This is a genomic window from Schinkia azotoformans LMG 9581 (assembly GCF_000307855.1).
In the GTDB taxonomy this organism is placed as follows: Bacteria; Bacillota; Bacilli; order Bacillales; family Bacillaceae_J; genus Schinkia; species Schinkia azotoformans.
Window position 1 is genome coordinate 57,672 of sequence record NZ_AJLR01000111.1, and the last position, 42,750, is coordinate 100,421.

At 36.1% G+C, this 42,750-nt stretch carries 38 protein-coding genes and 1 other annotated feature (1 of these 39 cut by a window edge); of the genes, 11 read left to right on the forward strand and 27 right to left on the reverse strand.

All coding sequences use genetic code 11. The features are described from left to right. The 20 genes from minD to BAZO_RS12075 all read right to left on the reverse strand — a co-directional run. Positions 1-721, reverse strand: the 5' portion of a protein-coding gene (gene minD, locus BAZO_RS11980) for a septum site-determining protein MinD (RefSeq protein ID WP_003331803.1). It extends 77 nt beyond the left edge of the window; the window shows 721 of its 798 coding nt (coding positions 1-721); its start codon is at positions 719-721; its stop codon lies beyond the left edge, outside the window. Continuing rightward, a complete protein-coding gene (minC, locus tag BAZO_RS11985) occupies positions 722-1,411 on the reverse strand; it encodes a septum site-determining protein MinC (RefSeq protein WP_003331804.1) in 690 nt (229 codons plus the stop codon). It lies immediately after the preceding gene. Between the two features lie 57 nt (positions 1,412-1,468). Beyond that, positions 1,469-2,002: a rod shape-determining protein MreD gene (gene mreD / locus BAZO_RS11990; protein ID WP_003331805.1), complete on the reverse strand. Its 534-nt coding sequence runs from the start codon at positions 2,000-2,002 to the stop codon at positions 1,469-1,471. Positions 2,003-2,004: 2 nt separating this feature from the next. Further along, positions 2,005-2,889 (reverse strand): rod shape-determining protein MreC, encoded by an 885-nt coding sequence (gene mreC, locus BAZO_RS11995; RefSeq protein ID WP_003331807.1) that lies wholly within the window; start codon positions 2,887-2,889, stop codon positions 2,005-2,007. A gap of 17 nt (positions 2,890-2,906) precedes the next feature. Then, positions 2,907-3,947 carry a rod shape-determining protein gene (locus BAZO_RS12000; protein WP_003331808.1) on the reverse strand — a complete coding sequence of 347 codons (1,041 nt, stop codon included), beginning with the start codon at positions 3,945-3,947 and terminating at the stop codon, positions 2,907-2,909. 237 nt (positions 3,948-4,184) lie between these two features. After that, a complete protein-coding gene (gene radC / locus BAZO_RS12005) occupies positions 4,185-4,874 on the reverse strand; it encodes a RadC family protein (protein WP_003331809.1) in 690 nt (229 codons plus the stop codon). A gap of 168 nt (positions 4,875-5,042) precedes the next feature. Beyond that, positions 5,043-5,606 (reverse strand): Maf family protein, encoded by a 564-nt coding sequence (locus tag BAZO_RS12010; RefSeq protein ID WP_003331810.1) that lies wholly within the window; start codon positions 5,604-5,606, stop codon positions 5,043-5,045. A gap of 209 nt (positions 5,607-5,815) precedes the next feature. Continuing rightward, on the reverse strand, positions 5,816-6,973 hold the full coding sequence (locus tag BAZO_RS12015; protein WP_003331811.1) for a hypothetical protein: 1,158 nt from the start codon (positions 6,971-6,973) through the stop codon (positions 5,816-5,818). A 167-nt stretch (positions 6,974-7,140) separates the two neighbouring features. Continuing rightward, complete coding sequence (locus BAZO_RS12020; RefSeq protein ID WP_003331812.1) at positions 7,141-8,088, reverse strand: hypothetical protein; 948 nt, start codon at positions 8,086-8,088, stop codon at positions 7,141-7,143. Further along, positions 8,085-8,699 (reverse strand): PilN domain-containing protein, encoded by a 615-nt coding sequence (locus tag BAZO_RS12025; RefSeq protein WP_003331813.1) that lies wholly within the window; start codon positions 8,697-8,699, stop codon positions 8,085-8,087. Before BAZO_RS12025 ends, BAZO_RS12020 begins: the two co-directional genes overlap by 4 nt. Positions 8,700-8,703: 4 nt before the next feature. Next, positions 8,704-9,684: a type IV pilus biogenesis protein PilM gene (gene pilM / locus BAZO_RS12030; protein ID WP_003331814.1), complete on the reverse strand. Its 981-nt coding sequence runs from the start codon at positions 9,682-9,684 to the stop codon at positions 8,704-8,706. A gap of 90 nt (positions 9,685-9,774) precedes the next feature. Beyond that, positions 9,775-10,227, reverse strand: coding sequence for a type II secretion system protein (locus tag BAZO_RS12035; protein ID WP_003331815.1), 453 nt, complete (start codon positions 10,225-10,227; stop codon positions 9,775-9,777). Between the two features lie 261 nt (positions 10,228-10,488). Next, positions 10,489-11,256: a prepilin peptidase gene (locus BAZO_RS12040; RefSeq protein ID WP_003331816.1), complete on the reverse strand. Its 768-nt coding sequence runs from the start codon at positions 11,254-11,256 to the stop codon at positions 10,489-10,491. 71 nt (positions 11,257-11,327) lie between these two features. Then, positions 11,328-11,780 carry a type II secretion system protein gene (locus BAZO_RS21770; protein WP_003331817.1) on the reverse strand — a complete coding sequence of 151 codons (453 nt, stop codon included), beginning with the start codon at positions 11,778-11,780 and terminating at the stop codon, positions 11,328-11,330. A 72-nt stretch (positions 11,781-11,852) separates the two neighbouring features. Continuing rightward, a complete protein-coding gene (locus BAZO_RS12050) occupies positions 11,853-13,061 on the reverse strand; it encodes a type II secretion system F family protein (RefSeq protein WP_003331819.1) in 1,209 nt (402 codons plus the stop codon). Positions 13,062-13,182: 121 nt separating this feature from the next. Then, positions 13,183-14,229, reverse strand: coding sequence for a type IV pilus twitching motility protein PilT (locus BAZO_RS12055; RefSeq protein ID WP_003331820.1), 1,047 nt, complete (start codon positions 14,227-14,229; stop codon positions 13,183-13,185). Between the two features lie 9 nt (positions 14,230-14,238). Next, positions 14,239-15,903 carry a GspE/PulE family protein gene (locus BAZO_RS12060; RefSeq protein ID WP_003331821.1) on the reverse strand — a complete coding sequence of 555 codons (1,665 nt, stop codon included), beginning with the start codon at positions 15,901-15,903 and terminating at the stop codon, positions 14,239-14,241. A gap of 41 nt (positions 15,904-15,944) precedes the next feature. Beyond that, entirely contained in the window at positions 15,945-17,234 is a 1,290-nt protein-coding gene (locus tag BAZO_RS21210; RefSeq protein ID WP_003331822.1) for a VanW family protein, read from the reverse strand. 15 nt (positions 17,235-17,249) lie between these two features. After that, positions 17,250-18,080: a PRC-barrel domain-containing protein gene (locus BAZO_RS12070; RefSeq protein WP_003331823.1), complete on the reverse strand. Its 831-nt coding sequence runs from the start codon at positions 18,078-18,080 to the stop codon at positions 17,250-17,252. Positions 18,081-18,148: 68 nt separating this feature from the next. After that, a complete protein-coding gene (locus tag BAZO_RS12075) occupies positions 18,149-19,900 on the reverse strand; it encodes a hypothetical protein (RefSeq protein ID WP_157382126.1) in 1,752 nt (583 codons plus the stop codon). Between the two features lie 211 nt (positions 19,901-20,111). On the opposite strand from BAZO_RS12075, the gene BAZO_RS21215 reads away from it, so the two are divergent. Genes BAZO_RS21215 through BAZO_RS12090 form a run of 3 tightly spaced genes read left to right on the forward strand, consistent with a single transcriptional unit; the run spans position 20,112 to position 23,624 of the window. Further along, positions 20,112-20,813, forward strand: coding sequence for a prepilin-type N-terminal cleavage/methylation domain-containing protein (locus BAZO_RS21215; protein WP_003331825.1), 702 nt, complete (start codon positions 20,112-20,114; stop codon positions 20,811-20,813). Continuing rightward, positions 20,797-21,504, forward strand: a complete 708-nt coding sequence (locus BAZO_RS21220) for a PilW family protein (RefSeq protein WP_003331826.1) — start codon at positions 20,797-20,799, stop codon at positions 21,502-21,504. The genes BAZO_RS21215 and BAZO_RS21220 overlap by 17 nt, the downstream gene beginning before the upstream one ends. Before the next feature lie 14 nt (positions 21,505-21,518). Further along, positions 21,519-23,624: a hypothetical protein gene (locus BAZO_RS12090; protein ID WP_003331827.1), complete on the forward strand. Its 2,106-nt coding sequence runs from the start codon at positions 21,519-21,521 to the stop codon at positions 23,622-23,624. A gap of 37 nt (positions 23,625-23,661) precedes the next feature. Here the strand turns inward: BAZO_RS12090 and BAZO_RS12095 are convergent, their stop codons facing one another. From BAZO_RS12095 to BAZO_RS21225, 3 genes are all read right to left on the reverse strand, one after another. After that, positions 23,662-25,665 carry a vWA domain-containing protein gene (locus tag BAZO_RS12095; RefSeq protein WP_003331828.1) on the reverse strand — a complete coding sequence of 668 codons (2,004 nt, stop codon included), beginning with the start codon at positions 25,663-25,665 and terminating at the stop codon, positions 23,662-23,664. 270 nt (positions 25,666-25,935) lie between these two features. Further along, on the reverse strand, positions 25,936-27,930 hold the full coding sequence (locus BAZO_RS22765; RefSeq protein ID WP_003331829.1) for a VWA domain-containing protein: 1,995 nt from the start codon (positions 27,928-27,930) through the stop codon (positions 25,936-25,938). A 215-nt stretch (positions 27,931-28,145) separates the two neighbouring features. Next, complete coding sequence (locus BAZO_RS21225; RefSeq protein ID WP_003331830.1) at positions 28,146-29,846, reverse strand: adhesive domain-containing protein; 1,701 nt, start codon at positions 29,844-29,846, stop codon at positions 28,146-28,148. A gap of 224 nt (positions 29,847-30,070) precedes the next feature. On the opposite strand from BAZO_RS21225, the gene BAZO_RS12110 reads away from it, so the two are divergent. The 3 genes from BAZO_RS12110 to BAZO_RS12120 are packed head-to-tail and all read left to right on the forward strand — an operon-like array spanning position 30,071 to position 32,047. Further along, complete coding sequence (locus BAZO_RS12110) at positions 30,071-30,499, forward strand: type IV pilus modification PilV family protein (protein ID WP_003331831.1); 429 nt, start codon at positions 30,071-30,073, stop codon at positions 30,497-30,499. A 1-nt stretch (position 30,500) separates the two neighbouring features. Beyond that, positions 30,501-30,959, forward strand: a complete 459-nt coding sequence (locus BAZO_RS21230) for a PilW family protein (RefSeq protein ID WP_003331832.1) — start codon at positions 30,501-30,503, stop codon at positions 30,957-30,959. Next, complete coding sequence (locus BAZO_RS12120) at positions 30,959-32,047, forward strand: hypothetical protein (RefSeq protein WP_003331834.1); 1,089 nt, start codon at positions 30,959-30,961, stop codon at positions 32,045-32,047. The genes BAZO_RS21230 and BAZO_RS12120 overlap by 1 nt, the downstream gene beginning before the upstream one ends. Before the next feature lie 310 nt (positions 32,048-32,357). Here the strand turns inward: BAZO_RS12120 and BAZO_RS12125 are convergent, their stop codons facing one another. After that, positions 32,358-33,659 carry a bifunctional folylpolyglutamate synthase/dihydrofolate synthase gene (locus BAZO_RS12125; protein ID WP_003331835.1) on the reverse strand — a complete coding sequence of 434 codons (1,302 nt, stop codon included), beginning with the start codon at positions 33,657-33,659 and terminating at the stop codon, positions 32,358-32,360. Positions 33,660-33,863: 204 nt separating this feature from the next. Here BAZO_RS12125 and BAZO_RS12130 point away from each other — a divergent pair, with 204 nt between their 5' ends. The 4 genes from BAZO_RS12130 (at position 33,864) to mntR (ending at position 36,697) form a co-directional block, all read left to right on the forward strand. Next, entirely contained in the window at positions 33,864-34,106 is a 243-nt protein-coding gene (locus BAZO_RS12130; RefSeq protein WP_003331836.1) for a FeoA family protein, read from the forward strand. Next, a complete protein-coding gene (locus tag BAZO_RS12135) occupies positions 34,106-34,777 on the forward strand; it encodes a FeoB small GTPase domain-containing protein (protein WP_003331837.1) in 672 nt (223 codons plus the stop codon). The genes BAZO_RS12130 and BAZO_RS12135 overlap by 1 nt, the downstream gene beginning before the upstream one ends. A gap of 4 nt (positions 34,778-34,781) precedes the next feature. Beyond that, a complete protein-coding gene (locus BAZO_RS12140) occupies positions 34,782-36,179 on the forward strand; it encodes a nucleoside recognition domain-containing protein (RefSeq protein ID WP_003331838.1) in 1,398 nt (465 codons plus the stop codon). Positions 36,180-36,274: 95 nt separating this feature from the next. Next, a complete protein-coding gene (gene mntR, locus BAZO_RS12145) occupies positions 36,275-36,697 on the forward strand; it encodes a transcriptional regulator MntR (protein WP_003331839.1) in 423 nt (140 codons plus the stop codon). A 107-nt stretch (positions 36,698-36,804) separates the two neighbouring features. On the opposite strand, the gene BAZO_RS12150 is transcribed toward mntR, so the two are convergent. The 3 genes from BAZO_RS12150 to BAZO_RS12160 form a co-directional block, all read right to left on the reverse strand. Continuing rightward, positions 36,805-37,191, reverse strand: coding sequence for a hypothetical protein (locus BAZO_RS12150; RefSeq protein ID WP_003331840.1), 387 nt, complete (start codon positions 37,189-37,191; stop codon positions 36,805-36,807). A gap of 38 nt (positions 37,192-37,229) precedes the next feature. Continuing rightward, complete coding sequence (locus BAZO_RS12155; protein ID WP_003331841.1) at positions 37,230-38,156, reverse strand: Rpn family recombination-promoting nuclease/putative transposase; 927 nt, start codon at positions 38,154-38,156, stop codon at positions 37,230-37,232. A gap of 217 nt (positions 38,157-38,373) precedes the next feature. Then, the gene (locus BAZO_RS12160; RefSeq protein WP_003331842.1) at positions 38,374-41,019 is read right to left on the reverse strand and encodes a valine--tRNA ligase; all 2,646 of its coding nucleotides are present in this window, start codon (positions 41,017-41,019) and stop codon (positions 38,374-38,376) included. Between the two features lie 81 nt (positions 41,020-41,100). Next, positions 41,101-41,460 (reverse strand) — a binding site (T-box leader). Positions 41,461-41,736: 276 nt separating this feature from the next. Between BAZO_RS12160 and BAZO_RS12165 the strand changes: the two genes are divergently transcribed. Continuing rightward, positions 41,737-42,660: a nuclease-related domain-containing protein gene (locus tag BAZO_RS12165; protein WP_003331843.1), complete on the forward strand. Its 924-nt coding sequence runs from the start codon at positions 41,737-41,739 to the stop codon at positions 42,658-42,660. The last annotated feature ends 90 nt before the right edge of the window (positions 42,661-42,750 follow it).

Genomic DNA, 42,750 nt, shown 5'->3' on the forward strand with positions numbered 1-42,750 from the left:
ATTCACCTAATATGCGCCTAGCCATATTTCGATAGGCGATCGATGCTTTACTTGTAGGGTCCAATGCAATGGGTTCACCATTATTGGATGCTTTAATAACAGTATCGTCATCTCCTACAATTCCTAATAGATCGATAGCTAAAATTGCCACAATCTCATCGACATCAAGCATATCACCATTTTTCATCATATGAGTGCGAATGCGGTTTACTATTAGTTTTGGAGGTTCAACCTCCTCTTGTTCCAACAGTCCGATAATTCTATCGGCGTCACGAACAGAAGAAACTTCTGGAGTCGTTACAACAATGGCCTTGTCTGCTCCGGCAACAGCATTTTTAAAACCCTGTTCAATCCCGGCCGGGCAATCTATTAAAATATAATCAAAATCCTGCTTCAATTCGCCAACAAGATTTTTCATTTGTTCAGGAAAAACTGCAGACTTATCCTTCGTCTGTGCAGCCGGAAGCAAATACAAGCATTCGAAACGCTTGTCCTTAATTAAAGCCTGCTGAAGCTTACACCGTTCCTCCACAACATCAACTAAATCATAAATAATACGATTTTCCAATCCCATAACAACATCCAGATTGCGCAGCCCGATATCCGTATCAACTAAACAAACCTTTTTACCTGTTAAAGCTAGTGCCGTTCCTAGATTAGCACTTGTAGTTGTCTTTCCAACGCCGCCTTTTCCTGATGTAATAACGATAGCCTCTCCCATTTACATCATCCCCCTTTCAAGCCTCGTTAAATTTGGTCTTAGATGTGGTAAAACCTGAACTCGGTCGATCACGATTTGATTTACATTTTGATCAATAAAAGCACATTCCATTTCACGGCCTTCTTCTTCGTGGTCATCTGGTGCCCTATTCACTAAGTCGCTAATGCGTAGTTGCATTGGCTTCATCAATGATGCTGCGATCACGGCATTACGATTGCCAAAGCATCCAGCATGAGCAATTCCCCGTAATGCACCCATAATAAAAATATTACCACCAGCCATGACAGTGCCACCAGGGTTTACGTCACCTATTAACAGAAGATCCCCTTTAACTTGAAGCACCTGTCCGGAACGAATTATTTTCGAAACCGTTTCAACATCTGTTTGTTTTTTCCATTCAAGAGCTTCTGCTTTTGTCATAACATTTGATTCCAATGAATCGATGACTAATTTTTTCTTATTTCGAATAATCTCGCGAATTTGATCATGCATACTTCTAGTTAAATATCTGTTGCCTGCTTTTATGTGAACGGAGGTTAAAGGACTACCCTCAGGTGGTTGATGATTAGAGGTTAATTTTTCATCAAGTTCCTTTAATATCTGTTCAAAAGAACATGAATCATCCAAATATAAAGTGAGACCACTTTTCGTTCCTTTAATCGTCACATTTTGTTGTTTTTGCCCGATCATCTTCGTTCACCTCGATGATTTGTAATTCGACGCAATCTGTATTTTTTCCTTTAAAACCTATACCAACTTATCATTTTCTTTATTTGCCCATTTCTCTACCCTTAATAAAAACTTCTTCATCGGGTAGTAGATCACAATTAGAAATACCCCGTTCAATACCAGTGTAGGAAATAATCGGTCGTAAAGGAATTGATTCCAATCAAGCTGAGCCACATTGACAAGAAATAGAATCCCGAAAACGAATCCCTCTAATAGACTTATACCTACTAATACAACAAAAAATATTACTAAGAGATTTCTATGGAGCACTTTCATAGATAAAGAAATTACATATACGATAAGTGGAAAAGAAAACATATAAACCCCGATAATATCTGTATATACTATATCAAATAATAAGCCGAAGATGATCGCAAAAAGCAGCGCTTTATTTCGATCATAAAAAAATGAAATAAGCATGATCATTACAATCATAAACCTTGGCACAAAAATGCGGTCAATCCCAAATCTTTCAGCAGGGAATAACTCTATGAAGATACTCTCAGATAAAAAAGCTAAAAATACAATAAACGCAAGAAGGAATCTTTTCACAATTAGACTCCTCCTTTAGATTGTTCAACTAAATCCTCTTCTGGGGTAGTCGATACCCTTTCAACTATCATAATATGATCAATATCGAAAAATTTAGCAGAAGGCTTCACATAAGCCATTTGCGTCAAGCCATGTTCATCCGGGACAATCTCCGTAATTTCACCAATCACTAGGCCGCTAGGGAAGACTCCCCCTAATCCAGATGTGATAACCGTTTGCTTTTCCGCTAAATTAATATCAACATCAAATGGGATACGTTTAAATAAAAGTGCACCTTTTTTTTCATCATAGCCCTCAATTAGTCCGAAAATATCTTTATTTCCTTTTACAACGGCTGAAATTCGATTTGTTCGGTCAACAGCACTTAAAAGCTGTACAGTAGAAGTGAATTGTGAAACTTGCTTAATTTTCCCTACCATACCTTCTGAAGTGATGACAGCCATATTTTTCTTAACTCCATGCTGCTCACCTTTGTTAATGAAAATTAATTCATGCCATTGATCGGGATTTCTAGCAATGACATTGGCTTGAATAAGCTTATAATCACGAAGGCTTTCTTTTTTATCTAAAATCCCACGAAGCCGTTCATTTTCTTTTTCTAATTCCATAACCCTGGCATTTAATTCGACATACTCATCCAGGCGTGCCTTTAATAGTTTATTTTCCTCAAATGTGTTTTTTATGTCAGATATATTTTCAAAGAAACCCGCTGCATATTCAGCGGGTTGATGGAAAACTGATTGAAACCAGCCAATCGTATCCTTCAAAAACTGTTCAGGCCAGCTTAATTTGGAACGATCATTTAAGGAAAAACCAATCAATGCCACTAAAATAATGATACTAACTAAAAGCACGATTAATCGTTTGTTATAAAAGAACTGTGGCATGATTTACACCTACTTACCTATTTTCTTGATCTCGATGTAATTCCTGCTTTTGACCGGAAAAGGTGAAGATTGTCCAATGCTTTACCAGTACCAATGGCAACACAATCTAACGGATTCTCGGCCACTAATACAGGCATCTTCGTTTCATTGCTTATAACTTTATCAAGATTGCGCAGTAAAGCGCCTCCTCCCGTTAAGACAATGCCTCGATCCATAATATCGGCCGCTAATTCTGGCGGAGATTTCTCCAAAGTATATTTCACTGCATCAACAATTTCATACACTGTATCATGCAATGCTTCTCCAATTTCCACTGCACTAATCGATATTGTTTTTGGAAGTCCTGTAAGGAGGTCACGCCCGCGGATTTCCATATCCTCAATACCTTCAGGCATACCAGCAGAACCAATTTCAAACTTAAGCTGTTCAGCTGTACGTTCTCCAATTAATAGACTGTATTTTTTCTTAACATATTGAATGATCGCATCATCCATTTCATCCCCGGCGACACGAACGGATTGACTTGTTACAATCCCTCCAAGGGAAATAATGGCAACCTCGGTTGTTCCGCCACCTATGTCAACCACCATACTACCGGTTGGTTCCCATACTGGTAGATTAGCCCCGATTGCTGCAGCAAATGGTTCTTCAATTGTATTAGCTGTACGAGCACCTGCTTGCACTGTTGCATCCTCAACAGCACGCTTTTCTACAGCTGTGATTCCTGATGGTACACACACCATGACATGCGGCTTTCTTGAAAAAGCAGTTTGGTTTTTTTGTGCTTGTTGTATAAAGTGCTTTAACATGATAGCCGTAGTTTCAAAATCAGCGATAACCCCGTCTTTCATCGGTCTTAATGCTACAATGTTACCAGGTGTACGGCCAATCATATTTTTTGCGTCATTACCAACAGCTTCAATTGTCCCCGTATCAGTGCGAAAGGCTACAACAGAAGGTTCACGTACAACGACACCTTTACCTTTCACGTAAACTAACGTATTAGCTGTTCCTAAGTCAATTCCCATATCACGAGAAAAGCCACCTAAACCAAACATAAATATGTATCTCTTCCTTTCTCAGCATGACGCACAAATTTGAAATGCGAAAGCGCCTTGGTCAGCCCCGACAAGCATAAGATGGACTGCGTCGTGGCGTTTTATGCCACAGAGCAGTACAGCTTATGACCTCGAGGGGCTAGGCGCTGTAGCTAGACACAGATATGTCAACCAAATTTGTACACACAAACTCATAATGAATATTATACGGTAAAAAAATAGAAAAGGATAGGTTTTTTAAACATATCCTTTTTCCTTTAAACTTATAAATTTAGTATCACCAATTATTAGATGATCTAGCAGTTCAATCCCAAGTATTTTTCCACATTCGACCAAACGTTTCGTAACTTCAATATCTTCACGGCTTGGTGTCGGGTCTCCACTAGGGTGGTTATGCAGACATATGATGGAGGCACTGGACCGTCTGAGGGCTTCTTTGAAAACCTCGCGCGGATGCACGATCGAGGCGTTGAGGCTACCAATGAAGATCGATTGTTTATGAAGTACTTGATTTTTTGTATTTAAAAATAATGCAACAAAATGTTCCTGCGATAAAAAGCGCATCTCATCCATTACATATTTAGCCGCATCCTCCGGAGAGCGAATCGTGTAACGGTCATCATATTGAAGTCTCCCGACCCTTCTACCGAGTTCTAGTGAAGCTAGTATCTGAATCGCTTTGACCCGGCCAATGCCATTAATTTTTGTGATTTCCTCAATCGTGGCATCCTTTAACAACCGTAACCCCTCGAAATTTTTCAGCAGACGGTTGGAAAGCTGTAAGACGGACTCATTTTTCGTACCTGTTCGCAGTAAAATTGCTAAAAGCTCTTGGTTTGAAAGACTGCCAGGGCCATCGGCTATGAGACGTTCCCTCGGCGTTGAATCCTTTGGATAATCCTTAATCATCAGTGAAGAATCTGGCATATTGTTTCTCCTCTCCGTTTGGTTGCTGCTATGAAACTGGCTATGGTGCTTGCATCAAAGCCAGTTAATAGTTGTTTTTGGTGGTTACCCGTAAGTTTTCGGCGCTTACCCGGAAATTCTGCTACTTTAGCCGTAAAATTCCAGCATTTACCCGGAAATGTCCCGCTACTACTTAAGGAACGATTTCAATTCCCGGTATGTCCGAGCAATCGGCAAACCTACAACATTAAAATAATCCCCGTCAATCCGCTTTACTAAAATAGAACCAAGCTGTTGAATCCCATAGGCACCTGCTTTATCAAAAGGCTCACCACTTTTAATATAGCTGTCTATTTCTTCATCTGATAGCTCCCAAAACTGAACCTTCGTTTCCTCGTAAAAAGTTGTCGATTCATCAGCAGATACAATCGCAACCCCTGTATAAACAATATGCTCTCGTCCGGAAAGCTGTTTTAACATCATTCTTGCTTCATTTTCATCCTTTGGTTTCCCCAAAATTTGATCGTCTATCGTCACAATCGTATCTGCTCCAAGCACAACAACATCCTGATCAAGGATATTTGCAACCGCCTCTGCTTTTTGTAAGGCCAGTGCTTGAACAATTTCATTTGGATCATTTTTTTCATTAAAATGCTCTTCCACATGACTGACCACAATTTCAAACGGAATCTGCGCATACGATAATAATTCTTTTCTCCTTGGAGAGCTTGAAGCTAATATTAATTTTTTCACTACACATCACCAATCTGTATTAATATCTTTTATCTATTAATGGTAAAATACCAAATTTCCATAAGTAAAACAAATTCGAGAAATTGAAATTCTCAAGCCAAAATAAACAAAAAAAGAAACCAAAATGGCCTCTTTTCTTTTGAATTTTAAATTTTTCAAGCATTTTTCTTTGAGAAATTGAAAATTGAACTATTTTTCGGTAAATCAGCTTATTGGGCAACTTTTTCATCATGCCATTTTTTGTAGGATAAAAGTCCGTCTAATAGGGCTTGTTGGGAATTCCACAATTGCTGTTCATCCGCCTTTATTTGATAGCTTGCTAAATATTGATAGGTTTTTGAAATTGAATTTGCAAATTGCTCAAGTGAGGCTGGTAGTTCTTGAGGTTTGGATTGATTCCACTGTGTAAACTTTGACTCAATGTCCTTCCATGTAGCCTGGTTGATCTTTTTTTGATCAAAAGTTTCGGTGGAGAGACCAAGTAAAGATTGGTAGAGGCTAATACCAGCCGAGACAAATGCCGCCTCTTTCTCATTGCTCACCTTACCTGCTTTAATTTCTGAAAGTCCGAATGGTTTCATATACACATCCTGCCCAGCATTAAGATAAAGTTGACTTATAATCCCCGCCTCATTACGGTCAGTTCCTAGTCCGATGAACATTAGAACCGGCTTGGACCCTGGCTTCACAACTGCTGCTTTCCCATTTTCTTTTAAACCATTAGCAATTTGATTTGCCGCTTCAACCGATTCAAATGCCCCTCCTTGGATGATTTGCACACTTAAGGGTGCAATGCCATTTGCTGTAGTTCCTGTATTGGCTCCGATAGGACCTAATATTACTTCAGACGGCACTTCACCGGTTGCTTCATTATTTTCTTCTACAGTTTGTCCATTATCAACGGTGATATGGGATTCTCCTCCGCCCTGTCCCTCACTTAAATCAGTGAAAAGTGATAAAACAACATAACCAAACCCGACCCCAATGATGATCGCTGAAATAAGAACGGCTATAAATTTCTTTAAAATTGGATCCGGCTTTCGTCCTCCACCAGAAGTTAAAAGTGGTCGCTTTTTTTTCTTATTCAATAACAATGTATTATTTCTATTAAATGATTTTGAAGAATAATTCTTTTTTCCATTTCGTCTTTCTTCAAAATCAATGACATTATCCCGTTCACGTTCTGGTTCATGTCCTACTAACTCCCCAATTACAAAGGTTTCAAAATGGTCGATATCCGCTTCTGCTAAACCAGCATCTACTTCCTTTGCTGCCGAAATCTCTTGATTTAATTCTTCATCAGACAAGAATACTCTTTCTTTACCATTAATTCGAATCGAAATACGCTCGACTTTTTGCTTGTCCATCACCCACACCTCTTTCAAAAACAGTTCACGCAAACAGTCTTGTCTTTAAATGCTAACATACTGAAAATAAAAAAGAACAAGACATTTGTCGTCTTGTTCCTATAAATATTCGTCAAATTATGACATTATTCCTCAAACATCATATTAACTTTTTGTATAATTCATCATTACTCCGCGGAATTACCGCTCATAACGGCTCGCTGTTTTATAGACTGCGATTTTTCGGTTGGCTCTAAATTAGATTGATCTTCGGACTGTGCTTCAGATGATTTTGTATTATTTTTACTTGTCCCAGCAGTGTTGCTTGTAGCTGATTTAGACTTTTGATCATCTGTTTTGGCAGCCTTCGATTGATCTTCTTTATAATACATCCCTGTTGGCAATGGGTTGTCCTTGTTGCTTGGCGGCGGTGTATCGAATGCCGGTAATTCATCTCTTAATTCGGCTAGAGTTGGATAGTAAAACGTTGATAACACAACCGTATAAGTTAACTCCTCAAGCTCATCATCTATTGATAAAATTTCTTTACCACCTGTAAATGATAATGAATCGATTTTCGTAATTCGTTCAAGATGTTCAATCGTCTCAAGAAATTTAATCATATCAAAAAAATTGGCCGATGTGACTGTTAAATTAACAGTCACTCTTTTGATTCCTTCAGGTATACTAGGAACGCTACTAGCCTGTTGTCCTGTTTCCTCAGACTCATTTACATTTGCCGCTTCATTCTCCTGTTCATCTACTTGGTCGCCACTATCCTCCATGATAACATCATTTTCTGAGACGGCATTATCTTGAAAAGACATATCTTCAATTAGGCTATTCGAAACAACCTCTGCCTTTTCCAAATCCAATAAAAATTGCTCTAAAAAAGATTCTACAGGCAGCTTTTTTTGTAAAAATCGTGAATTTTCAATAACACCCGTTTTTGTATCACCAACTTGTTGGGCAAGCGCATCGTAAAGCTTCTCTTCTGTCGTAAGTTCATCCTGCAGCAATTTAATTTTTGTTTTTAATGGATTAAGAAAGTAAAAATAACTCCCAACCACTAATGCAACTAGAAAAAGAACGCTGAATATAAGCGCGAGATTTTTTTTCGTTAATTGGAGGTTCATGATTCACCCTCCTTTTTCTCAAGCGCCTTTAAAGCTTGACGGTTAAGATGTAACTCATATACGGCAACATATCTAGGAACAAGAACTTTCATTAATTTGTCTTTTAAGTTTTTGTTTGTTTTTTCAAGCTCATCTCCACTTGTATTCAAACTTCTTAATTGGACTGATTCGATAACATCAGAATTCTCTAATTCATTCAAATAATAGGCAACCTCTCGATTTGTATCAAATTGAGTAGTAAGTGTAACCGTTCCCGAATCTGCATAAGTGATATTTAAGATAAAGCCCCGTTCTGGAAGTAGGGCGGTTAAATGTTGAAGTAAGGCAACGGTCGAGATAGGCAGCTTCTGTACCCAATCAATCGTTGTTTTTAATTGGTCGACCGCAGTTGTCGATGTAACATCGGTTAATTTCTGTTCCTGAATAGCTCGCAGCTGTTTTGTTGTCTGCAGCTCATTCGTAAGCGAATCCACCTCAACCTTTGCCGATTGATAATTAAAAATAATATAAATGCTTCCAATCAATAAAATAAGTAGTATTGCAATGGCAATCATGATGGTTGACATAGATCGCCGATCTTTTTTAGGTAATAAGTTAATTTCAATTAGCATTTTGTCACTGCCCCTCTTTCATGGCAAGTCCAAGAGCAAGGTGAAATTTACGTTGTAACTCTTCTCCATTTGAATCAACTAATGTTGCATCTTGAATCGTATCTATCGGGATTTCATACAATTCTATTAGTCGTTTTTTTATATCATCAAATTGCGGATGATCACCGGTTAATAGGATTCTAGTTACTTCTTGATTTCCTTGTTGCATTGAAAAACGATAAAAATTCATGATTCGATCGATTTCCGTATAAGTATCTTCCATTTGACCCATTAAATCGGCTTGTTCACCTTTCCATTCAAACTCCCCATTATAGTTTTTCTTCCATAACGAATAGTTCAAATCGATCACTAAATGACGATGAAAGACCGGCGTATCATCGTGAAATATACTAACATTCACCATTGGCAAGTCAAACTGAATAATCATTAAATGATCCTTTGGATTAGCTTGGTCTAAGTTTGTATATAACCGATAAATGGATAGCGGTGCAATATCTGCAACGATCGGTTTCAGCTTTACTTCCTCTAAAACTTCTACATAATCAAGTACGATTTGTTCCGGTGCTGCAAACAGGAGCACATTTTTTTTATTTTCAGTTGTTCCAAGGACAAATATATCGAAAACGGGATCCTCAAACGGTAAATGAATGCTTGTTCCAAGCTCCAAATATAAATACCCCTTTATTTCGTCATCATTTAAATCATTTGGTACATCAACTGTTCTAATTACGACAAAAGAATCAGGAACAATAAAGCGCACATCCTGTCCTTTAACTTTCCATTCTTCCACACATTCCTCTAGGATCATAATAAAAGACTCTTTATCGATAATATTTCCTTCATGAATAATCCCGGGAGGCAATTCACGCTCTCCTTGTAATCGGACACTGAGTGGAGAGGACGAACGAACTTCAACAAAGCGAATGACATGGTCTTTAATAACGATATTCGCACAACGCTTTTTACCAAAAAGCCGCAAAACCATCTGAATCCCCCTCACAATACCTCATGAACATTGTACTATATTATTCTAGTAGGTTTGTATGATTAAATTATGTAAATCTAGTACTTTAGTTTATGGAGCTTTTATCTCTATATCTTCTCTAGTTAATAAAAAAACATCTTTGACATGGTTTGTATAAAAACCATTGGTTGTGCTTTTTAAAGCCACAGTATATACATTTCTATTTCCAACTTTAATGATCTTGACATTGGTTTCATCCGGATCATAGTAACCATCTGAATGTGGATCTTTAATCGGACTTAAATATTGTTGATCTATTAGCGTCTTTAAATAGATTGTTTGTCCTGACGAGTCATTGATTTCTATTTGCTCGGTGATAATATATTTTTTTGCTTCATTCACTAAAAGGATTGCGTTGGCAATATGAGCGTCCTTCTTCGTGTTAGCAATCACATTTACGATTGCGATCATCGCAATGACTGAAATGATACCTAGGATGACAACAACTGCTAATAATTCTAAAAGAGTGAGTCCTTTTGAATTTAATAGATATTTTTTGAACACGTTGTTGTTCTCCTTTTTCATTAAAAATTGAAAAGGCTCAAATATTCCATTAGCTGATTATCGCTTCCTAAAGTGATTGGACAATCCAAAAGTTGCGATCATTGCAAGTTTTTAGGCGGACACGAATAAACATCTGGGAGTCTCTGGGAAGTTAGACTATATTCGTGTTTGTCCGCCTAAAAACTTAGATTCCATCTGATCATTATTTGGTACGTTGTCCAATCAAACTCGGTCGCAATAATCAGCTGATGGAATACATAGTTAGAGTAACGTTGATAAGAAATTGACACTGTACCAGTTTATTAAAACTTCACCCCAGAAATAGGTAACAATGGTACCTAGAGCGATATAGGGTCCAAAAGGCATTGGTTTTCCTCGTTCGACTTTTTTTATAAGTAGGCCGATTATACCGAAAATTGATCCGAATAAGGTAGACATAAAAAAAGCCAACAAAACTAATTTCCAGCCAAGCACAAGTCCGAGTATAGCAAACAGTTTTATATCGCCACCGCCCATACCACCCCGACTTACAATTGCAATAAGTAATAATAGTCCAAATCCTAAAGCCGCACCAAGGATGGGACTCCACCATGGATCGAGTGGAATAAAAATACGTTCAATGATAAATAATGGTGCGAAAAATAATAGGACTTTATCCGGGATGAGCATGTATTTTATATCTGAAACGACGATAATAATCAGCATTGAAACTAACGTTAACGCGACAATCAATTCTTTTGACCATCCCACCATTAATGGCGATATCGTAAAAAGAATAGCCGTTAAAAGTTCCATGAAAGGATAAATTGGTGAGATTTTTTCGTTACAATTTTTACATTGACCCTTTTGCAATACATACGAGAAGACGGGTATTAATTGAATTGATGTTAATTGTTTTTGACAACTTGGACAGGCTGAGCGTGGTTTTACGATGGATTGATTATTAGGTATACGTAACCCAACGACATTAAAAAACGAGCCTAGGGCAAGACCAACTATAAAAATGTAAATGTATAAAAATACTGTCATATCATTGCATCCTTAGTTTTAGATTAATAAGGCATATACAGTACTGTATATGCCTCGGGTTTAAAAGTTTATTAACCTCCTGTAGCTGCCTTTTTACCATTTTCTAAAAAGTCAACTAAATCTGTCTCTGATATTCCATTCGTACCATCTGTAAAACCTAATGAATATTGTGTATTAGCTGATTCTAATTTCGTATGTCCATTTATTGACCATTGACCTGAAGTTGCATCAAAAGTAACTACTACACCAGTAGGTAATGGAGAATCCAAGTAATCATCCAAATCTACGGCATCATCCCCACCTGTACCGTCAAACTTATTTTTTGATGGATTCTGTGCTTTAGCAATTTTAGAAGCATTAATAATTTGTAGTGCATCAGATACTACGGCTTTCTGCCGTGAATCATCAATAATCTTCCCAATCGCTGGCACTGCAATCGCTGCAATAATCCCCAAAATAACAACTACTGCTAGCAATTCAATTAATGTCAAACCTTTTTCATTTTTTAAAATTCGTTTTAGCATAAAATTTTCCCCCTTTATGTGTTTGTTTTTTGTTTTTGTATAAATAGCGCAATAATAGAAATTATTACGAATTTACTTAATTTGACCAAAGATTGAGAACATTGGCACCATAATTGAAAGAACGATTGTCCCAACAATTGCTGCTAAGACAACAATCATTAATGGCTCGATTAATGATTTAATTTGGTCTGTGGCCGTGTTTACTTCTAGTTCATAGAAACCAGCCACCTTGGCGAGCATGGCATCGAGGGCACCAGTTTTTTCACCGATTGATATCATTTGTACGACAAGCGGTGGAAAGACCCAATGGGTTTTCATCGGTACTGTTAACGAAATCCCTTGCTCTAAGGCTTTTCGAGATTCACGAAGCACTTTAGCAAACACTTCATTTTCTACAACTTTTTCAACGATAGAAACGGCTTCTAAAATTGGAACGGAACTAGCAAATAACGAGCTTAAGGTACTAGTCATTCGGGCCAGCAATGCCTTTTGGACCAACTTGCCAAATATTGGAATTCTCAATATCGCATAATCGACATAATACTTAGTCGAGTCGTTTTTCTTTAACACTACTAAAAAAATACCTATAATAATAGCTATTAGTAAAATAATCCACCATTTCGTTTGAATCCAATCGCTGGCTGCAAGCACAAATTGCGTAATCGCAGGAAGTTCACCGCCAAAATCAGCGAACATATCAGCGAATGTCGGAACAACATTGTTTAATAGAAAGATCACAACGCCAATTGCAATAATCCCAACAACAATTGGATAGGCTAATGCTGACTGTATTTTCTGTTTTGTTTCATGCTGCTTTTCAAAATGGTCGCCTAATCTCTCTAATGTATCATCGAGGGCACCGCTCGCTTCTCCTGCCTTTACTAAATTAATAAACATTGGTGGAAAGATTCGCTTATGCTTAGTAGCACATTCAGAAAGTGGTATACCCTGGTTTAAATCTTCTAAAACATTGGCTAGAGCTTTTCGTAAAGCTTTACTTTCAGTTTGCATGCTTAGTATTTTTGTAGAATCAACAATGGTTACACCGGCTTTCAACAATGTTGAAAACTGCCGAAGAAATATGACAAAGTCTTTTAATTTGACTGGATTGCCAATATAAATATCTTTATTGAGCGCTGTTTCCGGGATGTCTTCTATATGTAGAACGCGAACCCCTCGATCCTTTAATTTGGAGATGGCTTCCCTTCTTGAGTCAGCTTTTACTGTTCCCGCCAGCTTTTGCCCGCTCATATTTCTAGCTGTGTATTTAAATTGTGCCATGGCATCAACCCTCTTTGAATGCATCCTTCACATACATTTTATAGTAAAAAATTAGTAAAAGGAATATGAAAATATTACAAAATGATGAAATTTGTAAAAAAATACAATAAATTGTATATTTCTACATTTCTCCTTGATGTTCTAATAAAAATGGATCTGCAATTTCTTTTGATATAACACCTCTTGCTACTAGATTTTTAATATCCATCTCAAGTGTATGCATGCCAGTACCACGGCTTGTTTGCATAATATTCATAATTTGATGGATTTTTTCGTTGCGTATTAAGTTGGCTACAGCTGAATTATTGATTAATACCTCTGTCGCAGCCCGTCTTCCTGATTTGTCAATGGTCGGGAAGAGCCGTTGTGAAATAATAGCTACTAAAACTGTTGCCAGCTGAACTCTTACTTGTCCCTGCTGATTTGGCGGAAAAACATCGATAATCCTATCAATCGTCGCAGGTGCACTTGACGTATGTAGTGTTCCATACACAAGATGGCCCGTCTCGGCTGCTGTAATCGCTGTCGAAATAGTCTCTAAATCTCGCAATTCTCCAACTAGAATAACATCTGGGTCTTGACGCAATGAAGCCCGTAATCCTGATGCAAATGAACCCGTATCAAAGCCGATTTCACGCTGATCAATGATACAATTGTTATGCTTGTGGAGATATTCAATAGGATCTTCGAGCGTAATAATATGTTTTTTCATATTACGATTCATATGATCAATCATCGATGCTAGCGTTGTCGATTTACCGCTACCGGTTGGACCGGTAACTAAAACAAGTCCTTGTGGTTTTGTCGTAATTTTTTTCAATATCTCAGGCATTTTTAATTCTTCAACGGTTGGAATCTTTGTTGGGACGACACGAATTGCCATACATACACAGGAACGCTGCTGATAAATATTTATACGAAAACGGGATACTTGTTTAATTCCATAAGAGAAGTCGATTTCACCAACTTCCAAATACCGCTCCCACATTTTAGGAGAAACAATGGCCTGTGCCATCTGTTCGATGTCTAAAGGCTTTAGCGTTTCTGTCCCATATCGTTTTAAATCCCCATGAATTCTCAAGATAGGAGGTACTCCGACTGTTAAATGCAAGTCAGAAGCTCTTAATTCATAGGCTGCTCGCATCAAAGTTTCGATCCGGTTTTTCATTGCAATCCCCTATTCACTTAACGCAATTTTTAATATTTCTTCTGTTGTTGTTAACCCTTGTTTCACTTTCAATAAGCCATCATCGAGTAAAAAAATCATTTGGTTGCGGATCGCCTGTTCACGAATTTTAGAAACAGTTTCTTGATCCATAATCATCCGGCGAATCTTCTCGTCAATGACAAGTAGTTCGTGAACAGCAAGCCGCCCTTTATAGCCTGTCATATTGCAACGGCCGCAGCCCCGGCCCCTTACAACCTTATCGATTTTCATTCCCCGTCTTTCAAAAAGCTGCAATTCACTCTTTGTTGGAATGACCGTCTCTGCACAATCCCGGCATACCCGACGGACGAGGCGCTGTGAAAGAATGCCAGCTAATGATGACGCAACTAAAAACGGTTCAATCCCCATATCTACTAATCTCGTAACTGTACTAATCGCATCATTCGTATGGATTGTACTTAAGACTAAATGTCCTGTAAGTGAGGAACGAATGGCAATTTCCGCTGTTTCTTGGTCGCGAATTTCCCCGACCATAATAATATTTGGATCTTGACGAAGGATAGCTCGTAATCCTCTTGCAAAGGTCATCCCAACGTTAGCGTTGACTTGCACCTGATTAATTCCTTCAAGCTGATATTCCACTGGGTCCTCTACCGTAATAATATTAGTACCTTCGTGATTCAAGTGATTCAAAGCCGCATATAAGGTAGTAGATTTTCCTGACCCCGTTGGTCCTGTAATCAGAATGATTCCATTCGGTCTTTCAATCAATTCTATAAAACGCTGATGATTCAATTTATTCAGGGATAGCTTATTAATATCCGTCAACGCACTTCCTAAATCGAGAATCCGCATTACAATCTTCTCACCATATACCGTTGGTAAGGTTGAAATACGTAAATCAACTGGGTGGAAATCAATCGTCCGTTTGATACGCCCGTCTTGTGGGACTCTACTTTCAGTAATATCAAGCTTTGACATAATTTTGATTCTTGCTGTTAACACATTTTGAGTATTTTTCGATAATGTTCGTTCTGTTTTCAGAACTCCGTCAACGCGGTAACGCACCAATACTTTATCTTCTTGTGGATCAATATGAATGTCACTTGCACGTTGCTGAACAGCATTCAACAACAGTTGATTCACTAATTTAACGATTGGGGCATCTTCATCGGTAATCTGTTCTACCTCTTCTTGTATTATCGGGTTTAATTTTCCAATTTCATCAATATTATAAGAATCATCAGACTCATAATAGCGGTTGATTGTTCTTTGGATGTCTTCTTTTGTTGCAATAACCGTCTCAATTTGAAATCCGGTTCTGAGGCGTAAATCATCAATTGAAATGTAATCCATTGGATCTGCCATTGCCACAAAGAGACGATCGCCCGATTTTTTTAAGGGAACAAGAGATTTCCTTCGTGCAAATTCTTTTGGAACTAGATTGACTAAATTGATGTCAATTGGATATTGAAACAAGCTAACGTGCGGAATTCCCAACTGAAATTCGAGCACTTCTATTAATTGTTGTTCTGTTATATATCCTTTTTTAATAAGAACATTTCCTAGTTTTTGTCCTTCTTCTTTATCTGCTAAAGCTTCCTGTAGTTGATCATGGGTGATAAGACCATTTTCAACCAGTAAATCACCAAGTCGTTTCCGCTTCGATTTCATGAGATCACCTACTAACATATTGGCTAACCGTATTAGCTTTCTTAAGATGGATTTTCAATGTCAGTTTCTGTTGGTAGCATGTTAGTACTATTTAAATCGCCACTACCATTACTTGAATTCTCTAAGTTTTGTTTACTATCATTGCCACCATTTTCACTATTATTCTCACTTGCACTTTTTTCTGATGGTAGGAGTCCCGATTGTACGACCCGATATACAGGTGGATAAAAGTCTTCAGAAACAAAGGTTGTTTCAATAATTAGATTTTGATCATCTTTGGCTTCACGATATACTTTTGCTAACAAACCATTTTTTCCTTTATCAATTATCTTTGATTGTATTGGAGAAAGTTTAGCTGAAAATTGGAGCACTGTCTTAGGTGAGTATGATTCTGTTTCTTTTTTTATACTATATTTGTAAGGGAATGGTGGACCAATTAATTTTACCTGCAATGTATCCTTTAATAGACTGAATGTGATTTTATACGAATATGGATTAGGGTTAGCAAATACCAGGTCCATTTTGTCTGAAACCTTTGCTTCCAAGCCAAGTTCACTATAGGATGGTAATTGTTTGCTTATATTTCTTTCTACTATCATGAAATTGGTTGGAAGAATAGCTTCATAAATACCCGATGCAATCATGCCAAGCGCTTCATTATTCGGCTGATTACTATCAAAAACATTTTGAAATGAAAAAGTCTCATTCGGCCCAATTTCAAATTCCTTTTGATTCGTTAGGATTGTTTCAAGATTTTTATACTGGTTGGCAATCCCCTTAATATTACTTACTGTTAATTCCTTTTTGGCATTTTCACCCGTTGTTTTGAGGTAAGCCAATAACTGAAATTGCTTTGGTTCAGCCTGAAGCTCTTGGACTGAATGTATTAATGCCTCTTCAAGCTTATCAATATCTAAATCTTTTAAAATTGCTTTATTCTCAATCGTTTTGTTTATGGCTTCGTCTAGTAATGATTTGTCAATAACAACCACTAACCCAACTTGTTGGCCATCTTTTACCTTTTGTATACTTGCATTTTCATCAATACTAATGATATTGTCAGGCAATTCTGTTGTTTTGTTTTGATATCGAAGGGAGAAGGAGCTGGCCTTGCTCCATTCCTGGATTTTGTTCGTTAATTCAGACTCTGCTTGCTCTTTTGACATACCATCTAAAGAAATTGAACTAATCATCGTTCCACTTGCAAACACTGGGTTTTGATCATGAAATACTGTTTCATATGTTTTTGTACTTAAATAAGAAAGTATAAAAATAAGTCCTGCACATGTGATCAATAACCCAAATAGCTTCACATTCAAATATCTACTCACAGGTTAGATCACCCCTTATTCACCTTCAACATTCATAGATAACTGAACAATTGTGCTCGGGCCCAGTTGTTGTGCTTTTAAAATTTCTTCTTTTCCCAAAACAGTCCCTTTAGAAATAAGGACATTACCGTCTAAATCAAGTAGATCCTTTGTTGTTACCTTCCCTTTTAAGATTTCATATTGCTGATCTTTAATAGCTTTGACAGGGTCCGGTTCAAAATCAAGTTCTTGCTTAGCTTGTCTTTTGGATGTGGCAGTTAGATCTTCGAATAAATCCGTACCGCCTTTTATATGGTAATCTTCAGCAAGTTCATTTTGAAATGGATCACCCTTTATTCCTTTGTCTTGAATCAATTGTTCAGGCGTGTCCAAAAAATAATTAGAGGCATTTTCTTTTACGATAATAATTTCTCTTCCATACGTAATGACACTGCTTGAAGCGATGATTACTTCACGGTTAGCAACATTAAGGGATGCCCCTAGTATTTGACCATTATCCTCATCTAGGTAATATTCGATTATTTCACCTATTAACTCACCTTTTCGAGTCATTACTTTAGAACCATTAATTTTTATTTTCTTATTGACTAATTGATTTGCAATTGGGATCTCATTTAAATCAATCACAGCATTATCGGATTCTACCGTAACCGCATATTCCCCAATTCCAACAACCTTTTTATAAGGGATGGCCTTGACACTTACTTGCCAATCTTCCTTCTCAATAATTATGAAATCAATTGAGCCTTTATCTGGATTAATAACTAGCGATTTTACAGCCCCAATTTCTGATCCATCAGAAATACAAATGATTGGCAGTCCTACTATTTGATTACTTTTTTTCATCTTATTCACCATACCTGTTTTTAATTTTTCTGCTTCTTTGTTGAATTTGTCTTATTGTCTTTTGCTTATTAACAGTATCTTTCAATAAGATAATTTATCTGTTGTTTTAAAACTGGATATTTAGAGAATTTGCTATCTAGATTTTTCAGCAAATCGAATAATTCATCAGATTTCCCATGTGAAATATAATGTTCGATTAATAGATAAGCGAAAGTATAATAATCATGATCCGATAATTCTGAATGCATATGGGCACGAACTAGATCTTCATACTCGCCCGCTGATAAGCTTCGTTTCGATACATTAATATAGTCCAGCATTGTTTGGACCATTTGTTGTTGTGTTTTTGTTTCTTTCGGTTGATTTACTTGTTCTATCACTTTGTTCAGAATATCAGTCTTTTCTTCTACATCATTACCTATTTTACTGCTGTTTTCAGTATTTTCACTAGTAGAAATGTATTCATGTTTATCCAATATTTCCTCATAATCATCTTTGATTTGTGGGGTGATGTCTTCCATTATTGTTTCAGAAATTTTTTCTATTTCATGCTCTTCTTTTAGTGATGGAATATCATCTTCAGTGATATCAGTGTTTTTACTGTTTTCATCAATGATTTGGATTTCATCGATGACTTCAAGCACTTCCATATCTTCTATGATGTGATCTGTAGTATTGTTATCTTCAGTTTCTACCTTATTGACTTTTTCCAGTTTTTCAATTTGAATATTTTCCTCTAACTCAATTTCATTCTCGATGTCTTGTGGTTCCGATTCAGCTTCTTCCAATATTTCTTCGATGACTGATTCATTTTTTTCAGCTTCTTCTTCACTAAATAGATCGGCATTTTCGATGATGCTTTCCCCTTCAAGTTCTTCAAATAATGCAGACCGCCGTTGCAACAACTCAACTTCATTATCCTCAGGCTCAGCCGTGTCAGAAGTATGAATAGAATCCTTACCAACATCATCATCGTTATCGAAACGTTGCCCACTTACTAAATCTTCTAAATCAACGTCTTCTGATCCTATAGATTCATTTTGTAAAACTTCATTAGATAAAATTTCATCGGAAAGTATCTCTAAAACGTCCTGCTCTTCTGTTGCGTCTACTATTTCTAGTTGAGTTTCATCTTCATGTTGTTCCTCAGTGTTTGGTTGCATTTCCGGTTCATTGACAGCGATTACTTCTGTTTCATCTTGTTCTGAGATGATTGCTTGTCTGTCTTCTTCTAATTGCTGTGCCTCATCAAAATCAGAAAAAAGCTCAGTATTATTATAGGAGTCCTCAATTACGCCACTCTGCTCCTCAATATGATCGAGATTTTCGTTTTCGGATATAGGTTCTTCTGTTGCCAGATTGGATGGTAATTCTGCTAAGCTATCGGAGTCTTGTATTAATTCAGCTTGTTTCTTTTCAAAAAGCAATCTGTCAATCGCATCTTGACCTAGATTATAGTCGCCAAAATCTTTTTGGACTTCATCATCTTGCGGTTTATCAATCATTTTAAACTCATTCCCAGGTAAATCTATTCCAGCAAGTTGCCCTTTTAATGAACGTTTATTAGTGTCTTTCCCCTTTTCAAAACGGGATCTTAACCTTGTCTCATAAAAATAGGTAGCAATTAATGCAAACAACAACATGATAAGAATCGCCTTCCATAAAGGAAGGAATTTGTTGACCAACATGCCAACCTCTGCAAGTATGAAAGATAGGCCTGCGATCAATACTTTTTCCTTCTTATTAAAACCAATCGGAACGATATATAAAATAGGTATTAGAATCAAAATGAAGAGAAATCCAAAAATATAAACTTCCAAATCATCACCCGCTTTCATATCAAAGATTAATCATTCCATTTATTTCCCAAGTGTATGAAAAATGACACTTTTTAACCTGAATTTTATTGTATAATAAAAATTGGTAATTTAAAAGTAAATTAAGATAATGTTATACAATTCTTAACATATTCCGACGATAATCTACAAACAACTACCACAATAGTAAAAACACTCGAAAGAAGGGGAAAATTTGTTCACCATTCATTCATTTAAAAACAAAAACGGATTTACATTACTAGAAGTCTTACTATCTCTTACACTTATTTTTCTAATCGTTTTCCCCCTATTTCGCTTCTTCTTGCAAGCGTATGATTACACAATGGATAGTAGGAATAAAACTATTGCTGTGAATATTGCTAGGAATGTTGTTAATTATATGGAGAAGCAAAACATTTTTGTTATTAAAGGTTATCTCGATGATACAAAAGGTGGCAACAAATTTGTAACATTGAGTTGGGGAGACTGTGTTGAAGATGAGACTTGCGTAAAACCAAGCGTTGACGGGAATCGAGACCTTTCGACATGTAGCGAATCAGAATTTAACGATTTCCCTCTATTTACTAGTGGAGTAGACCCTTCAGGAAATAAAATAGAAGATGGCAGAATCTGCTTATCTGTATTAGCACCTGAAATCAACAATATTGACTTTAAAGACCAGATTAAAGTCTATTTAACAGACTATTATGAAGATAGAACAAAAAGTGATCAACTAATCAATCTATTAAAATCTGAAAATGACCAAACAGCTATTATAGGTCAAATTAATCCCATTTTATCAGGGTCTCCGAATTATGAATCACAATTAATGAAATTCTATGTTGTTGTTACATGGCATAAAAAAAGAGACAATATTGTCCTAGAAGGAGTTATCTCTGATGAGGCATTTCGCTAAACTATTAAAAAATAATAATGGCCTTACATTAATTGAATTGTTAGCAGCCATTGTCATTAGTACACTTGTATTAGGGATAGCTTACGGTTTGTTAATGGCAGGCTATAAAACATACGAAAAAGTTGGAATAGAACAAGGACAGCGCGATGAGGCAGATTATGTTGTTTCAAGGATAATGGAGAAGTTTTACGAGGGCGATATTAGTGATATTAGAAACTGTGATTCGACATCGAAATTATGCATAGAGATCCTTAGTACAGAATCATTGAAAATTAAAACTGGAAGCACTGAAGTGGGAATTACAAGTTTCAATGAATTAAAAGATGCTTCTAATAGAAAGATTACAAGAATTAAAATAGACGATAATCATGATAATCATAATGTAGTCTTTGAAAAATATAATGCGATTGTGGATTCTACAAATAACATTACCATTGATTCGTCCTCACCTCCGGAATCCGAAAAAATCAATTCTGAGCATTATGATTTTGATGGCTCTAAAATTAATGCTACTTGCTCATACGAAGCAGCCATTATAATAGACGAAACAGACCATGCCCCTACTAATTGGAAAAAACTTATAAACAAAAAATGTTCAAATGGAATTGTTGATATATCATTAATTATTAAACGTGCAAATGTTTCGAATGATAAATACAAGCTTGAATTAAAAAGTCAATTTGGATTTTAAGGAAGGAAAATTATATGAATGAAAAGGGTTCTAGTTTACTCGTTGTCCTGTTAATTACACTAATATTTTCAGTACTTGGCCTAGCAGTTTTAGGAGCATCTGTAAATAACGTTAAACGAACAGAAATTAGAGAAGCGGAAATTGAGACTACAGCAAACACCAAAGTGTTGATGAGTGAAGTAGTGGCAAAATTGCAAGAGAATTTGAATAACACAATTGATGAAAAGGAACTACAAAAAGAGACACCGTCTACAGATTATAAAAGTCAAGTAGAAACAGCAGTTCGCAATACAGCAAGTGCTTTTACCGGCGTTACCATTGAAATTAATAATGAGGAAATTTATAAGCAATATGGTATATCTGATGTGATTAATTTTAAAAAAAATAATTTTCTGCGTATTTACGAGATTAAGATTGATAATACAGGTGCAGATTCCGGTAATCCTGCTATTAAAAGGACCATAACAGAAAATGTTATATTATCACCGACACCTAGCTTCTTAAATTATGCTGTCGGAGCATATGGAAAGAGGTTCGGTACAGATAAACCCATTAACATCAATGATGTAATCGGTAAAGATGAAGAAAATAAGGACATAAAACGTGGCAGCGATAGTGCACTAATTATTAACGGCTCACCAGACATTATCGGCAACGTTTTTGCACCGACATTAGAGCTCAATAGTAGAGCGAACTACATTAAAAATAATACTAGAAATCCCACAGGGGATTTTCAAGGACCTAGTATTTTTGGAACTTTATACACAAAAAAGATTAATAAAGATAATCAGCCTAGCAATCCAGAAGGAAAAGTATTTTATCCTTTTTTTGATGGTGAATTCGATGAAAAAATCGATGGTATCAATGGAATACCTGCTATAAAATCAACTGGTTCGAATTTTGTTGATATGGATTTTGATGAAACATTTTATCTTAAGTGGATAGAATCTGGAGCACCTAAACTACCTATACTTTCTGATGGTTCGCTTGCTAATAACCCTTTGTATGGAGAATTAAACTGCTCAGACGATAATCTATTTAAAGCATTAGAAAATTTAGATGCTATGGTTGAGAATAATCATATAGTAACAGGCGATCCTGATGAACTTATGAATGATTTTACTACTGTCGAAAAAGAAAATGGAAAGATTACAAGTACAGTCACACCTCATGATGGGAGATACAATAATCCGAAATTCACTTGCAAAAATAAAGATGGCACGAAACCTGTTTATTTAATTGAGGAATCAATGCTTGAAACATACAATGTTTATAAAGCAAAACTTTTTGATACTGACGTAAAGGATACTACAAACACAATATTTTTTACCAATATTGATAGATTTGATCCGGAGAATGAAATTAGTACTGAACGGAGACTACTAAATACTTATATTAAAAATAAAGACGAAGATAAAACTCCAATGCCAAATATACTTAAAATAGGTGGTGATAATAATTTACTATTAAAAAATCCAGATAATCGTGAAAAAGGGTGGCTCGTAGTTAATGGTTCGCTCGAAATAAATGGTAGTGAAGAGTTATCAACAGCGCCTGTTATTAAAGGAAATATTCTCGTAAATGGTGACTTGTACATTAGAAGTACTGATGCAGAGAATGATGACAAAAGTGAAATTCTAAAATTCGATGCAACAATTTATGTGCGTGGTAACACAACTATTGATAACGTTAATATTTATGGTGCAGATGGAAAGCAGCTTGTTGTCATTAGTAATGGTGATTTAAAGATTGTAAGGGTGAACGAATATGATAATGCTGCATTAGACGACAAAAGTCTTGTTAATATTATTAATACGCCACCAAATTTAAAAGGGGTTTTCTACACTAATAAGACCGCTACCCTTTATGGGGTCGGATCACTGTTTCAAATTGAAGGTGGCATATTTGCCCGTGAACAACTAATAATAAATGCAATTCGGTATAAATTTCCATCAACAGAATCAATCGATGTCGTAAAATTTGCTAACTATAATTCATACGAAGGTCTACGCTCGCGTTTCTATGTAGAATACGACAACCGAGTCATAACCGATCAACTTAGTTCCCTTCCTCGAGTAAATCGACTGCAAGTGATTGTAGACAACCAAGTGATTCATTAAGAAAGAAGAGGCCCCACCTGGAGCCTCTTCTTTTCACTTACCATTGTTCTTTTGGTTCTTTTATTACCTTACTGCTTCCATTTACTTTTATTAAAGCACTTGCTTCCTTTTTTGCAGATGGTTTAATCTTATAATAATCGTTGATTGGATCTGGATCTTTAAGTTTAGCTGTTATTATTTGAAATCCAGAAGCATCCCCTTTTCGAGTAACATTTCCATCTTCAATCTTTATTATATCGTTGTCTGCCGGTCCCCATTGTAATACATTTCGAGGGTTAGGCAGCTTGAATTTTTTATCTGCTGATTGAATTAATTTAATTTTTTCATTATCTTTTTCAAGCATATCCATTGGACCATTATATTGATAACTTGGGGCATCAAATTCAATTCCTTCAATCACTACGTTAACCTTTATCATCGTTGTGGCTTGGATTGGATTCCCATCTTCATCCACTGCTGTGATTTTAATTTGTGTATCCCCTACCCCAGTAGGTGTTAATTTCCCATTATTGATTGTAGCTACATTTCTATTGGTAGAAGTCCATACTATATTCTCCGGAAGTTCACCTTCCTCGGTTTCAGGGACAACTTCAGTTGTAAAATCAATGGTAGGCGCAGGATCAGAGTCAACATCAATCTCATACTTATCCGCATTAAACTTCATTCCAACGCTTTTATTATTCAATACGGTTACTGTAAAAGGTGCACCTTCAATTGTTTTTGTTTCATTGGATAAATCGGTGTAAATAAGTTTCACATCACTAAATGTGTAAGTTCCTGGTTCATCAATATTTAATGAAAACGATTTTGCCCCTGATGGACTTGGCGTCTTATCCGCTTCATATTGGATATCATCGAAATTGAGTACTGCATAATTTGGGGTTGTCTCATCAATGACAGCACCCCCATTTAAAGATACATTACCAGGAAAACTTGGGTCCTTGATATTTACTTTTACTTTAATATCCCTGATTGATTGTTTAATGATCGTATTGGTAATACTATCAAAGATGGAGATTATATTAGATTTTTCACCTTTAATAGCGAAAGCACCTGTAAGATTTGAAAGTTCGTTAAGGAAGCCCATATCGACATCACCATCTGAACCAAAACCTACAGAATATAATTTAGCACCTTTTGATGCCAAATTGGAAGCAGCTATCCTTGCATATGCGTAGTCAATGTCACCATTTCCAAATAAATATTTGTCACTATTATAATTAAATGTTATTTCCCCATTGGTCTTATTCCTACTTAATGAAACATTTATACCGTTTACAGGATATTTTTTACTCGACCATTTTTCCTCAGTTTGAGTCTTGATCTTCCAATCACACCATAATAAGAAGCATTCTTTTACCTTAACTTCTTTCGTAGTTCTTTCCATTTTTGGAAACTCACCACTTATTTTTGCACTTGAGTAGTTTTCATATGTGTCTGGACGACCATCGGTTAAAAATATGACGTATTTCGGATTGCTCGAACTTCCAAAAAGTTCATTTGCCTTTAATAAGGCTGCATAATAATTCGTTCCGCCCTCTGCTTTCAGTGTATCTATAGATGATTTTATTGAATTTAATTGTGTTTCTATAGCCGACTTTGAGGTATTGCTATTAAACTGTTTAACACTACCAACTTCTATTGCAAATGGTACAAAAGCGAACCTATCACCATTAATCGATGATTCTTTGAATTTATCAATTGCACTTTTTGCAGCATCTTTAGCTTTTTTAAATTTATCTTTATCAGAACTGCGGTCTTTCATATTCAACACCATTGACCCTGATGTATCAAAAACAAATACAACATCAATTGGTGTTTTTCGGGTAGCGTCCCCCGCTACTCCTTTTGGAATAATATTCGCATTAATATCAACTACTGCAACTTCTGTTTCTGGATCAATAATATAGCCGCTTGTCTGTGATGGCTTAACTTCGAAATCAAGGCTGGCTTTTTGGGCTGCTTGTGCAAATGAACTTCCTAAGCCGCCAAAAACTAAAAGAAAGACAAGTAATAAAGGTAATAGGTTTCTAGTCATCATTAATTTATCCCTCCAAGCTATAATTTAACGTTCCTTATACACTATTAAATAAGCCCAAAAATACACTCTACTACTAAATAATATAATATTTTTCAAAAATGGTATATATTTATATTAATTTATTATGTAAATTTTATTACAAAATTTTGGATATATCAAAATTCTAACCTTTTAGTGAAATCTAGGAAATTCTAAGTAATGAATCATATTGCAACAAAAAAGGTATCTGAAGCCACGATTAACCTCAGATACCTTTTTATCAGGTGATTTTTACCACTCCTGAAGCGGCCCGCCAATTGCATTATCTGTTTTATTGATTTTTATTAATGTCGTTGCTTTATCATGAGGTGTAACGGGATCACCGTCAATTTTATACTCATCTTTAAGTTCTGCGGTTAAAACCACAAAACCACTAACTAATCCTCTTTGTTCAATATTACCAAAGTCATCTACGGTTATAATAGAATTCTCGCCAGTAACTGTCCATGTAAGGACATCCGGTGAAATATTAAAACCATTAGGTTTGACTTTTAGCTCATTAAACATATTTTTGGTTGAACCAGGGGTATATTCATAGATTGTCTTTCCAAATGAAATTCCTTCTAGATTAACCTTAACTAGCGTTTCCGCCTTAACGATATTGCCTTTTTTATCTTTTGCCTCGACTGTAATCTTTGTTGTCCCTACACCTTTCGCAGTAACAATACCTTCGTTTACTACTGCTATTTTTTCGTTGGAGGAGGTCCACGTAAAGTCGGTCGGCATTTCGATTTCTTCAATTTCTAAACCAACTGGTGGTACAACCTCCACTTCACTATTTAAATCAAGTGTAAGATTACTAGGATTTTTATAAACATTAATCGCATATGGCGGATTTTTGAACTTCAAACCAAAGCTTTCATTGTCTATTACTTTTATTGTAAACGGAGCATCAATGGATTGTTTTCGTCCAGCTAAATCCGTATAAGTTAATTTCACATCATGGAATGTATATTCTCCCGCTTTATCAAATTCCATTGTAAACAACTTATTTAATTCACTAGGGGTTCCCTCTCCAGCTTTATATTTAATATCTGGTATACTGACTAAAGCGTAATGCCCATCTTTCGTTTCAGTTGCACTAGAATCATCTGGTATTCCGATGTGGCCGCCATCAGGAGTTGAAACATCCTTCAAATTAATCTTAAGTTGGATTTCTTTCATTGCCGCTTCGTTAATCGTTTCACTAATATGACTTAATTTAGATGTCAATTGATCTAGCGTTTGTGGATTATAGGAATTGGCCCCTGTAGCCTTTGAGAACTCCGACAATATCTCTTTATCGAAGTCCATCCACTTGCCTAAACCAATTGAATATAATTTTATATTTTTGGATGCTAAAGAACTAACTGCATCAAAAGCTGCTAAATCGTAGACATTGTACTTATAAGAGTACTTATACTCTTTACCGTTATACCAAAATTCTGAACGGTGTAAGAATGGACTATGCCCCAATAAATGATTTGTGATTGTTGTATAATCTTGTTTTACATATTCCTTTTTACAATTTATACACCATTTCGGTTCATACATTCCATCTATATTTCTCTGGACGGTCTGTACTCCGGCATTGGGCAATCCGTCCGTAAAAAAGATAATATATTTAACATTTTTGCTATCACCAAACATTGTATTTGCTTTATCTAATGCTGCTTGAAAGTTTGACCATTTTGTTGAAACTTTTAAACCTTGTATTCTGTTATTGATACTATCTAAATGTGTATTTATTGCATTTTTGTTTTGATTTGAAGTATTAAATGGCTGGACTTCTTGGAGCCCGTTATGAAATGAAATCATCGCAAAGCGGTCACCATCAATCGTTGTTTCCTTCAATTGGTTTATTAGATTGTTAGAGGCTCTTTGGGCCCCTTCTAATTTATTAACGACATGAAATAGCCATCCATTCTTCCATTCGTGGTCAAAAGTTCCGGACATTGATAATGAAACGTCTACCATAAAAATTACATCCATCGGAGTAACACGAGTTTCGCTATCTAGCACCCCTTGGGGTAAAATACCAGTATTAATCTCAGCAGTCACAACTCCGGTGTTCAGATCAATAAGGTAACCTTCAGGTTTTGTCGGTTCAACTTTTACATCTAATGAAGCTGAACTTGTTGCTGCATCGGCCGTTAACGGATACCACACCTGTCCTAAAACTAGTAAAGCTATTAAGAGAATATTAAAATTGATTAACAATAGACTGAAATCCTTTTTTCCTTTCATTGAATTAACCCCCATTTAAAACTATTATTCTTTATTGTTTTTATATAATTATACAAAAATATCTATTTGGTTTTCACCCAAAAATTGACAATATAACAAACGTTTACCCAAAGTCTGACATTATTCGATAAATAGATTGACATTGCCTATTCAAATAAAAATAGCAGGTTGAGAACAAATTCTCAGCCTGCTATTACATGTTTGTCAATATAAGTCTACCACTCTTTAACCGGGTCTTTTATCGGACCATCTATTTTATTTATTTTTATTAATGTCATCGCTTGGTCATTTGAATCTTCTAATATACCATCAATTCTATCATATGTCTCTTTAAGCTTTACCTTCAATATGACAAAGCCACACTTATCACCATTCTGTTTAACTTTGCCATTTCCATCTACTTTTAATGCTAAATTATCCACTGTACTATCCTCGCTAGTCAATGACCATTCAAATACTTCTCGGGTTTTGTTGAAACCATCTGGTTCAATGATTAGTTTTTCGAACATGTCGTCTCCATCATCTGGGTATACGTATAACGGTTTTGAAAACTCCATATTTTTCAAGTTAACTAATAGTTCTGCCGTTGCCGTTCTTACTTGATCATTTTTATCTATTGCTGTCACCCCAATAACTGCTTTTCCAACTCCTTGGGCTGTTACCTTTCCTGTTTCGTCAATTTTTGCTACATGCTTGCCTTCTTTAATTTTCCAAGTTAATTCTAAATCCTCTTTTTTAGGCAATTTTATATGATCCTCACCTGAAAGAGGAACAACATTAAGTTCATTGTATAGGTCTTTATACCAAATTTCTTCTATTCCGTCATAATCTATATCGGTTTGTTTTACATTAATTTTATATTCGGATTGGTTAAACGCCAAATTATAATCTACATTTTCCTCTTCACTTTCTTCTTCATTTATAAATATAGAATCCCAGTTAGTCAACTTACTTAGCAACGTAATATCAATCAGAGCATCAGTTGCAACTGCTCCATAAATCTTTGTTTCACCAACCACTCCAGCCGGCTTATCTAACAATACATTGAGGGAAACGGTTGTATTACCAATTACATGGAGTTTTACTAAATCATTCGTTAGATCAATAACTCCATTCGTTAGATTAGTAATTAGTGGATTAATCATAGTTGTAACTAATCCTTTTAACAATCCTATTGTTGGGTTTACTACTGGTGAGAGCAGATAGCCTGCTACCCCACCAACTTTTACTCCTTCAATTGCATCAGCAACATTTTCAAGTAATTCTATCACAACATCATTTACTACTGTATTCAAATGATTCCCTAGACCTTCACCAAAATCAACAATCAATAGTCCATTATCAAGTACTTGTACATCTGCTTGACCATTATAAGCCGTTAAGTCTTCTAGACTTTTATTCAAATTATTTAAAGCTGTAAGTGATGTTGTCAATTTAGTAAGCCCTTGTACATTTAATAGCCAGCCTGTTAAAGGGTTGTTCAGAATTGATTCTATTCCACCAACTAATTTATTCACTAAACCGTTTAGTTCTGAAGTCAATTGACCGACTAAATTATTCAACGTAGGCAAATCATTCATTGTAACTGGAAGAAGTTCAACTCGCACATTTGCCTTTTCTTCTACAGATAACTTCCCAGCTAAATCTGGTGCATAAAATATAGCAACCCCATCTGCACCCACAAGTTTTACATCAAGAAGCCCATCACCACTAGACATATTTAAACCAAGTTCATAATGGTCCCCTGTTCCTGGGTTTAGTGTTGCATTTACATTTACATCTGTTAAAACTTTGACTTCAACTAATGTATCTGCTGCTTCTACATGACCTCCAGCAAAAATATCGCTGAACGGATAGCATTGCATAACTAACAACAGAAATGTTAGTAATATGGCAATGGATTTCTTAGCTTTCATCCTTTCTCCCTCCCTTATACTGCTCAAAACACTTTTTCACCGATCATTTTTACCAAATGTAAAATTTATCCTGCTATTGACTTAATTATACAAAAAAATACAAATTACAACTTGTAAGGTTGTAACAATATTGTGAATTACCATACTAAAATCCTTTGATTTTTGAATTATTTAAATCATGTTGCAAATAATAAATAGAACACTGTTCTCTGAAAGGTAATGTGATGAATGTGTTAAATAAAAGAGACATGAGTGGCTTTACATTAATTGAAGTCTTAGTGGCAGTTGTAATTTTATCGGTTATTCTTTTATCATTTTTCGTTTTTTTTAGTCAGTCTGCCTTATTTACAAATAAGAATAATCATCAATTAATGGCAATCAATCTTGCTCAAGAGGTTATCGGGATTATTAAAAGTAATAACACTATCTTTCAACATAATAAATCGTTTGAAGATCCATTTTCTGAACAAGAGAAAATCATTTTGGGAATTGACAATAACCAATATTTCGTTAACAAAGAGGAGCAATTTAAACTTCAACTAGAGCTAAGGAAAGATAAAAATTATCCCCTCTATTTAATTCATATTCTGATAGAAGAACCTAAGGATTCGGTCATCACTGAAACCTACCATTACTTGGAAGGCTCCTTATAATATGCGTGAAAAATATAATCGAGGTCTAACGTTAGTAGAGTTGTTGGTAACAATTGCCATCTCAACAATCGTAATGGGGATTGCCGCTTCTGTATTGATTAATAGTATGAATAGCTATAAAAATATTGCTTCCGAGCAGCTTCTTCAGCAGGAAGCAAACCTATTACTAACACAACTGCGGACGATTCATCAGCAAAATAGGAGTTACACAATTTCCTACGATAAAAATGAAAACATTTATATCGTAACCTATCCAAATAGTACGACGGATACACTTGGAAATCGAAATGTTTTCTTTGAGGTAGAAATCAATAATATGAAGATATCAGAAAGCAATCCTTTTAGTGTTTCACCGGATACGAATCTTTTGAACGTAAAAATTAAGGGAACGGCTCCGAATGGGAGCACTCCTTTTGAAATTGAGACAGGGATTATTCGCATTGAGGCTGGGATGAGGTAATGAATATTTTTCATAATAATCGAGGTTCTGCCCTTGTTACTGTACTTTTGGTCATGGTTATTATTCTCATTTTTTCAGCCGTTTTATCAGCAGCTGTCCTGAATTCTGCTAAACAAACGGGGATTAGCCAAAAACAGATTCAAGCAACAAATTTGGCCGAAATGGGGATATTATATTTTCACCAATATTCCCTCCAGCAAATAAAGAAGGCAGAAAATGAGGTAAAGGACTTTCGTTTGAAAGATCCCAAAGTTAAAATAGATGATCTATCACGGCTTTTTTGTAGTTCAATTCAACTAAATGGTTTCCCGGCTATTCCTACTTCTATGAAATCCAGTTATCAATCAACAATAAAAGATGTAACTATCAATCGAAGTAACTGCAACCATATCGAGGTCCATTTTACGAGTGAAGGTGACTTTATGGGGTATAAGAAAGTGATCAATGGGAGCTTTTTAATCGATAATCATAGTCTAGCAAACAACGGAAACGATATAGGGAAAGATATTATCTTTCCAAATCCGCCTTCCAATTTTAACAGCTGTACTAGACTTGAACTATGTAATAATAAAGGTAACATCTTAATATCCGGTACGAGTGTTGTTGACAAAAAAACGGATCTCACAATAAAAGGGCTATATATTAATGGAGGGCTTGAATTAACCAATAACGATAGTGATATTGTAATTCAATCCGGTAATTTGTATATTAATGGAAAAGTTACGATTGGGAATAAATCATCCATCCTTGTTCAAAATGGAGATGCCTATTTTAGAGATATTACTGGAGCAGTAAATGGTGAAATAACCGTCAATGGTGACGCTTATATATTTGGTGATGTGACAAATTTTAAAACAAATAAAGGTAACCAACTGTTAATTAAAGTAACAGGGACAGTCTATGTTGCGGATAATAGTGACCTGCCAGGTAATTACCCAAGCTATTGCAATGCTACTAAATCTCGTGGAATTTGCGCGTCGGCTTATTCCTATATTAGTCAATCTCCTCTAGCAAACATATCTAAAGGGGAAGAACCATTTCTGGGTTGGGCATTGGATGAGGACTCCTTTGAAATTGAATATAAATAAAAGACAAGACTGCTTTTCATTGGCGGTCTTTTATTCTTTCTTTTGAAACAGCTAAGGTTAAGGAATTTCTATCCACAGATTTACCAGACATATCAACAAAGGATGAATTACAAGGACAGGTATTACGTAAAGATAAAACCCTATATAATTTCTTTTAAAAATAATCCTCAAAAAGATGTTTACACTATCATCGCCTTCCAACATATGCACCAAAATAAAAAATATTGATTTTGGGAATCATACAGGTTCTATGATTCCCCTTTTCAAGTCCCATCTCAGTTTTTGGGAATTATACAAACATTCTCTGTTGCTACCTGCATTCTAGCTTACGAACTTCCGAGATAAAATAAAGCGACCCGGTAATAATTAGAACTTCTTCTTCACTCCTACCGATTTCCCGCTTCTCACTTTCAATTGCTTCCTTCCAATCCACATTAACGTGCTTATTTGCTGATGAGGAAAGCTCAAATAGTTCGCTAGCCTCCGTGCAACGAGCGAATTCAAATTGAGTAAAAGTGATTTTATCTGCAATAGCATCCAATTTGCCAATCATTTCTTTTAAAGGTTTGTCCTTAAGTGCACTAAAAATGATGTGAACTTTTTTGTCCGAATAATATCTTTGGATTGTCTTGCACAATGTATCAATACCTTCAGGATTATGGGCACCATCAATAAAGGTAAGCGGCTTGTCTGAGACTTTTTCGAAACGTCCTTTCCACGTTGTTTTTAAAAGACCAGTTCTAATATGCTCTTCATCAATAACAAAGGCAAAATATTGTTTTAAGTATTCAATCGCCATCAAGGCAGTTGCAACATTTTTCACTTGATGCTCGCCTTTCATTGTAATTTCTAGGTTTTCGAGCCTATTAAATAGCGATTGAAACGTAAATACTTCATTGCCATTATGTAGGGCTGTATCGATAGTTTTAAATTCTTTGCCTAATCTGTATAGCTTAGAGTTTTTCGATTTAGCTACATCAGCAATGATTTCCTCCGCTTCAGGTTGTTCAACTGCCGTTACAACTGGGAAACCTGACTTAATGATTCCAGCCTTTTCTTTTGTGATTTCCTCTACTGTGTTGCCAAGGATATTCATATGATCTTGTCCGATATTTGTAATCACTGAAACGAGTGGTGTGATTACATTTGTTGAATCTAAACGTCCACCAAGCCCTGTTTCAATAAGTGAAATGTAAGGGACAGCAACTCTTGCAAAATATTCAAGTGCAATCACAGTTAATACTTCAAATTCCGTTGGGACACCGTATTCCGTTGCTTCGCATTTTTCAACGATTGGTTTTACTTTTTTTACAAGCTCCACAAAGTCCTTATCAGAAATTGGTACTCCGTCTACACTAATTCTTTCATTAAAACTTTCGATATATGGCGAAGTGAAGGTACCTACAATATAGCCTGCTTCTTGTAAAATATGACGCATGAAACTTACAGTTGAGCCCTTGCCATTTGTACCGGCAACATGAACAGTTTTTAAGCGTCTTTCTGGATGACCCAACTGCTCGAGCATGTAATTCATACGCTCTAAGCCTGGTTTGATCCCAAATGTAGTACGGCTGTTTAGCCAGTGAAGTGCTTCGTTAAATTCATTGTTCATTAGTTAATCCTCCTACCATACTTACAGTATATACCTACAATAATTGTAAGAATAACTCTTTCTTATTGTCAACGTGAGTGGCTTACATAATTTTTTGAAACAAAATAGTTTACTTTTTATTGAAATTTGCATACAATAAAATAAAATTTTCCCTAAGGAAACTTTTTGGCATCCATATAACTATTTTGAGTGAGGGTAAATATTATGATTGAAAATTCGATACCACTTTGTCAATGTGAAACTGGTGATAAGGTTGTAATAGAAAGCATGTCCATCCAAGGTGTGATGCGCCGTCGTTTATTAGATTTAGGGTTTGTAAAAGGAGCACTTATCGAAGTTTTGCAAAAAAGCCCATTGGGTGATCCCGCAGCTTATCGAGTTAATAACACAACGATTGCTTTGCGAAAAGAAGAAAGTTCCAAAATCTTTGTAAAGGAGCGCACATGATGAGTACATTTAAAATTGCCTTGGCCGGTAACCCCAATACTGGAAAGAGCACCCTTTTTAATGCACTAACCGGCTTAAAACAGCATACAGGCAATTGGGCCGGAAAAACCGTTGAACTGGCGGAAGGGGCATTCGAATATTTGGATGACACATTCAAAATCATTGACCTGCCAGGAACCTATTCCTTATATTCCAACTCAGTTGATGAAGAGGTTGCCAGAGATTATATTCTTTTTGAAAATCCTGATGTAACCCTCGTTGTTGTAGATGGAACAGCTTTGGAACGGAATTTAAATCTTGCCCTTCAAGTACTAGAAATGACAGAAAAGGTGATTGTCTGCGTTAATTTAATAGATGAGGCGGAAAAAAAGGGAATTACAATAGATAGCGGGCGGTTGTCTAAACAACTAAATGTACCTGTTGTAAAAATTTCGGCAAGAAACAAGCTGGGCTTTGACCATTTATTTAAAACAATCCACGACCTAGTCCATGGAAACATAACTACAAAAAAATACAAAATCAATTATTCTCCAGAACTAGAAAAGAAAATTGATGAATTAGAACCGATTGTTGAAAAAATAGTTGGCAATCGCTTCCCCTCTCGCTGGATTGCACTGAGGCTTTTAGATGGGGATAGAGGATTAGTAGAAAGCTTGAATAAAAGGATGTGAGAACATGGGTGCACAATTACCGTTACCAAATTCTTCATTAGCTGATGTTGCAAAATTTGCTTCTACATTGGTAAATGAAGAAATACGAGATGAAATTGTTGAAAATATTTATAAGGAAAGTTCAACGATATGCAAAAATGTTGTGACATATAAAGACAAAGAAAAATGGAAAACAGAAAAAATTGATGCAGTTCTGACATCACCTATATGGGGATTTCCCATTATGTTTATCATGCTTGGCATCGTATTCTGGATTACAATTGCTGGAGCAAATGTTCCATCAAGTCTAATTGCTTCCGGATTTGCTTGGGTGGAACAGCACATAACTCAATTTTTTATTGCGGTCCATGCACCCAGCTGGCTACATGGAGTATTAGTTCTAGGTTTCTTCAGGGGAACCGGGTGGGTCGTAAGCGTGATGCTCCCACCAATGGCTATATTTTTCCCGCTGTTTGCCTTGCTTGAGAATTATGGCTATTTGCCCCGGGTTGCTTTTAATCTTGACCGCCTTTTTAAAGGGGTCGGCGCACATGGAAAACAGGGTCTGACAATGGCAATGGGGTTTGGCTGCAATGCGGCCGCAATTATGTCAACAAGAATTATCGAGTCACCAAGGGAGAGAATGCTGGCGATTCTAACGAATAATTTCGTACCATGTAACGGTCGCTGGCCAACGTTAATCTTGATTGCATCCTTATATATGGCGGCCACCTTTAGCGGTGGAATGGCTACCATCGTAACAGCTGCGACAGTAATGGTTCTGGTCTTATTCGGAATTGCTGTAACCTTATTTGTATCGTGGTTTTTATCTAAAACATTGTTAAGAGGGGTACCTTCCCACTATACATTAGAACTCCCCCCTTATCGTCGTCCAAAAATTTGGAACACCGTTGTGCGCTCAAGTCTTGATAAGTCATGGTATGTTTTAAAAAGAGCGGTTATCGTTGCTGCCCCAGCTTCCATCCTTACATGGATTTTAGCAAACATTACTATTGGGGATAGCTCCATTCTCATCCATTTTGTTGGTTTTCTAGACCCTTTCGCGAGAATGTTAGGTTTGGATGGATTTATTTTGACTGCTTTTATTCTAGGATTGCCTGCTAACGAAATTGTTGTTCCGATTCTTTTAATGGGATATTTATCCCAAGGGGCTTTACTTGAAATTGATAGTTTGGCAGAGGTTAAGCTGATTTTTGTTAACCAAGGCTGGACTTGGTTAACAGCCCTAAACATGATGCTGTTTTCTCTACTGCATTATCCTTGTGGAACAACTTTGTTTAATATTTACAAAGAAACAAAAAGTAAGAAATGGACCTTTCTCTCCTTTCTTATTCCAACCATGGTTGCCGTTCTTATAACCTTTTTAATCGCAACAGTAGTAAGGGCACTTGGTTGGATATGATAATTGGATAGTCGCTTTCCTATAATTTGTTGTAAGACCTTTTATCTTCCTTTATAATTATAGGTACACTGAAAATTTTTAAGGATGGTATCGAAATGCCTACACCTAGTATGGAAGACTATCTTGAACAAATTTATTTATTAATTGACCAAAAAGGTTATGCAAGGGTATCAGATATTGCCGAAAATTTATCTGTTCAACCATCTTCCGTAACTAAAATGGTACAAAAGTTAGACAAAGACGACTACCTTATATATGAAAAATACCGAGGTATTGTACTCACGCCGAAAGGAAAAAAAATTGGTCAACGATTATTATTACGCCACGAATTGTTGGAACAATTTTTAGAGTTAATCGGGGTAAAAAAGGAGAATATTTATAATGATGTTGAAGGCATTGAACATCATTTAAGTTGGAACTCCATTGATCGAATTGGCGATCTCGTTCAGTATCTTGAAAAGAACAAACAAGAATATGAAAATTATTTAATGGAACTTAATAACTCCGAAAAAAATTAAAAAAGCAAATCTCATGTAATTTTGAGATTTGCTTTTTATTTTTTATGCAGACTGATTGTTTAATGTTTTAATTGCTGTTGAACTTTTTCTAATTCATCTATTGACAATTAAGTTATTTTAGCGATTCTTTCCAAATCAATCCCTTCGTTAATTAAATTACGAGCAACTTCTTTTTTCACTTCTCTTAACCCTTCTTCTTTGCCTTTTTCAAAATATGACGTTTTTGGGTATTTAATGGTCCTTTGAATTTCCTCTAAAGGTAAAAATTTCGGTCTACAAACAATAGTCTTGAAAGATTCATATTCAATAAATTCTTTTTCTTCAGATGTCCAAATACGAGTAATTTTAATAGAATATGTTCCAATCCCATCAACAATAATAACAGAGCCAACCTCCGATTTTTCTTCGCTATCATAGGCAGCAAGACCATTTTCAACATGGAAATAATATACATACTTCGGTTTGAATTTTCGATCTGGATGAGAAATTATCAAGTTTTTTCATCCTTCCAAATTAAATTAGAATTTTAATATTAATGAATTAGATTTTTAATCGTTTCCTTGCTAAGTTTTGTTAATCTTTCAATTTGTTCAACTGTATAGCCATCCTTCAGCATACTTTGGGCTACTTCAATCAAGGCTTCTTTTTTTCCTTCCTTTTTTCCCACCTTTATGCCTTCTTTTATCCCTTCTTCTTTACCTACCTCAATCCCTTTTTTAACTCCTTCCTCTCTGCCTTTCTCATGCCATGAAGTTGTGATTTGCATAACCTTTTCCTCCTCTTCACGTCCTAAAGATTTTATTTCATCATATAGTTGTTTTTCTTCGTCTGAGGTTAATTTTAAGTATGTTTCAAAAAAGCCAGCAATTAATTCCGTTCTCACTGGGTCTAATTCCAAGCGAACTAACATTCTTAAGAATTCTTTTTTGACTTGGACACGTTCTTCATCGGAATACCCCATTTTACTTAAAAGTGCTGCTGCTACTGGATTATCTTGTTTTAAATATTCTCGCCAGTTCTGGGATTTTAATTCAACCTTCAAAAATTGAAAATTAAGGACTTCAAGAAAAGGAAATCCTATTGAAAATGTGTTTGGCTCATTTTTAAGTTTATCATAACCGAAAATAGCAATAGGCAAAATTTGTTTACGATGTTCGTCATAAAGCCGAGTAAAATAAGAAAAAATTCGTTCGTTAAAGTCTATTTGCTCATAGGATTGGGATTCAATGTACACAAGAATAAACCCATCTTTACCTTTAAGCTTTGTTTCAATCAACAAATCCACAACTTTCTTTTCACCTTTAAAAATATCTCGAATTAATTCTTGTGATAAAAATACTGTATGATTGAAATCAATTTCTTCACATGCTTCAGGAAAAAATAAAATCATAAACTCTTCAAAAAAGTTATTAAGCAGTTCTTTATATAGACCGTCATGATTAATGCGTTCCTTAGACATTGCATCAACTCCCACGATTTACCTCTATTATAGCAAAATCATGGGAATGTATATAGACCGCATTTAAAAAGCTAATACCATACCTTAGCCTAAGTCCGACGGGAGAATTCAATTTTTTAAGGATCTTTATAATTCTGAAAAAGAATAAAAAGCAAATCTCATGATAATTTTTGAGATTTGCTTTTTAGTTCCTCTATTTTGGGGTCAGAGTCTGTCTTTAGCCTCTTAATTCCTGAATGCGCGCTTCCACTACTGCACGTTTTTCAAGGTAATCTTGTTCTTTTTTACGTTCTTCTTCAACAACATTGGCTGGAGCTTTTCCTACAAATTTTTCATTGCTTAATTTCTTTTGAACACGGTCTACTTCTGCATTTAGTTTTTCTAATTCTTTTTGCAGACGGGCAATTTCTTCATCAATATTAATTAAGCCTTCTAGTGGTAGCGATAATTCTGCACCTGTCACTACTGCTGTCATTGCTTTTTCATCTGTTGATAGTTCAGTTGCGATTGTTAATTCACTTGGGTTACAGAATCGTACTAAGTAATGACGATTTCTTTCTAAGCTTGCTAAAATATCATCGTTTTTCGCTTTGATATTTAGCTTGATTTGCTTACTCATTGGTGTATTAACTTCCGCACGGATATTACGTACTGAACGGATAATGTCTACCAATAGTTTCATTTCTTCGGCAGCTGCATTATCTGTTAAGTCAGCACGTACCTCTGGCCATTTTGCTACCGTAATAGACTCGCCTTCATGTGGAAGTGCTTGCCAAATTTCCTCGGTAATAAATGGCATGAATGGGTGTAGTAAGCGCATTGTATTATCAAGAACATAAGCTAATACAGAACGAGTTGTCTTCTTCGCTGCTTCGTCTTCACCATACAATGGAAGCTTCGCCATTTCGATATACCAGTCACATAGATCATCCCAAATGAAGTTATAGAGAACACGACCAACCTCACCGAACTCGTATTTATCAGCCATTTTCGTTACTGTTTCGATTGTTTCATTTAAACGAGTTAAAATCCACTTATCTGCAACTGATTTTTCACCGCTCAGGTCAAGCTCTTCATATTTAATGCCATTCATATTCATGAGGGCAAACCGGGATGCGTTCCAAATCTTATTGGCAAAGTTCCATGTTGATTCAACTTTTTCCCAAACAAAACGTAAATCCTGACCTGGTGAAGTACCAGTTGATAGGAAATAACGGAGTGAATCCGCACCGTATTTTTCAATGACATCCATAGGGTCTACACCGTTGCCAAGGGACTTACTCATCTTACGGCCTTCTGCATCACGAACAAGGCCATGAATAAGAACATCTTTGAACGGGCGTTTTTCTGTAAATTCAAGTCCTTGGAAAATCATTCTTGATACCCAGAAGAAAATGATATCATAGCCTGTTACTAAGCAATCTGTTGGGTAATAACGCTTGAAATCTTCAGCGTTTTCATCCGGCCAGCCTAATGTTGAAAACGGCCATAGTGCAGAACTAAACCATGTATCTAGAACGTCCTCATCCTGATTCCAATTTTCCGCATCAGCTGGTGCCTCGTGACCAACATAAATTTCGCCTGTCTCTTTATGGTACCAAGCCGGGATGCGGTGACCCCACCATAATTGACGAGAAATACACCAATCTCTGATGTTTTCTAGCCAATGTAAGTATGTTTTTTCAAATCTTTCAGGAACAAAGTTTACTTTTTCACCGGACTTTTGTTGTAGTTCAATTGCTGCGTCAGCAAGTGGCTGCATTTTTACAAACCATTGTGTTGAAAGATACGGCTCAACAACGGCCCCACTGCGCTCTGAATGACCAACTGAATGTAAATGATCTTCGATTTTGAATAGAATACCTTGGTCTTGAAGATCTTTCACGATTTGTTTGCGGCAAGCAAAACGGTCCATGCCTTGGTAAATGCCTGCATTTTCATTCATCGTTCCATCTTCATTCATAACTAAAACACGTTCAAGATTATGACGATTTCCTAGTTCAAAGTCATTTGGATCATGGGCAGGCGTAATTTTTACCGCCCCTGAACCAAATTCCATATCAACATAATCATCAGCAACTATTGGAATTTCACGGCCAACGATAGGGAGTTTTACCGTCTTACCAATTAAATGTTGATATCTTTCATCCTTAGGATGAACAGCAACAGCCGTGTCGCCAAGCATTGTTTCTGGACGTGTTGTCGCAACTTCAATGGAACCTGAGCCATCTGCTAATGGATAATTCATATGATAAAAAGCACCCTGAACATCTTTGTAAATAACCTCGATGTCAGATAAAGCTGTTTTCGTCTGTGGGTCCCAGTTAATAATATACTCACCGCGGTAAATGAGACCTTTTTCATAAAGCTTTACAAACACCTCGCGAACCGCTTTTGAAAGACCTTCATCTAATGTAAAGCGCTCACGGCTATAATCAAGGCCAAGGCCAAGTTTAGACCATTGGGTACGGATGAAATTTGCATACTCCTCTTTCCATTCCCAAGATTTTTCTAGAAACTTCTCACGGCCAAGGTCATAACGTGATTTACCTTCCTCACGAAGTTTACCTTCAACCTTTGCTTGAGTCGCAATGCCAGCATGGTCCATCCCTGGTAGCCATAAAACATCATAGCCCTGCATCCGCTTCATTCTTGTTAAAATATCTTGGAGCGTTGTGTCCCACGCATGACCAAGATGTAGTTTACCTGTTACATTTGGTGGTGGAATAACGATTGTATACGGCTCTTTTCCTGAGCTTGGATCAGCTTCGAAAAACTTTCCTTGCAGCCACCATTCATAACGATTTTCTTCAACAGCTTGCGGATCATATTTTGTAGGTAAATTGATCTCTTGATTAGTCATTCCTTTGTACCTCCTGATTTGGTTGGGAATTTAATTATGTATTTTTTTTTCAAAAAAATAAAAAAACTCCCTTCGTCCATATAAAAGGACGAAAGAAGCTATTCTTCGCGGTACCACCTTTTTTCATTGATATTTTTGTTATGGCTATTTGATTATGCGATACATACCCGCATACCCATGCAAAAAAATATCAATGCGCTCAAACAGATAACGGACTGTGGCCGGCTTTTCCTACTTACGTTTTGATTGGGCAAGTAAATTTTTGCAGAATAGTTTAGCAAATTAAGAAGCTCCACACATACTTCCCACGTTAGTTTACGTTTTGTTCAGAAAAGCTGCTCAAGGGCTACCTTCCCGCGCTACATCCTAAGAGATCTCCCAGCAAATTGACCTCTCTCTCTGAAGGGTTCACGAAGTACTCTTCCCTATCATTGCATTTCATTGAATTGAATTAACTTACTTATCAATATGGAATTTCAGCCGAATTGGTGACAATGCTGAAATATAGCGCCTAGCACTCATTTCAATTTTTATATTCACTTAATATATATTACCTATAACAAATTCAAATCGTCAACATTATCCCCAATATTTTTCTTTTTTAAAACGATATTGCGAGGAAAAAATGTCGTTTGTTGAATTTTTTTCTTGTAAAAATTGTTTATATTACATAAAATTAACATATCTTTATAATTTAATTACAATGGAGGTATGTTCATGAAAATTCTGAAGCCCCGATTTGTTTCTCCTGAATTAAAACTCCTTAGATTTCTACATTCACGTATGGGATTTCCAATTGATGATTTAAGACGTTTTGAGAACCTTGAGAAGGGATTTAAAGGTGAACAGCAATTTGATATATGGTCTGAGGATATTTTAATTGATGGTTTAATTTTAAATGATTTGCTTTTTGAGGTTAATAACACCGTTTTTCAAATTGACTCTGTGCTGATTTCTCAAGGAACGCTGTTTCAATTTGAAGTCAAAAATTATGAAGGTGACTATTATCTTGAAGGCGACAAATGGTTCACATTATCAGGGTCTACAATTAGGAATCCTTTGCACCAGCTAGAACGAAGCGAAACAATGCTTAAGCAACTTCTCCAAAACAATGGCTACAACATGCATATCGAATCTTACCTAATATTCATAAACCCTAATTTCCACTTATACAATGCTCCAATTAATCCATCCATCATTTTCCCAACACAGCTTACTCGATTTATGGACAAGCTCAATCGAACACCATCAAAATTAAACGGAGGACATTCAAAACTTGCTGAAACCTTAGTTTCAAAACAGACATTTCAATCTCCCTATAAACGATTACCCAACTATGATTATAACCGGCTTGAAAAAGGTATATGTTGTCCGCATTGTCGAACATTTGTAGATGTAACCTTAAAGTGTAAATGTGGATTTGAGGAGGCTCCCTCTGCAGCAATTTTGAGAAGCATTGAGGAGTTTCGATGGCTGTTCCCGGATGAAAAGATTACTACGAATAGGATTTATGAGTGGTGTAAGGGGAATAAGTCAATAAGAACTATTCGTAGAATTCTCGCAAACAATTTTGAATATGAAGGCTATGGAAAGCCCGGGCATTATATAGTACCGATAGAGTTTAATAGAGCAGTTAGATAGTTATCATCATTTTGCGGACAGGACCTGCTCTGGACACAGTCGGTTTGGCCGCATTTTCCCTTTTTGCGGACAGGACCTGCTCTGGACACA

Excerpts from the sequence above, each read along its gene's own strand:
- BAZO_RS12120 (WP_003331834.1), top strand. The coding sequence starts at position 30,959 with ATGAATATTTTTCATAATAATCGAGGTTCTGCCCTTGTTACTGTACTT.
- BAZO_RS21230 (WP_003331832.1), top strand. The coding sequence starts at position 30,501 with ATGCGTGAAAAATATAATCGAGGTCTAACGTTAGTAGAGTTGTTGGTA.
- BAZO_RS12040 (WP_003331816.1), bottom strand. The coding sequence starts at position 11,256 with ATGACAGTATTTTTATACATTTACATTTTTATAGTTGGTCTTGCCCTA.
- BAZO_RS12070 (WP_003331823.1), bottom strand. The coding sequence starts at position 18,080 with ATGAAAAAAAGTAATCAAATAGTAGGACTGCCAATCATTTGTATTTCT.
- BAZO_RS12140 (WP_003331838.1), top strand. The coding sequence starts at position 34,782 with ATGGGTGCACAATTACCGTTACCAAATTCTTCATTAGCTGATGTTGCA.
- BAZO_RS12050 (WP_003331819.1), bottom strand. The coding sequence starts at position 13,061 with ATGGCACAATTTAAATACACAGCTAGAAATATGAGCGGGCAAAAGCTG.
- BAZO_RS12000 (WP_003331808.1), bottom strand. The coding sequence starts at position 3,947 with ATGTTTGGTTTAGGTGGCTTTTCTCGTGATATGGGAATTGACTTAGGA.
- pilM (WP_003331814.1), bottom strand. The coding sequence starts at position 9,684 with ATGGTTTTGCGGCTTTTTGGTAAAAAGCGTTGTGCGAATATCGTTATT.
- mntR (WP_003331839.1), top strand. The coding sequence starts at position 36,275 with ATGCCTACACCTAGTATGGAAGACTATCTTGAACAAATTTATTTATTA.
- radC (WP_003331809.1), bottom strand. The coding sequence starts at position 4,874 with ATGCCAGATTCTTCACTGATGATTAAGGATTATCCAAAGGATTCAACG.
- BAZO_RS22765 (WP_003331829.1), bottom strand. The coding sequence starts at position 27,930 with ATGAAAGGAAAAAAGGATTTCAGTCTATTGTTAATCAATTTTAATATT.
- BAZO_RS12025 (WP_003331813.1), bottom strand. The coding sequence starts at position 8,699 with ATGCTAATTGAAATTAACTTATTACCTAAAAAAGATCGGCGATCTATG.
- BAZO_RS12165 (WP_003331843.1), top strand. The coding sequence starts at position 41,737 with ATGAAAATTCTGAAGCCCCGATTTGTTTCTCCTGAATTAAAACTCCTT.
- BAZO_RS12095 (WP_003331828.1), bottom strand. The coding sequence starts at position 25,665 with ATGATGACTAGAAACCTATTACCTTTATTACTTGTCTTTCTTTTAGTT.
- BAZO_RS12155 (WP_003331841.1), bottom strand. The coding sequence starts at position 38,156 with ATGTCTAAGGAACGCATTAATCATGACGGTCTATATAAAGAACTGCTT.
- BAZO_RS12135 (WP_003331837.1), top strand. The coding sequence starts at position 34,106 with ATGAGTACATTTAAAATTGCCTTGGCCGGTAACCCCAATACTGGAAAG.
- BAZO_RS12160 (WP_003331842.1), bottom strand. The coding sequence starts at position 41,019 with ATGACTAATCAAGAGATCAATTTACCTACAAAATATGATCCGCAAGCT.
- BAZO_RS21225 (WP_003331830.1), bottom strand. The coding sequence starts at position 29,846 with ATGAAAGCTAAGAAATCCATTGCCATATTACTAACATTTCTGTTGTTA.
- BAZO_RS12090 (WP_003331827.1), top strand. The coding sequence starts at position 21,519 with ATGAATGAAAAGGGTTCTAGTTTACTCGTTGTCCTGTTAATTACACTA.
- mreC (WP_003331807.1), bottom strand. The coding sequence starts at position 2,889 with ATGCCACAGTTCTTTTATAACAAACGATTAATCGTGCTTTTAGTTAGT.
- BAZO_RS12020 (WP_003331812.1), bottom strand. The coding sequence starts at position 8,088 with ATGAACCTCCAATTAACGAAAAAAAATCTCGCGCTTATATTCAGCGTT.
- BAZO_RS12110 (WP_003331831.1), top strand. The coding sequence starts at position 30,071 with ATGAATGTGTTAAATAAAAGAGACATGAGTGGCTTTACATTAATTGAA.
- BAZO_RS12130 (WP_003331836.1), top strand. The coding sequence starts at position 33,864 with ATGATTGAAAATTCGATACCACTTTGTCAATGTGAAACTGGTGATAAG.
- BAZO_RS12015 (WP_003331811.1), bottom strand. The coding sequence starts at position 6,973 with ATGGACAAGCAAAAAGTCGAGCGTATTTCGATTCGAATTAATGGTAAA.
- BAZO_RS12055 (WP_003331820.1), bottom strand. The coding sequence starts at position 14,229 with ATGAAAAACCGGATCGAAACTTTGATGCGAGCAGCCTATGAATTAAGA.
- BAZO_RS21770 (WP_003331817.1), bottom strand. The coding sequence starts at position 11,780 with ATGCTAAAACGAATTTTAAAAAATGAAAAAGGTTTGACATTAATTGAA.
- minC (WP_003331804.1), bottom strand. The coding sequence starts at position 1,411 with ATGATCGGGCAAAAACAACAAAATGTGACGATTAAAGGAACGAAAAGT.
- BAZO_RS12125 (WP_003331835.1), bottom strand. The coding sequence starts at position 33,659 with ATGAACAATGAATTTAACGAAGCACTTCACTGGCTAAACAGCCGTACT.
- BAZO_RS21220 (WP_003331826.1), top strand. The coding sequence starts at position 20,797 with ATGAGGCATTTCGCTAAACTATTAAAAAATAATAATGGCCTTACATTA.
- BAZO_RS12060 (WP_003331821.1), bottom strand. The coding sequence starts at position 15,903 with ATGAAATCGAAGCGGAAACGACTTGGTGATTTACTGGTTGAAAATGGT.